The sequence below is a fragment of the Acinetobacter sp. V102_4 genome (genome assembly GCF_031799005.1).
GTDB lineage: Bacteria > Pseudomonadota > Gammaproteobacteria > Pseudomonadales > Moraxellaceae > Acinetobacter > Acinetobacter calcoaceticus.
The window spans coordinates 115344-173014 of the sequence record NZ_JAVQNR010000052.1 but is presented as its reverse complement, the minus strand read 5'-3'; the positions used below and the strand labels follow the sequence as shown (position 1 = coordinate 173014).

At 39.1% G+C, this 57671-nt stretch carries 54 protein-coding genes and 3 pseudogenes (2 of these 57 cut by a window edge); 38 read left to right on the top strand and 19 right to left on the bottom strand.

Translation table 11 applies throughout. The features are described from left to right. The 14 genes in view from RMB13_RS19405 to RMB13_RS19340 are tightly spaced (at most 29 nt apart) and all read left to right on the top strand, a layout consistent with a single transcriptional unit that may run on beyond the window. Window positions 1-396, top strand: the 3' portion of a protein-coding gene (locus RMB13_RS19405) for a glycosyltransferase family 2 protein (protein WP_311086114.1). It extends 345 nt beyond the left edge of the window; the window shows 396 of its 741 coding nt (coding positions 346-741); its start codon lies beyond the left edge, outside the window; it ends in the stop codon at window positions 394-396. 2 nt (window positions 397-398) lie between these two features. Next, the gene (locus tag RMB13_RS19400; protein ID WP_311086113.1) at window positions 399-1325 is read left to right on the top strand and encodes an acyltransferase; all 927 of its coding nucleotides are present in this window, start codon (window positions 399-401) and stop codon (window positions 1323-1325) included. A gap of 1 nt (window position 1326) precedes the next feature. Then, complete coding sequence (locus tag RMB13_RS19395; protein WP_311086112.1) at window positions 1327-2862, top strand: aromatic amino acid ammonia-lyase; 1536 nt, start codon at window positions 1327-1329, stop codon at window positions 2860-2862. 9 nt (window positions 2863-2871) lie between these two features. Next, the gene (locus RMB13_RS19390; protein WP_000542808.1) at window positions 2872-3300 is read left to right on the top strand and encodes a thioesterase family protein; all 429 of its coding nucleotides are present in this window, start codon (window positions 2872-2874) and stop codon (window positions 3298-3300) included. Next, complete coding sequence (locus tag RMB13_RS19385; RefSeq protein ID WP_132070865.1) at window positions 3300-3929, top strand: outer membrane lipoprotein carrier protein LolA; 630 nt, start codon at window positions 3300-3302, stop codon at window positions 3927-3929. Before RMB13_RS19390 ends, RMB13_RS19385 begins: the two co-directional genes overlap by 1 nt. After that, window positions 3904-6219, top strand: a complete 2316-nt coding sequence (locus tag RMB13_RS19380; protein WP_311086111.1) for a hypothetical protein — start codon at window positions 3904-3906, stop codon at window positions 6217-6219. Before RMB13_RS19385 ends, RMB13_RS19380 begins: the two co-directional genes overlap by 26 nt. A 29-nt stretch (window positions 6220-6248) precedes the next feature. Further along, entirely contained in the window at window positions 6249-7544 is a 1296-nt protein-coding gene (locus RMB13_RS19375; RefSeq protein WP_311086109.1) for an NAD(P)/FAD-dependent oxidoreductase, read from the top strand. 2 nt (window positions 7545-7546) lie between these two features. Beyond that, on the top strand, window positions 7547-8092 hold the full coding sequence (locus RMB13_RS19370) for a DUF3261 domain-containing protein (protein ID WP_311086108.1): 546 nt from the start codon (window positions 7547-7549) through the stop codon (window positions 8090-8092). Next, entirely contained in the window at window positions 8089-9291 is a 1203-nt protein-coding gene (locus RMB13_RS19365) for a beta-ketoacyl-[acyl-carrier-protein] synthase family protein (protein ID WP_311086107.1), read from the top strand. The genes RMB13_RS19370 and RMB13_RS19365 overlap by 4 nt, the downstream gene beginning before the upstream one ends. Continuing rightward, a complete protein-coding gene (locus RMB13_RS19360; protein ID WP_003654915.1) occupies window positions 9291-9716 on the top strand; it encodes a 3-hydroxylacyl-ACP dehydratase in 426 nt (141 codons plus the stop codon). The genes RMB13_RS19365 and RMB13_RS19360 overlap by 1 nt, the downstream gene beginning before the upstream one ends. Before the next feature lie 23 nt (window positions 9717-9739). After that, complete coding sequence (locus RMB13_RS19355) at window positions 9740-10465, top strand: 3-ketoacyl-ACP reductase FabG2 (RefSeq protein ID WP_005036897.1); 726 nt, start codon at window positions 9740-9742, stop codon at window positions 10463-10465. Then, a complete protein-coding gene (locus tag RMB13_RS19350) occupies window positions 10465-11691 on the top strand; it encodes a beta-ketoacyl-ACP synthase (RefSeq protein ID WP_311086106.1) in 1227 nt (408 codons plus the stop codon). Before RMB13_RS19355 ends, RMB13_RS19350 begins: the two co-directional genes overlap by 1 nt. Window positions 11692-11702: 11 nt before the next feature. Beyond that, on the top strand, window positions 11703-12137 hold the full coding sequence (locus RMB13_RS19345) for a hypothetical protein (RefSeq protein ID WP_005036894.1): 435 nt from the start codon (window positions 11703-11705) through the stop codon (window positions 12135-12137). 24 nt (window positions 12138-12161) lie between these two features. Next, window positions 12162-12818, top strand: coding sequence for a 4'-phosphopantetheinyl transferase superfamily protein (locus RMB13_RS19340; RefSeq protein WP_017391270.1), 657 nt, complete (start codon window positions 12162-12164; stop codon window positions 12816-12818). Between the two features lie 69 nt (window positions 12819-12887). Here RMB13_RS19340 and secB read toward each other — a convergent pair whose 3' ends face one another. The 4 genes from secB to rsgA form a co-directional block, all read right to left on the bottom strand. Next, complete coding sequence (gene secB / locus RMB13_RS19335) at window positions 12888-13340, bottom strand: protein-export chaperone SecB (protein WP_003654925.1); 453 nt, start codon at window positions 13338-13340, stop codon at window positions 12888-12890. Window positions 13341-13367: 27 nt separating this feature from the next. Next, on the bottom strand, window positions 13368-13625 hold the full coding sequence (grxC, locus tag RMB13_RS19330; RefSeq protein ID WP_003654926.1) for a glutaredoxin 3: 258 nt from the start codon (window positions 13623-13625) through the stop codon (window positions 13368-13370). Between the two features lie 11 nt (window positions 13626-13636). Continuing rightward, complete coding sequence (locus RMB13_RS19325) at window positions 13637-14053, bottom strand: rhodanese-like domain-containing protein (RefSeq protein ID WP_003654928.1); 417 nt, start codon at window positions 14051-14053, stop codon at window positions 13637-13639. 97 nt (window positions 14054-14150) lie between these two features. Then, on the bottom strand, window positions 14151-15212 hold the full coding sequence (gene rsgA, locus RMB13_RS19320) for a small ribosomal subunit biogenesis GTPase RsgA (protein ID WP_004641160.1): 1062 nt from the start codon (window positions 15210-15212) through the stop codon (window positions 14151-14153). Window positions 15213-15337: 125 nt separating this feature from the next. On the opposite strand from rsgA, the gene orn reads away from it, so the two are divergent. The 3 genes from orn to RMB13_RS19305 all read left to right on the top strand — a co-directional run bounded on the left by orn (window position 15338) and on the right by RMB13_RS19305 (window position 17730). Beyond that, on the top strand, window positions 15338-15904 hold the full coding sequence (orn, locus tag RMB13_RS19315; protein WP_003654932.1) for an oligoribonuclease: 567 nt from the start codon (window positions 15338-15340) through the stop codon (window positions 15902-15904). Between the two features lie 153 nt (window positions 15905-16057). Further along, window positions 16058-16789, top strand: a complete 732-nt coding sequence (locus tag RMB13_RS19310; RefSeq protein ID WP_003654934.1) for a Bax inhibitor-1/YccA family protein — start codon at window positions 16058-16060, stop codon at window positions 16787-16789. A gap of 137 nt (window positions 16790-16926) precedes the next feature. Continuing rightward, window positions 16927-17730, top strand: coding sequence for an enoyl-ACP reductase (locus tag RMB13_RS19305; protein ID WP_003654938.1), 804 nt, complete (start codon window positions 16927-16929; stop codon window positions 17728-17730). 69 nt (window positions 17731-17799) lie between these two features. Here the strand turns inward: RMB13_RS19305 and RMB13_RS19300 are convergent, their stop codons facing one another. The 6 genes from RMB13_RS19300 to leuS form a co-directional block, all read right to left on the bottom strand. Then, a complete protein-coding gene (locus RMB13_RS19300) occupies window positions 17800-19194 on the bottom strand; it encodes an efflux transporter outer membrane subunit (RefSeq protein WP_080592999.1) in 1395 nt (464 codons plus the stop codon). 22 nt (window positions 19195-19216) lie between these two features. Next, window positions 19217-21211 (bottom strand): MacB family efflux pump subunit, encoded by a 1995-nt coding sequence (locus RMB13_RS19295; protein WP_017391269.1) that lies wholly within the window; start codon window positions 21209-21211, stop codon window positions 19217-19219. A gap of 2 nt (window positions 21212-21213) precedes the next feature. Beyond that, window positions 21214-22554, bottom strand: a complete 1341-nt coding sequence (locus tag RMB13_RS19290; protein WP_311086105.1) for a MacA family efflux pump subunit — start codon at window positions 22552-22554, stop codon at window positions 21214-21216. Window positions 22555-22661: 107 nt separating this feature from the next. Beyond that, on the bottom strand, window positions 22662-23651 hold the full coding sequence (gene holA / locus RMB13_RS19285; protein WP_311086104.1) for a DNA polymerase III subunit delta: 990 nt from the start codon (window positions 23649-23651) through the stop codon (window positions 22662-22664). Window positions 23652-23669: 18 nt separating this feature from the next. Beyond that, complete coding sequence (lptE, locus tag RMB13_RS19280) at window positions 23670-24179, bottom strand: LPS assembly lipoprotein LptE (protein WP_092707358.1); 510 nt, start codon at window positions 24177-24179, stop codon at window positions 23670-23672. Window positions 24180-24206: 27 nt separating this feature from the next. After that, a complete protein-coding gene (gene leuS, locus RMB13_RS19275; RefSeq protein ID WP_199990074.1) occupies window positions 24207-26831 on the bottom strand; it encodes a leucine--tRNA ligase in 2625 nt (874 codons plus the stop codon). 534 nt (window positions 26832-27365) lie between these two features. Between leuS and RMB13_RS19270 the strand changes: the two genes are divergently transcribed. From RMB13_RS19270 to RMB13_RS19250, 5 genes are all read left to right on the top strand, one after another. Beyond that, on the top strand, window positions 27366-29090 hold the full coding sequence (locus RMB13_RS19270; RefSeq protein WP_003654952.1) for an acetolactate synthase 3 large subunit: 1725 nt from the start codon (window positions 27366-27368) through the stop codon (window positions 29088-29090). After that, the gene (gene ilvN / locus RMB13_RS19265; protein ID WP_001215920.1) at window positions 29090-29581 is read left to right on the top strand and encodes an acetolactate synthase small subunit; all 492 of its coding nucleotides are present in this window, start codon (window positions 29090-29092) and stop codon (window positions 29579-29581) included. The genes RMB13_RS19270 and ilvN overlap by 1 nt, the downstream gene beginning before the upstream one ends. A gap of 31 nt (window positions 29582-29612) precedes the next feature. Further along, window positions 29613-30629, top strand: coding sequence for a ketol-acid reductoisomerase (gene ilvC / locus RMB13_RS19260; RefSeq protein ID WP_004641176.1), 1017 nt, complete (start codon window positions 29613-29615; stop codon window positions 30627-30629). 327 nt (window positions 30630-30956) lie between these two features. After that, window positions 30957-33011, top strand: coding sequence for a GGDEF domain-containing phosphodiesterase (locus RMB13_RS19255; protein WP_080026294.1), 2055 nt, complete (start codon window positions 30957-30959; stop codon window positions 33009-33011). A 664-nt stretch (window positions 33012-33675) separates the two neighbouring features. After that, entirely contained in the window at window positions 33676-34236 is a 561-nt protein-coding gene (locus RMB13_RS19250; RefSeq protein ID WP_311086103.1) for a TetR/AcrR family transcriptional regulator, read from the top strand. A gap of 274 nt (window positions 34237-34510) precedes the next feature. On the opposite strand, the gene RMB13_RS19245 is transcribed toward RMB13_RS19250, so the two are convergent. Then, window positions 34511-35083: a TetR/AcrR family transcriptional regulator gene (locus RMB13_RS19245; RefSeq protein ID WP_056482823.1), complete on the bottom strand. Its 573-nt coding sequence runs from the start codon at window positions 35081-35083 to the stop codon at window positions 34511-34513. Window positions 35084-35405: 322 nt separating this feature from the next. Here RMB13_RS19245 and RMB13_RS19240 point away from each other — a divergent pair, with 322 nt between their 5' ends. From RMB13_RS19240 to RMB13_RS19235, 3 genes and pseudogenes are all read left to right on the top strand, one after another. Next, window positions 35406-36269, top strand: a complete 864-nt coding sequence (locus RMB13_RS19240; RefSeq protein WP_270903928.1) for a hypothetical protein — start codon at window positions 35406-35408, stop codon at window positions 36267-36269. 232 nt (window positions 36270-36501) lie between these two features. After that, window positions 36502-36576, top strand: a pseudogene (locus tag RMB13_RS21880) (hypothetical protein); the annotation flags it as partial. A 214-nt stretch (window positions 36577-36790) separates the two neighbouring features. Continuing rightward, complete coding sequence (locus RMB13_RS19235; RefSeq protein WP_311086102.1) at window positions 36791-37993, top strand: integrase family protein; 1203 nt, start codon at window positions 36791-36793, stop codon at window positions 37991-37993. On the opposite strand, the gene RMB13_RS19230 is transcribed toward RMB13_RS19235, so the two are convergent. The 5 genes from RMB13_RS19230 to RMB13_RS19210 form a co-directional block, all read right to left on the bottom strand. Continuing rightward, window positions 37986-38204 (bottom strand): hypothetical protein, encoded by a 219-nt coding sequence (locus RMB13_RS19230; RefSeq protein WP_311086101.1) that lies wholly within the window; start codon window positions 38202-38204, stop codon window positions 37986-37988. The genes RMB13_RS19235 and RMB13_RS19230 overlap by 8 nt on opposite strands. 38 nt (window positions 38205-38242) lie before the next feature. Continuing rightward, window positions 38243-39241, bottom strand: a complete 999-nt coding sequence (locus RMB13_RS19225) for a hypothetical protein (protein WP_311086100.1) — start codon at window positions 39239-39241, stop codon at window positions 38243-38245. Between the two features lies 1 nt (window position 39242). Next, a complete protein-coding gene (locus RMB13_RS19220; RefSeq protein WP_311086099.1) occupies window positions 39243-40394 on the bottom strand; it encodes a hypothetical protein in 1152 nt (383 codons plus the stop codon). 1534 nt (window positions 40395-41928) lie between these two features. Continuing rightward, a complete protein-coding gene (locus tag RMB13_RS19215) occupies window positions 41929-42222 on the bottom strand; it encodes a hypothetical protein (RefSeq protein ID WP_311086098.1) in 294 nt (97 codons plus the stop codon). A 68-nt stretch (window positions 42223-42290) separates the two neighbouring features. After that, window positions 42291-44483: an N-6 DNA methylase gene (locus RMB13_RS19210; protein WP_311086097.1), complete on the bottom strand. Its 2193-nt coding sequence runs from the start codon at window positions 44481-44483 to the stop codon at window positions 42291-42293. Window positions 44484-45317: 834 nt separating this feature from the next. Between RMB13_RS19210 and RMB13_RS19205 the strand changes: the two are divergent. Beyond that, window positions 45318-45518: pseudogene (locus RMB13_RS19205) on the top strand (IS3 family transposase); the annotation flags it as partial. Here RMB13_RS19205 and RMB13_RS19200 read toward each other — a convergent pair. The 3 genes from RMB13_RS19200 to RMB13_RS19190 form a co-directional block, all read right to left on the bottom strand. After that, entirely contained in the window at window positions 45478-46713 is a 1236-nt protein-coding gene (locus RMB13_RS19200; protein ID WP_311086096.1) for an inovirus-type Gp2 protein, read from the bottom strand. The pseudogene RMB13_RS19205 and the gene RMB13_RS19200 sit on opposite strands and share 41 nt — an antisense overlap. 1030 nt (window positions 46714-47743) lie before the next feature. Continuing rightward, the gene (locus RMB13_RS19195; RefSeq protein ID WP_311086095.1) at window positions 47744-47911 is read right to left on the bottom strand and encodes a hypothetical protein; all 168 of its coding nucleotides are present in this window, start codon (window positions 47909-47911) and stop codon (window positions 47744-47746) included. 111 nt (window positions 47912-48022) lie between these two features. Then, window positions 48023-48232 (bottom strand): hypothetical protein, encoded by a 210-nt coding sequence (locus RMB13_RS19190; protein WP_311086094.1) that lies wholly within the window; start codon window positions 48230-48232, stop codon window positions 48023-48025. Window positions 48233-48760: 528 nt separating this feature from the next. Between RMB13_RS19190 and RMB13_RS19185 the strand changes: the two genes are divergently transcribed. The 12 genes and pseudogenes from RMB13_RS19185 to RMB13_RS19130 form a co-directional block, all read left to right on the top strand. Then, a complete protein-coding gene (locus tag RMB13_RS19185; RefSeq protein WP_311086093.1) occupies window positions 48761-49024 on the top strand; it encodes a hypothetical protein in 264 nt (87 codons plus the stop codon). 99 nt (window positions 49025-49123) lie between these two features. Next, complete coding sequence (locus RMB13_RS19180) at window positions 49124-49270, top strand: hypothetical protein (protein ID WP_281834537.1); 147 nt, start codon at window positions 49124-49126, stop codon at window positions 49268-49270. Between the two features lie 71 nt (window positions 49271-49341). After that, window positions 49342-50367 (top strand): molecular chaperone DnaJ, encoded by a 1026-nt coding sequence (locus RMB13_RS19175; RefSeq protein WP_311086185.1) that lies wholly within the window; start codon window positions 49342-49344, stop codon window positions 50365-50367. An 81-nt stretch (window positions 50368-50448) separates the two neighbouring features. Continuing rightward, window positions 50449-51141 (top strand): hypothetical protein, encoded by a 693-nt coding sequence (locus tag RMB13_RS19170; RefSeq protein ID WP_311086092.1) that lies wholly within the window; start codon window positions 50449-50451, stop codon window positions 51139-51141. Window positions 51142-51211: 70 nt separating this feature from the next. Beyond that, the gene (locus RMB13_RS19165) at window positions 51212-51550 is read left to right on the top strand and encodes a hypothetical protein (protein WP_409070796.1); all 339 of its coding nucleotides are present in this window, start codon (window positions 51212-51214) and stop codon (window positions 51548-51550) included. A 92-nt stretch (window positions 51551-51642) separates the two neighbouring features. Further along, on the top strand, window positions 51643-51939 hold the full coding sequence (locus RMB13_RS19160) for a hypothetical protein (RefSeq protein WP_311086091.1): 297 nt from the start codon (window positions 51643-51645) through the stop codon (window positions 51937-51939). A 54-nt stretch (window positions 51940-51993) separates the two neighbouring features. Further along, window positions 51994-53043, top strand: coding sequence for a DUF932 domain-containing protein (locus tag RMB13_RS19155; RefSeq protein WP_311086090.1), 1050 nt, complete (start codon window positions 51994-51996; stop codon window positions 53041-53043). Between the two features lie 122 nt (window positions 53044-53165). Continuing rightward, the gene (locus RMB13_RS19150) at window positions 53166-53417 is read left to right on the top strand and encodes a hypothetical protein (protein WP_311086089.1); all 252 of its coding nucleotides are present in this window, start codon (window positions 53166-53168) and stop codon (window positions 53415-53417) included. Between the two features lie 37 nt (window positions 53418-53454). Then, window positions 53455-54557, top strand: a pseudogene (locus RMB13_RS19145) (YqaJ viral recombinase family protein). Window positions 54558-54675: 118 nt separating this feature from the next. Beyond that, window positions 54676-55569 carry a hydrolase or metal-binding protein gene (locus RMB13_RS19140; RefSeq protein WP_311086088.1) on the top strand — a complete coding sequence of 298 codons (894 nt, stop codon included), beginning with the start codon at window positions 54676-54678 and terminating at the stop codon, window positions 55567-55569. 150 nt (window positions 55570-55719) lie between these two features. Next, window positions 55720-57456 carry a ShlB/FhaC/HecB family hemolysin secretion/activation protein gene (locus RMB13_RS19135; RefSeq protein WP_311086087.1) on the top strand — a complete coding sequence of 579 codons (1737 nt, stop codon included), beginning with the start codon at window positions 55720-55722 and terminating at the stop codon, window positions 57454-57456. 46 nt (window positions 57457-57502) lie between these two features. Further along, window positions 57503-57671, top strand: partial view of a DUF637 domain-containing protein gene (locus tag RMB13_RS19130; protein ID WP_311086086.1) — the beginning only. It continues 5963 nt past the right edge of the window; 169 of the gene's 6132 nt are visible here — the first part of the coding sequence; the start codon lies at window positions 57503-57505; its stop codon lies off the right edge, out of view.

Below are 57671 nucleotides of genomic sequence, written 5' to 3'. Positions count from 1 at the left end.
GTGATTGGTCAGCCGTACTTTGATGAATCTATTCCTAAAAAACGGTTGTACGGACGTTACATTACCCATTTTTGGGTGTGGCTTAATAGTTTGTCTTTTGAAATTAAAGACAGTATGTGTGGGTTTCGCGTGTATCCGCTCGAGAGCACTATTAAAGTTTTGAACAGCGCTAAGTTTCAGCCACGTATGGGTTTTGATAGCGAAATTTTAGTACGTTTAAAATGGGAAAATACCCAATTTATTAATGTGCCGACACCTGTTGTTTATCCAGAGCAGGGCATCTCCCATTTTCATGTCTGGCGAGATAACTTAGGGCTGAGCAAAGCACATGCAAGCTTGTTTATGGGTATGCTGATTCGCTTACCGAAGCTGTTAAAACAAAAGCTGCAAGGTTAATTATGTCAGATTCAGCTTCTCCAAAATGGAATGACATTAAAGAGCGAGGAGGCATGGTGCCCCTCATGCTTATGTTGTGGTTTTACCGTTTTGGTGGACGTTGGTTATGCAAGTTGATGATGTACTTTGTCATTATGTGGTATTGGTTGTTTGCCGCCACAGCACGACAAGCTTCCTTAATTTATTTACAAAAACTGCATCATTTTGCTGGAACACAGTCTCCCTTTACCCACGAACCAACTTGGGCAAATAGCTATACGCATTTTATGCAATTTGGTGAATGTATTTTAGATAAGATTGAAGGTTGGCTAGGTCATATCTCAGAGCAAAATCTAGAAGTTTTTGGGCATGAAAACTTTTCTCGGCACTACCAAAAAGGGGCGCTGATTGTGGTTTCCCATTTTGGCAATATTGAATTGCTTCGGGCAATTAAGTCAGAACATCCCCAGAAAATTAATGTGCTGGTTTATCAAAAACACGCGACCAAGTTTAATGAGTTTTTGAAAAAGCTAAATGATAAGGCCGATGTTTGCTTATTGCCCGTCGATGAGTTGGGTATTGAAACTGCTATGATTTTACAAGACAAAATGCAACAGGGTGAGTGGGTGATTGTTGCTGCGGATCGTGTACCTGTGCAGTCAGATCGTGTACAGCATGTCGACTTTTTAGGGGAATCAGCAGCCTTTCCACAAGGCGCATGGATCTTGGCAAATTTACTGAAAGTACCTGTTATTGCAGTGTTTTGCTACCGTGTGCAACAACAGTTCCAAGTTCATATTCATTCAATTGCCGAGCAGGTAAATTTACCCCGCGCTAACCGTATTGAAAGTATGCAAACCATAACTAAAACGTATGTTGCCGTATTAGAACAGCATTGTGTACGTGCCCCTTATCAATGGTTTAATTTTTATAATTTTTGGACGAAATAACATGCGTGTTTTAACCGTAGGTGAACAGCCACTGAGTATTGAAGATGTCGTTTCGGTCGCAAGAGGCGAATGTCTGGTTGCGTTACCTGAGTCATCTTCATGGCGTGACCTAATTCAAAAAGGTGCTGATTTTCTCGATCAGTTACTTGAAGAAGAAGGTGTCATTTACGGCGTGACTACGGGTTATGGTGACTCATGTTTAGTTGAAGTGCCATTACATCAGGTCAATGAGTTACCGCTACATCTTTCACGTTTTCATGGTTGTGGTTTAGGTGAAAACTTAGATGTGATCACTGCACGTGCAGTAGTGGTGACGCGTTTATGTTCGTTGGCTCGTGGTTATTCAGGTGTGTCTTTGGCATTGCTTGAACGATTGGTTTGGTTGCTGAATGAAAATGTGATTCCAGTCATTCCATCTGAAGGTTCGGTGGGGGCAAGCGGTGATTTAACGCCGTTGTCTTACATTGCTGGAACGTTAATCGGGGAGCGTGATGTCTATATTGATGGACAAATTACCCCTGTTGCTCAAGTGTATGCCGAAAAAGGTTTGCAACCATTAACACTCAGACCTAAAGAAGGTTTGGCGCTTATGAACGGCACTGCCGTGATGACGGCGATTGCTTGTTTAAATTATAAAAAAGCAGAGCAGATTGCACTCGCAAGTACTTTGATTACAGCTCTAAATGTATTGGCACTGGAAGGTAATCCAAGCCATTTTGATGAAGTACTATTTGCTCAGAAACCTCATCTGGGGCAGCAGCAGATTGCCAAACAATTACGTGATTGGCTCAACAGTGAAGTACAAATAGCACATCAAAGTCCGCGTTTGCAAGATCGTTATTCTTTGCGCTGTGCACCGCATATTATTGGTGTGTTTGAAGATTCAAAAGTATGGTTACGTCAGTTTATTGAAAATGAACTGAATTCAAGTAATGACAATCCATTGATTGATCCTGTAGGCATGCGTGTGTTGCATGGCGGGCATTTTTACGGTGGGCACATTGCACAAGCAATGGATAGCTTAAAAATTATGATTGCCAATATTGCTGACTTGATGGATAGACAGATTGCACAATTGGTCGATCATAAAATGAATCATGGTTTGCCACGTAATTTAACAGGGGCAACGGCTGAACGTTTACCACTGAATCATGGTTTTAAAGCTGTGCAAATCGGGGTGTCGGCGTGGACAGCTGAAGCCTTAAAAAACACTTTGGCAGCGTCGATTTTTTCACGCTCAACCGAATGCCATAACCAAGACAAAGTCAGTATGGGAACCATTGCTGCCCGTGATGCGAGCCGCGTGATCACCTTAACCCAACAAGTGGTTGCAGCCCTCTGCTGTGCCAGTGTGCAGGCCATTCATTTAAAAGGTTTAACCACACAGTTAAGTCCAACATTGCAAACGTTTATGCAATGGACCTTACAAAGCTTTGCATTTGTCGAAGAAGACCGACCATTACAAACCGAATTACAACAGATTGTTGATCGTTTAGACCAACTTGAATTGTTTAATCAACCAGAATTTATGGGATAAGGTGAGCCAATGCATGCTGATGTAATCATTGAAATTCCATTTCATGATGTCGATACCATGAATGTGGTTTGGCATGGACACTATTTAAAATATTTTGAGATTGCGCGCTGTAAATTGCTCGATCAATTTCATTACAACTATATGCAGATGAAAGAATCAGGCTATGCATGGCCTGTGATTGAAAGCCATGTTCGCTATGCATACGGTATTGAGTTTGAACAAAAGATTCGAGTGCGAGCCATTTTAAAAGAATGGGAAAACCGTTTGAAAATTGATTATCTGATTTTTGATGCTGAGTCTGGGAAACGTTTAACTAAAGGTTATACCACTCAAGTGGCGGTGAATATTGAAGCTCGTGAAATGTGTTTTCAGTCACCTCAAGTTTTGTTTGATCGTTTGAATGCGTGGTCTGAGTTTCAACCGAAGAGGAATGCGTGATGTCTCAATTCATCAAAACTTTAGGTTTAGGTACTGCTATATGGATGGGCAGTTTAAGTGCGGTCTATGCAGCACCGGCACAGATTACTCAAATTTTTCAGCAATTGTCACAGTCTCCTACCGTTCGTGCTGATTTCGAACAGCAAAAAAAACTGCCATCGTTGAATAAAACATTTGTGTCGAACGGCTCGTTATTGTTCGCAAAATCTTATGGCGTGGCATGGCAAATCAAACGACCTGTGCAAGCAGATTTGATTGTTACCCCAACCAAATTGGTACAGAAAACTCAGCGTACATTTAGCCAAATACAAGTTGATCAATCACCTTATAGCTCTGTAGCAACTTTATTTTTGCAGTTAATGTCAGGTAATGAACAGGCCTTGGCAAAAAACTTTAATGTGGTAAGTGCAAATTACAGCCCTGCTGGCTGGAGCATGAGCTTAACTCCAAAAAGTAGCCTGTTTAAAAAGCTGTTTGTGCGTGTTGATGCGCAAGGGCAACAGTACGTTAACCAAATTGTGATTACCGAAAAAGCCAATAATTTGACGACCATTCGTTTTAGTCACCAGACTTCTCAACCGACGACTCTAACGGCTGCTGAGCATGCGCTTTTCCAACTGGCAAAATAAGTTCACCGCGCTTTGGTTAATTGCTCTGCTACTGATCGCGGTGGGGCTTGGCGTGACGTGGCTGAATAAAGATATTCATATTCAAACTAATATTTTTGCGTTATTGCCTAAAGTTCAGCAAGACCCAGAACTTGCACGTACTCAGCAGTACATGAATGAGCAACTCAACAATAAAGTATTTGTGGTGGTAGATGCCAAAGATGAAGCTGCGATACAACAAGCGACTCATTTCTTAACAGCGCAGGCCAAGCAAAGTCAGTTGTGGCAGCCACTCAAGCCACAACTTGATCTTGATCAATTTGCAAAACAGTTGTATCAACATCGAGCAGGTTTGTTGAGTGCTCAAGATCAAGCCTTATTACAAAAGCTGGATTACGAGGCACTGACGGAACAAAGTCTGATGCAGATGATGAGTCCCGGCATGCCTGTCACTGCTGAGTCACTTAAGCAAGACCCGCTATTGTTGTTCCCTCGTTATGCCATGCAGTTGGCGAATCCGTCACAACAAGATATTGAAATGGAGCAGGGCTTTGCAACCATTCACCATGAGCAAGGTATCTCTCGGCTTTTCGTATTACAGTTGACTCAAAGCCCATACAACATTGATTATCAAGAACAGACCTCTACTTGGATTGAGCAAACTAAGCAAAAGTTAGCTGCAATGGGATTAAAATCTCATTGGACTGGAACTATTTTATTTTCAAATTTTGGGACGCAATCGGCTAAACAGGAAATCTCAACCATTGGTGTCGGTTCGACACTGGGCTTAATTTTTCTGGTTTGGTTTGGCTTTCGTTCATTGCGACCCTTGGCAACCGAATTTATTGCTGTTTCAACTGGAAGCTTTGTTGCATTTGCGGTTACACATTGGGTGTTTGGTGAAATTCACCTGATGACATTGGTGTTTGGTGCGAGTCTGATTGGTGTTTGTGTCGATTTTTCATTTTATTTTATGGCGATGCAATCACAGCATAGACAGCTTGGCGGTTTTCAAATTTTAAAACCACTATTGCCAAGCTTGTTTATGGGCTTAATGACTACATTGGTTGCATATATCTTTTTGAGTTTTACTCCATTTCCTGGGTTCAAGCAGATTGCAGTCTTTTCAATTGTAGGATTAACCGCGGCGTGGATCAGTAGTGTACTGCTATTACCAAGGTTACCTGCACTCAATGCTCAGCCAGCCATACGAGCATTGTCGTGGATTGGACAAGCACGCTTATGGTTTCAACAACGAGCTAAAATACGTTATGGCTTGATTGCAGCCATTTTAGCAGTGAGTACGGTGAGTCTTTTCTATCTCAAAAGTAACGATGACATCCGTAACTTACAAGGGATGGATGCCAGTCTGAAACAGCAAGACCAAGCTGTTCGTGAGCAATTTGGCCAGCAACAAAGCAGTGATTATTTTGTAGTACGAGCATCCTCTGCAAATGAAATGCAGCAACAAGAGCAGCAACTGATAGGGCAATTACAACAGTTGCAAGCAAAAGGAAAAATCAGTGCATTTCAAGCTTTGGGACAATGGGTTCCACCATTGGCAGAGCAGCAAAATAATCTACAACTATTAAGAAATATTCCAAAAGCGACTTTGCAGCAATATGCCCAAAGCATGGGGCTAAATGTCACAGATGTTTTACAGTGGCAACAGCAACTGGCAACACAACCACTATTAGATTTTTCGGTATTTAAAGATCATCCTTTAGCTTTTTTACAGCCTCAAGCCAATGAACGATTAGTGATGGTGACAGGGGTGAAACAACCTGAAGTGTTGAAGCAGCTTCAGAATGATCACATACATTTCCAGCAACCCATTACTGCAATGTCGCAAATGTTTGCTGAACATCGAGTGCAGGCTCAGCATCTTCTGATTTATGCCTTAATTGGTCTGGCGGTTGGTTTGGCGCTTATTTATGGGCTAAGTTCGATTGTGCCTTTGGTCCTGCCAGTAAGCTTGGCATTACTGAGCACTTTTGCTGTTCAGGCATGGTTAGGTGTCGAGATTAACCTGTTTAGTATTATGGCAACTTTCCTGATTATCGGGATTGGAGTCGACTATGCAATTTTTTACCGACATGGACATGATCACCCGCAAGTGGTTGGAATGGCGTTATTTTTATGTATGATGTCCACCTTACTTGGCTTTGGATTACTTTCATTTAGCCATACTTACGCAATTCATTGTTTTGGTTTAACGGTTTTATTCGGGGTTATTTTCTCGTTTATCTATGCGACTTTATTAACCCCCGCAGATGAAAAACATATCGTGAATTTACAAGACCATTCATAATTTGAATAAATTAAAAAGGAAGTTGTGCTATGAGCACTATAGAAAAAATTGACGTTGTAATTATTGGGGCTGGACCATCAGGTAGTTCTGCTGCGGCACTTCTTAGAAAAAAGGGTTATACCGTTACGGTCATTGAAAAACAGTATTTCCCGCGTTTTTCGATTGGGGAGTCATTGTTACCGCAATCTATGGCGTTCTTAGAAGAAGCTGGTTTACTCGAAACGGTCCGTGAGCATGTTGATCAATACGCTTTTCAATTTAAAAATGGCGCGGCTTTTTTACGCGGTAAACAACGTAGCTTTTATGACTTTACAGAAAAATTTACGGATGGACCGGGAACTACTTGGCAAGTTCGCCGTGCAGATTTTGACAACTTACTCGCAAAGCAGGCACAAGTTTATGGTGCTGACATACGCTTTGGACATGAGGTTTTAGATGTTGATGTTGCATCTGAACAACCCTTACTTACCGTGTTAGATGAAGAACAACAGCGTTATCAAATTCAAACCAAGTTTTTGTTAGATGCGAGTGGTTTTGGGCGGATTTTACCAAAGCTTTTAGATTTAGAGAGCCCATCAAACTTTCCGGTACGTCGTGCACTGTTTACCCACATTGAAGATGGGATTACAGACGACCCTGAGTTTGACCGCAATAAAATTTTAATTACTGTGCACGAAAAAGATCATCGCGCATGGTATTGGCTGATTCCATTTGCAGATGGACGTGCTTCTTTTGGTGTCGTTGCAGAACAAGATTTTTTTGACAAATACACAGTCGAAAATGCTGAAGATAATGAACCTGAGGCAATGTTTAAGCGTATTTTAGCCGATGAGCCAAGTTTGTCACATGTATTGAGCCGTGCAAAATTTGATACACCAGTGCGGACCTTGGTGGGTTACTCAGCGAATGTAAAACACTTGGCAGACCGCAACTATGCACTATTAGGTAATGCGGGTGAGTTTCTAGATCCCGTCTTTTCATCGGGTGTGACGATCGCTTTAAAATCTTCCAGCTTGGCTGTACCTTTGGTTGAGCGTGTCTTGCAAGGTGAGCAGGTAGACTGGTTGCAAGAATATGAAAAACCATTACGCCGTGGTATTCAGGTGTTTCGTGCCTATGTTGAGTCATGGTATGAAGGCGAGTTTCAAGATGTAGTGTTCTCACAAAATCAGAATGAAGGCATTCGCCGTATGATTTCTTCATTACTGGCGGGTTATGCGTGGGATGAAAAAAATCCAATCCATAAAAATGCCAAACGTAGACTTACTACTTTGGCAGAATATTGTCGTGAGGGTTTGGCACAAGAACAGGCACTTGAGGGGTAATCATGCAACGCAAATGGGCAACGATATTACTCAGTAGCTTTATATTTTTAAATGGTTGTCAGGTTATGCCACACGCCAAAGGGCTGCAAAGCCCACTATGGCAGGCACAAGCTTATCAACGGCAAGATCAGGTTGAAGTTCAGTGGAAGCAGCAAAGTTTTAGCTTCTTGTTATACCAACAGCAAAAGGGTGCTGTACTGGATATGGTGGCTTTGAGCCTGACAGGTCAACAATTATTTAAGTTACAGTTTGATGGACATCGGGTTCATATTGAACAACGTATTGATCAAATGCGTTTATTGCCTTTTGAGTTTGTGGTACGTGACCTTTTGTTTGCGACATACCCTCAATTTTCACATTTAGGGCAGCAAGCAGTAGAGATGAAACAACAAGCAGGCATGCAGGTTGTTTATATTGAAAAGCAGCCTGTGTTGCAGCTTAAACAAGGGCAAGGAAGCATTGAATTGATTAATGAACAAGTCCCTTATACCATGACGCTGAGTTCGATTGAAAATACGTTGCAGACAGAAGAAAGTCCTACACCATGAAACATTTACCTTCAGAAAATGCAGCCACAATGGCAGTAGGCATACAATTAAGTGTCGGTTTATCTGCATTAGGTTGCGAACTTCATCAAATCAAGCAGGCATTACAACAGCCACAGCAAACCTTAAGTTTGCGAGATGATTTAATTGCTGATCGTAATGTTTGGGTGGGGCAATATACACATCAATTATGCTCGAATGTACCAGACACCTTACAGTCTGTAGATTCACGTAATCTACGTTTTGCATTAACTGCATTATCTGAAATCGAAGCAGCGTTAAGAGTCTATACGGCATCCTTTGAAAATAAACGTTTGGCAATTGTCGTTGGCACATCGACTTCTGGTATTGCAGATAATGAATTATTACTTAAGCAATATTTTCAAGGGAAAACTGCTCTTTCAATATCTCACTATCCACAAGAAATGAGCTGTTTAGCAAAAGCATTGCAGCAGTACTTAGGATGGGAAGGGCCTGCATATACTATTTCGACCGCTTGTTCTTCAAGCGCTAAAGCATTAGCCGCGGGTCAGCGATTACTTCATGCAGATTTAGCCGATGTTGTACTGGTGGGTGGCGTTGATACCTTGTGTCAGTTGACACTAAATGGATTTAATAGCCTAGAAAGTTTATCTGAACGGACTTGCCAACCCTGCGGCGTGAAACGTGATGGCATTAATATTGGTGAAGCTGCTGCATTTTTTGTATTAAGTAAAGCCACTGCTCCTGTGATGTTAATGGGTGCTGGTGAATCGATGGATGCATGGCATATTTCGGCTCCACATCCTGAAGGCAAAGGTGCGGCTTTAGCTATGCAACGTGCACTAGATATGGCTCATATTTCAGCTCAAGAGGTTGGTTATATCAACTTGCATGGCACAGCAACTCCACAAAATGACGCAATGGAAATTAAGGCCGTACGACAAGTTTTTGGTGATTATCGAGTTGCTTTAAGTAGCACCAAACACAAAACTGGACATTGCCTCGGTGCAGCTGGCGCTATAGAAGCTTTTATTTGTGAACAAGTTCTAAAAGATCAAAGTTGGTTGCCAGTGCATCAAAACATTGAGATTGATCCAGATTTGGCTGACCAAAATTATGTGCTAGATGCCGCGCTAAAACAGCCCATCCGCTATGTGATGAGTAATTCTTTCGCTTTTGGGGGAAGTAATATTAGTCTTGTTTTTGGAGTGAAGCCCTGATGAAACTTGATGCAATTCAATATATTCCTCATGAGCAGCCCATGGTTTTTATTGACCATTTAACTGATGTGGCAGAAGGGCGGGCACAAGCAGAACTCACGATTACACCCGAGCTCATGTTCTGTGAAGCAGAAGGCTTGCCGACATGGGCAAGTATTGAAATTATGGCACAAACCATCAGCGCTTATTCAGGCTGGCAAGGTCAGCAGTCAAAACAAGCGCCAAAAGTCGGTTTTTTATTGGGAACACGTAAGTTAAATTTACCAATCCCATATTTCGCTTTAGGTTCACGATTGATCATTCAAATAGAACAACAATATTTTCATGAAGGACTTGGGCAATTTTCCTGTGAAATCAAATATGCTGAACACTGCATTCAGGCAACGTTAAGTGTATTTGAGCCAACAGAAACACCATTTGAATAACCACAAAGAATTAGGAATACATTGTGACAAGACGAATTTTAGTAACGGGTTCAAGTCGAGGAATTGGGAAAGCGATTGCATTACAACTTGCAAAGGCGGGTTTTGATGTAACTGTGCATGCACGTTCGCGTCAGGCAGATGCCGAGCAAGTCGTACAAGAGATTCAAGCGCTAGGACAAAATAGCCATTATTTAATGTTTGATGTCACTGAACGCCAGACGGTTCAGCAAATTTTAGAACAAGATGTAGAGCAACACGGTGCATTCTATGGTGTTGTATTGAATGCAGGTCTTACCCATGATGGTGCTTTCCCAGCTTTAACAGATCAAGATTGGGATGAAGTTATTTCGACTTCCTTAGATGGTTTTTATAACGTATTAAAACCATTAGTTATGCCAATGATCCATTTGCGTAAAGGCGGTCGTATCGTCACGTTATCTTCGGTTTCTGGCATTATGGGCAATCGTGGTCAGGTCAACTACAGTGCTGCAAAAGCAGGGTTGATTGGTGCGACCAAGGCCTTGGCACTCGAATTGGCCAAGCGAAAAATTACCGTGAACTGTGTAGCACCCGGCCTGATTGAAACTGAAATGGTTACCGATGAAGTCAAAGAGCATGCACTTAAAATGATTCCGTTACAACGCATGGGACAGGTCGATGAAGTTGCTAGCGTGGTGAAATTCTTGTGTTCAGATGAAGCTTCTTATGTGACCCGACAGGTTATCTCTGTGAATGGGGGACTCATCTGATGAAACGCGTTGTGGTGACAGGAATGGCAGGGATTACTTCTTTAGGTGAAACCTCTGATGAGATTTTTGCCCAATTTGAAGCCGCTAAAAGTGGTATTCGCTACATGCCGGAGTGGGAACAGTATGTTGACCTTCGGACTAAGCTTGCTGGACCTGTTGAAACTTTTCATGTTCCAAAACATTTTAACCGTAAAGTCACCCGTGGTATGGGTCGTGTTGCGCTCATGTCTGTGGTTTGTGCCGAAACTGCTTTGCAAAATGCTGGCTTGCTTGGACACGAAATTTTGTCTAGTGGCGAAGCGGGTGTTGCATTTGGTTCTTCTGCGGGCAGTGTAGAGGCCGTGGGTGAGTTTGCAAGCATGTTGCTTCATCAGAGCATGAATAAGATCAATGCAACAACCTATATCCGCATGATGGCTCATACAAGTGCGGTGAACATGACCGTATATTTTGGTCTAAAAGGGTTAACTTTACCGACATCAAGTGCATGTACCTCTGGTTCTATGGCCATTGGGCAAGCCTATGAAGCGATTAAATATGGCAAACAACAGGTCATGATTGCTGGTGGTGCAGAAGAACTCAGTGCAGCAGGTGCTGCGGTTTTTGATGTATTGTTCGCGACCAGTGGAATGAATGACCAACCAGAAAAAACACCACGACCATTTGATGCTAAGCGAGATGGATTGGTGATTGGTGAAGGGGCAGGCTGTTTAATTTTAGAAGAATACGAACATGCCAAAGCTCGAGGTGCCCATATCTATGCAGAAGTGATCGGCTACGGTAGCAATACTGATGGTCAACATGTCACTCGCCCCGAGTCAGAAATGATGGGTCGCTGTATGCAATTGGCACTTAAAGATGCATCTGTAGAAGCTAAAGACATTGCTTATGTAAATGCGCATGGCACCTCAACTGATCAGGGGGATGTGGCTGAAAGTCAGGCGACAGCAGCAGTTTTGGGACGTAAGCCGATCAGCTCTTTAAAAAGCTACTTTGGACATACGCTGGGGGCGTGTGGGGCTATTGAAGCTTGGCTGAGCATTGAAATGATGAACCGTAGTCGCTTTATTCCAACTTTAAATCTAGATGAAGTCGATCCACTGTGCGGTGATCTGGATTATATCGTTCAGCAGCCAAGAACTCTGGATGCTGACATTATTATGAGCAATAACTTTGCTTTTGGCGGAATTAATACTTCGCTTATTTTTAAACGTGTTAAACAATAAGGAACACAACAATGTTAAATAAAAAACTTTTATTTGTAGCAATGCTAAGTGCGGGTTTTACTGCCACTGTTCAGGCTGGAGATGAAGTACATCAGTTAAATTTTAAAGAAGCTGTAGACCGTGCAGTTGCAGATGGCACTTTAGATGGTTCAGTAAAGTTTTATTTAAAGGGTACAAAGTCTGGTGGTAAAGTCATTCAAAAAGATGCAGTAACCAATAAAAAGACCAATGGTTTTGGTAAGTCAGCAGCAACGTCTTGTGATTGGGTTTTACGTTCAGCACTCATCCAAATGCAAAACAATGCTAAAGCACAAGGTGCAAACGCGGTTACCAATATTGTGAGCTATTTTAAAGCTAATGAAACCACAAGTACGACAACTTACGATTGCTATAAAGGTGCCATGATGGCGGGGGTTACCTTAAAAGGCGACGTGGTTAAATTCTAATTAATTTTAAATAAGGTCGGGATAATGTCTAAGCGTAATATTGAAGTCTACACCCAGACATTGTCCCAGCTTCTTTTAAAATCTAAACAAGATTTCCCTGACTTTCGTACATTTAATCATTATAAAAAACAGCAGATACATAACATTAGAAACGAGCTGATAGCACAGAAATTACAAATTACAATAACGGATTTAGCGTTTGCAAAGCATGAGCATGGCAAGCCATATTTATTGAATCACGATTTAGATTTCAATCACTCTCATAGCCAACAGTATTATGCTTTAGCGATGAGCCCGCATGTTAAAGATATCGGTGTCGATGTTGAAGAACTAGACCGTAAAGTTCGTTTGGAAGCTTTAGCCCAGCATGCATTTCATCCTGATGAATATGAAACGTGGCTAAGCTTAGAACAAGACAGAGAATACTGGTTTAAAGTCTGGACGACTAAAGAAGCTGTTCTAAAAGCATCAGGTCTCGGTATACGATTAGATTTAAACACTTTAAATACTCAAGCACATCCTACAGACAATGGCGGAATATGTTCTCATCCACTTATTGGGACATTTGCTTATCAAAATTTTGTTTTAGGCAATATGATGCTAACAGTGGCATGGCGCTCAGAATTATCTTGCCGCGGTTTTCAATTTCCAACTATTCAGCTTCATTCACTTGATTCTTAATAAGTGAAATAGCAGACATAAAAAAACCGCGAATTGCGCGGTTTTTTTAGTTTAGAGCAAGCTATAAAATTAAGCTTGACCTTCAACAGCTTGAGCACGTTGCATATTTGCTTCGAACTCTGCATCAAAGTTGATTGGAGTAAGAAGTAACTGTGGGAAGCTACCTTTAGTCACTAAATCATTTACCGCTTCACGTAAGAACGGGAACAAAATATTTGGGCAATAAGCGCCTAAAATATACGGTAAGCGATCTTCTTCGATGTTATCAATCAAGAAAATACCTGATTGAGTGATATCTACAATGAACGCTGTTTCGTTGTCGTTATCGGCTTGTACCACAACTTTTAAAGAAACTTCAAAATGAGTTGGATCAATTTTTTCTGCAGCAGAAGAAAGATTGATATTGAGTTCAGGTTGCCATTGTTTAGTAAAAACCTGCGCCCCTGGAACCTCAAAAGAAATATCTTTTGTATAAATACGCTCTAAAGCTAATTGTGGTTGAACTTGTTGTTCTTCGCTCATTGTTTTTTCCTTAATATGGATGCGATGTTAAGCCAATAATTCGTCGAGTTTACCTTCACGCTCTAAAGCATAAAGTTGGTCAAAACCGCCAATAAACTGATCGTTAATAAAAATTTGTGGGACAGTACGATGATTCGTGCGTTGCATTAATTCAACACGTACTTCCGGTGCTTCAACAGAAAGATTTACTTCTTTGTAAGCAATACCTTTACGCTCAAGTAGCTGTTTAGCTCGAACGCAATACGGGCATACAGAAGTTGAGTAAACAATGACATTTGCAGTCATAATAATTTTCCTTAAGCTTTTGGTTTGCTTTTTACAAGAGGTAAGCCTTGTGCTTTCCAGTTACTAATACCACCATCAAGACGATAGCTGTCATGGTGAGCAACTTTTTGCAAAGCACTACCAGCAACTTGCCCGAGGTTGCAAATAAATACCAATGGACGCTCACTTGCTTTTAATTCATCAGCATGACTTGCAATTTGGCTGAAAGGAATATTGCGGCTGCCACTAATATGACCTTCACGGAAGTCTTTACTATCGCGCAAGTCGATCAGTATGGCATTTTTCGCTTTCACTAAAATACCAAGCGACTGTGGTGAAATTTTACGACCGTTACGTTGACCTTCAAAAATGAAGAACAACACGACCAAGACTCCGAGCGTACCAAACAAAATGGGGTGATTCCCCATAAACTCTAACCAGCGTTCCACAAGTCACCTAAAAAAATTAAAAACAAAATTGACCTAGAGTATAGCGTATATAGATGGTGATCAAAATCACCACTTCAAGTGCAAAGCGGACAGAAAATTAGTTTTTTTGCTGTGCTTCTTGAATCTCATCATTTAAACGCAAAAAGCTATCTAGGCGCCGTGGTAAAATTTCACCAGATTCTACTGCGTGTTTTAACCCACAGTTCTTTTCATGAGTATGGGTGCAATTACGGAATTGGCAAGAACCCAAATGTGCTTCAATTTCTGGAAAGCCCATACGAATTTTTTCTAAATCAAGATGCCAAAGCCCAAATTCACGAATTCCTGGTGAGTCGATTAACGCGCCATTTTTACCGAAATTCATTAAACGTGTAGAGGTTGTTGTGTGCTGACCGAGTGCAGAGTTTTCAGAAATAATATTTGTTTTTTGCTCTGCATCTGGAATTAATACGTTAATTAAAGAACTTTTCCCTACACCCGATTGACCAACGAAAGCTACCGTTTCGCCATCTAAACGTTCAGATAAAGCAGAGATATCTCCCTTTTTAGACTGACAAATCATCACCTCATAACCCAAAGTTTTATATTCTTCTAATAGCGTGAGAATTGGGTCATTTTCAGTGAGTAAATCTGATTTATTTAAGACTAAAAGCGCAGGAATATTAGCGTCTGCGCAAGCAACTAAATAACGGTCGATTAATGTCGGAGCTGGCTCAGGAAGGGGAGAAAATACTATTACAATCAAACTGATATTTGCTGCAACTGGTTTAACCTTGTGATAACGGTCTGGACGGGTAAGTAACGAGTTGCGTGGATGAATGGCAGTAATAATGCCTAAACCTGTGTTCGGGTCTGCTTGCCATTTAACTCGGTCACCAGTCACAAGTAACTCAAGGTTAGTTCTAGTGTGACAGCGCCATACGCTTTTGAGCTCGATAGGTTTCCAGAATGGTTCTGGCTCTCCTTCGGCAACTTGAGGTTTTTCTGGGTGATGCTCAGGTACAGAGAGTGCCTGTACTTCGAGTTGGCGGCCATAATGTTGTACAACGAGTCCGTCCAGATCTTGTGAAGTATCGGCCTCTTCTTGGCGAGTTTTGTGCTGTTTTTCAATACGACGTTGCTGCTGTTCAGTTAAACGACGCTTACGAATTAAAGCCATTCATATCCCAAAAAAACCACTGTTTGAAGATGGCAAAAATAGCATGAAGCGGCTATAGAATTACAGCGCAGATGCAAGAAATTTGCTACTATTGATGTTTTTACGGCATTTTAGAACGTACATACATGAGCAGTACTTTAAATACACGATTAATTTGGATTGATCTGGAAATGACCGGTTTAGATACCGATAATGACCAAATTATTGAAATCGCAACAATTATTACAGATGATAATTTAAATGTACTTGCCGAAGGTCCGGTCTTGGCTGTCCATCAACCTGATCGTATTTTAAATGCAATGGATGAGTGGAATACCCGCCAACATGGACAATCTGGATTGGTTGAACGAGTTCGTCGTAGCAAATTGACAGCTCGTGATGCTGAGCTACAGACTTTAGAATTCCTAAAAAAATGGGTCAACCCAAAAGTTTCACCAATGTGCGGTAACTCGATTTGTCAGGATCGCCGCTTCTTACATCGCCTTATGCCTGAGCTAGAGCAATATTTCCATTATCGTAATCTTGATGTATCTACGGTAAAAGAACTTTCAAAACGCTGGCGCCCTGAAATTATGAGCGGTCTGAAAAAGAATGCATCGCACTTAGCTATGGATGATATTCGTGACTCAATTTCTGAATTGAAATATTACCGTGAATACTTCTTTATTATGAATACTGATGGTAAAGATTGATTACGTTGTATACGTAATATGAAAGGGGGCTGCTGCCCCTTTTTTTATTGCTTAAAGGACATTGTTACAATAATGCCGAGAGCCTGATTTGGCTTTCATATTCATTTTGCTTAAAATGATGTTTTAAATTTTTATTATAAAAAGAGAGCATTTATGCAAAGTAATAACCCGATACTGACACGTGTTGAAACGGTCAGTGACTATAGTCAACCAATGACTGTGCAAGGTGCGATTCAAAAATCTGTTATGTTGACGGTCATTGCAGCGGCTGTGGGCATTGCTTTATTTTTCTACGCAGCTTTTACTGCAAATGTTGGTATTGCCTATGCGGGTGCTATTGTTGGTGCAATTGGTGGCCTGGTTTTAGCTTTGATTGCCACATTTAAACCGACAACTGCGCCAACCTTAGCAATTCCATATGCCTTATTTGAAGGTGCATTTTTAGGCGGTATTTCTTTTACTTTTCAAATGAAGTACCCAGGTGTGCCTTTACAAGCATTACTTGCCACGTTCGTGACAACATTGGTGATGTTTGGTCTATATAAATTTCAGATTGTACGTGCAACAGAAAAATTTAAGTCAGTTGTGATATCTGCATCTCTGGCTATTTTTCTTGTGTTTATCGTGCAGATGATCATGCGCTTAGCCTTTGGTTCAAGCATTCCTTATATTTTTGAAAGTAACTGGTTAGGAATTGGCTTTGCTGCATTTATTGCTGTGATTGCGTCACTTAACCTGATTTTAGATTTCGATTTAATTGAAACCAACGCAGCTTACCGTGCTCCAAAATTTATGGAGTGGTTATGTGGAATTGCATTACTCTCAACTTTAGTTTGGATGTATATCTCTTTTTTACGTTTGATTGGTTTGTTATCTGACGACTAAAATTATATTCATTTAGAAGTCGCTCCTCATGAGGGGCGATTTTTTTTCGTGCGATTTTTGAAAAAAGATGCATTATGCAATTTCGAAAACCGTTGAATATTGGCATTATGCTTTAAATTGTTTTGAGTGAGATCGGCATGACACAAGGACTTTTAGCAGGTAAACGCTTTTTGATTGCAGGCGTTGCTAGTAAATTATCAATTGCTTTTGGTATTGCCCAAGCATTACACCGTGAAGGTGCAGAGCTTGCGTTTACTTATCCAAACGAAAAATTAAAAAAACGTGTGGATGAATTTGCTGAGCAATTCGGTTCTAAGCTTGTGTTCCCATGTGATGTTGCAGTTGATAGCGAAATTGACAATGCATTTGCAGAACTTGCAAAACATTGGGATGGTCTAGATGGCGTAGTTCACTCTATCGGCTTTGCTCCTGCACATACACTTGATGGTGATTTTACTGACGTGACTGACCGTGACGGTTTTAAAGTTGCTCATGACATCAGTGCATACAGCTTTATTGCGATGGCACGTGCTGCAAAACCATTACTACAAGCTCGCCAAGGTTGTTTATTGACTTTGACTTACCAAGGTTCTGAGCGCGTTATGCCTAACTACAACGTAATGGGTATGGCAAAAGCTTCTTTAGAAGCGGGTGTTCGTTACTTAGCATCAAGCTTAGGTGTTGATGGTATTCGTGTAAACGCGATTTCTGCGGGTCCAATTCGTACATTGGCTGCTTCTGGTATTAAATCTTTCCGTAAAATGTTAGATGCTAATGAAAAAGTTGCACCATTAAAACGCAACGTAACCATTGACGAAGTGGGTAATGCAGCGCTTTTCCTTTGCTCACCATGGGCTTCAGGTATTACTGGTGAAATTCTATATGTAGATGCTGGTTTCAATACAGTAGGTATGAGCCAATCTATGATGGATGATGAATAAGTTTTAAAATTTATTCAGACATAAAAAAAGCCGTAGTTGAAGGACTACGGCTTTTTTACTGGACGCAAGTTATTGAGGAAGTTCTTTTACAGGTGAACCACCTAAAGCTTGCATGAGGGTGACATAAGCGTTGTATTGGCTTTGTTTAGTTTCAACAAGGCTTAAGCGTGCAGTACGTGTCGTTTGCTGAGCATCAAGAAGTGTTTTTAATGCGACAGCACCATAACGATAACGGACTTCAGTTAAACGTTCAGTTTTTTCTGCAAGTTCAACATTACGTTCTTGTAACGCTACTTGTTTGTCGAGTTCTGTACGACTTGATAAAGCATTCTCGACATCAGCAAAAGCCTGATAAAGCGTCTGGCGATATTGAATAATCGCTTTTTCATAATCCAGATTGCTAATCGCAATATCTTTCTTCATATCGTTATATTGCAAAAACGGTAAGCTTAAACTTGCACCTAAAGTTAGGGCAGGATTACGTAACAGTTCTGTCAATGATGTACTGCTTGAGCCCAAACTACTGGTTAAACTAATCGATGGATAGTAGCTCGCCTTAGTAGCATCTTTAGTCGCGAGCGCCTTTTTCAAACGAAGCTCAGAGGCTTGTAAATCGGGACGGCGCGATAAAATATCGGCAGGTAAGCCTGCACCAATTGCTGGTAGTGCATTGCGTGGCAAACGTTTGGGCTCTTGAATGTTTAACTGTTGCAATGGTTCATGTAAGAGCACTGCAATGGCAGTACGTGTTTCAACCAGTTGTTGCTCAATCTGGCTTAGGCTTGCTTTTTGGCTTTGTACAGATTGTTCTGCTTGAGTAAGATCTACACCTGAAACAGCACCAGCTTTATACTGAATCTGTACTAGTTGATATAGCTTTTGTGAGGTCGCCAGACTCTGCTGAGCAGTCGCATAACGTTCATTTAAATAACCAAGTTGCCAATACAATTTAGCCGTGGTTGCAATTAAACTTTGTCCAGTGGCTTGTAGGTCTTGTTCAGTCGCTAAAGCTTCCCATTTACTTGCTTCAGTTTGGCGTGCAAGCTTACCAAACAAATCAACTTCATAGCTTACGCCCGCACTCATTGATAGACCTTTAGCGCTGTCATCTCCTGAGTTCAAATCAAAAGAATGTCCAGTTGAAACACTAGAGCTAGTCCGTAAGCCCTGCTTATTTGCGGTTAGGTCAGCTTGTAAACGTGCTTGTTTTAAGGTAATGCCTGCGACAGCTAAGTCACTGTTACGTTCTAATACATTGCTTACGAGCTGATTAAGCTGTGCATCACCAAAAAGTGTCCACCAACGGTCAGAATATTGATCGGCAGACATGGTTTTTGCTTTTGTGGCGTCATACTGAAAACTACCCGGAACTTGTACCGCAGGTGTTTCGTAAGGTGTTTTTACCACAGCAGCACATCCAACAAGAGAGCTTGTGAGGAGAAGTGCTGTGCTGAGTTTAGTCATAGAGAAAGACATGCAATTTTCCTTATTCTCGTGATAGTGCGGCAACTGGGTCGAGTTTTGCGGCATTCTTGGCTGGTAAGAAACCAAAAACGACACCAATCAGTGTTGAACACACAAATGCTGCAATAATAGAAGTGCTTGAATAAGCCACGCTAAAGTTACCGCCAGCAAATTTATTAATGAGTTGTCCAAGGCCAAGTGACAGTAAGACACCGAGTACACCACCAATTAAACAGACTAAAATTGCTTCAATAAGAAATTGCTGCAAAATATCACTTTGACGTGCACCAACAGCCATACGTACACCAATTTCCTGAGTACGTTCAGTCACAGAAACCAGCATAATATTCATAACCCCGATACCACCAACGACCAATGAAATTACGGCAATTGCTGAAACCAGAAGGGTCATCGTGCTGGTTGTTTTCTCAATGGTTTGACGGATACTGTCACTGTTCATAGTGAAAATATCTTGTGCACCATGGCGCTGGGTTAATAAGTTTACAATCGCATTTTCTGCGGCTGTAGTTGAATATTTGTCATTAATACGAACCACAATATTGCGGACATTGGACTGACCTAGCATACGGCTCATTACAGTTGTATAAGGCATATACACGTTTAAGGTGTCATCTGAACCCATGCCGCTAGTTTGTGGTTCTACAACCCCAATGATGCGCGCTGGTACACTACCGAGTAGTACTACTTGGCCAATTGGATTGCTACCATCGCCAAAAAATTGTTTTTGGGTATTGGTATCAATCACCACATCTTGTGAGCGATCACGCACACTACGTTGATCAAAAGTTTGCCCATCTTTAAAGACCAAACCTTTTACATCGAAATAATCATTACTCACACCATTAATGGTGGCGTTTGCTTCATTCTGTTGATAGCGCATAGTCTTGGATGTACTGACCATCGGACTGACTGCACTAACATAAGGTTGAGTCATTAACGCATCGGCATCGGCAGGAACCAAGGTCTTAAAGCTTGCAGTTTTGGAGTTGTCACCAAAACCACGGCCCTGAAACACCGTAATCGTATTGGTTCCCAGACTACTAATATTGCTTAAAATTTGCTGTTGAGACCCTTTACCTAGAGCGACCACGGTAACAACAGATGCAATACCAATAATGATGCCAAGCATGGTTAAAAAAGTACGCATGCGATGGGCATTCATAGACAGTAAAGCCATTTGGAAGGCTTCAGATAAACGGTCTAAAGTTGAACGCCATGCAGAAATACTTTTGCCTTTCTTCTGTTTACCTTGTAAAGCAGGAGCGGCATCAGGATCAGACTTGATTGGTTCGGCTGCTTGATCTGGAACATTAGGACGGTCACTAATAATTTCTCCGTCACTAATCTCGATAATACGAGTCGCATTTTTTGCAACTTGCATATCGTGTGTCACCAGAATAATAGTGTGACCAGCAGCATTGAGTTCACGCAAAATACGCATAACTTCAACACCACTATGTGAGTCGAGTGCTCCTGTTGGTTCATCCGCAAGGATAACGTCACCACCATTCATGAGGGCACGAGCAATAGAAACACGTTGTTGCTGACCACCAGAAAGCTGACTTGGTCTATTAAGTGTTTTAGTGCCTAACCCTAATTCGGTAAGTAGAGCTGTTGCGCGTTGTTTACGCTCAGAAGGCGTAACACCTGCATAAACAGCTGGAACTTCGACGTTACCTTCAGCAGATAAGTCACCCAGTAAATGGTAGCGCTGGAAAATAAAACCAAAATATTCACGACGTAGTCGAGCGAGCTGATCTGGCTCTAACTTACCAGTCTCTTGCCCACTAACTTTGTAACTACCACTGGTAGGGCGGTCTAAGCAGCCCAAAATGTTCATGAGCGTTGACTTACCCGAACCAGACTGGCCGACAATGGCAACCAGTTCACCTTCATAAATGGTAAGGTCAATCCCTTTTAAAATTTGTATTGTGCTTTCGCCAGCAGGGAATTCCCGGACCAGATTGCTGACTTCAAGCAAAGCTTGTTTTGTCATGCTTACATTCCCATTGGGCCACTACGGCGACGGTTATTACTACTATTTGCTGATGCAGCAGAAGTATCTGCACTATCGGCAATGACAACTTGATCACCTTGTTTTAAGCCCGCAAGAACTTGCGCATTTACACGGTTGTTGATGCCAACCAAAATTTGAGTTGGTTTAGTTGAGCCATCGGCTTGTAATATGCGTACAACACTTAAAGTTAACTTGCCTTGCTCAATTAACTGTTTTTGCTCAGCAGTCAGGTTAAGACGTTCTAAACGAGCTCCATTTCCTTGAGATTTTTTAGCAGCTTCAGGTGTAGAGCTTGCTTTATCAGATGACTGACCTGATTTTCTTTGACCTGAAAATTGTTTAGAGCTAAGTGCTGATGAAGGAACGAGCAGGGCATTTTTAGCTGAGTTTAAAACAATATAAACTTGTGCAGTCATATCAATACGCAATTTACCATCGGTATTTGGCACATCGAATAGGGCATTATAGTAAACGGCTGAGCTTGTAGTTGAACTAGTGGTATTCGTTGATTCGCTAGAAATTGAATCAGGAGCAGGTTCAATTTGACGTAAGGTTGCGTAACGCTTAGTGTCTTCGCCTAAGGTAGTGAAGTAAACCTGTTGGCCTTTCTCAACTTTCATAATGTCAGCTTCACTGACTTGAGCCTTAATCGTCATATTTTGTAGTTTTGCAATTTTGACAATTGTTGGCGCACTTTGGTTTGCGTTTACCGTTTGACCTTCTTCAGTCACAATTGCGACAACCGTACCATCAGTTGGAGCAAGAATACGTGTATAACCAATATTGGTTTGCGCCGTAGATCTAGTCACTTTTGCAGATTCGATTTGCGCATCTAATGCTTTGATTTGTGCTTGAGCTGTTTTATAGCTTGCTTCAGCCGATTCTAGATCTGCGCGTGGTGTTGCATCTTGCGCATACATTTGTTGCTGACGGCGGTACTCAAGTTGCTTTTCATTCAAAGAAGCAACTTGTTGAAGGCGCTGTGCTTCTAAATTTTTAATATTCGCATCAGAGGTTTTTAAACTATTTTCTTGTGTGGTTGAATCAATTTGCGCAATAAGTTGACCTTGCTTAACCTGATCGCCCAGTTGTACATACATCTTTTTAACCTGACCAGATACCTGCGCACCGACACTAATCAGTTTGGTTGCATCAAGTGTACCCGTTGCAAGTACATTATTTTCAATATCCCCGCGCGTTACCTCGGCAGTAATATATTGTGGTTGCTGTTGTTTTGGCTTGAAAAACTTCCAAGCTAATACAGCAATAATGACTATACAGACGATGATAATAACAAGTTTGATTGGCTTTATTTTTGGCATGGCGAGAGGTCGAAAAGTTTAAAATTTAATTTAGTATAAAAGCGAAATGAGGATAAAACGTGAATTTTTATGATATTTCAGGAATGAAGAAAAATGATTCAGCCGAATTATTGTATAAATAGTGTTTTCCCACATAATTCAGCAATCGCCTGCTGCATTAAATGTTCTGCATTTTCGTTCGACATTCCTTTAATTGCTGCATCAATTTGCAATAGAAGGGTAGACCAGCCTAAAAACTGTTGTGGATTTAGTCTTCTTAAGGCTTGTTGATATAAACCAACCTTAGTTTTCCATATACCAAGCTGCAAGGCATTATGAGGTTGCTCAAACAATTGCATCAACAAGCGCATTTCTTTACTTAAAGTCCATAAAATCAGACTGTCTGGTTCGCCTGCTGCAATTAAATATTGAAAAATCTTAATAGATTGGCCAAGGTTGCCTTCTAATAATGCATCACTTAAATCATAGGTGGTATAGCGTGATTGATCTTGTAGGCACGCATATAATTGTTCAATTTGAATGAGTTGTTGGTCTGGAAATGTATCTCTTACACGCATCAAGCTATTTTTAGCTGCAAGCAAATTGTGCTCATGATGTTGCATTAGCCACTGCCAAGCATCATTGTCGAGCTGGATCTCAAGCTTTTCTGCTTCTACGTTTAAAATACGTTGGCGATCTTGAGGGTAATTTGCCGTTAATGCAACTACAACCCCATTTGCTTCAACAACTTGGAAAAAAGCAGATTTTAAGCTGCTACTATCTTGTTTGGGTAAAACAATTAATAGCAGGTTATGTTCATTATGTTGTATATAGCTTTTGAGTTGTTTTAAGCCATTCGCATCAGGTTTTATATTGCCGTGTACTTCAATAGCGAGCTGCTGAGAAAATAAAGATAAGCTATTAAGTGCATTAAAGACATTTTTCCAGTCGCTCACGCTACTAATATCATAGCGCTGTCTTTCAACTTCTTGTTGTTGCCAGCTTTTGCGAAAGGCATCTAATAAATTTTGTTCTAATAAGGGCTCTTGCCCATGCAAAATCCACGCACCCCGAGCTTCCGGAGTACGTTTTAAGGCTTGTAAATAGTCAATTTTCATTGCAGGCAAAAATACAGATTAAGGCTGAGCTTTTGGCAAACGATTTGCTGAAATCTGACGAGTGATTTGTTGTGCAATATCATCAATCACAATATGTTGTAAGTAAGTTTCTTGCTGATTTTCAGTGTTGACTGTTGCCAAGTCATATTGATAACTACGAGATGCAGTTAATGAGCGTGGTTCAGTAATTTTATTACCCTGACGATCTTCAATCTGGAAGGTTACGGTTAGGCGTAATAATACTTCTGTCAGTTTTCCATTTAAAAGCTGACGACGTGGTGTGTATTCCAAAACACGGAGTACATAGGCATCACTATCATTACTGAATTGAACACCATTGGCAGCCAAATACACTTTTAACTGCGTTTCCAAATCATCAGTTTTAGCTGGTAACTCAAGGCTTAACTTTTTATAAACAAGCGGAGTCGCAGTCGGGTTGGTTCCTTTTAAATGAAATCCACACCCAACTAAGCCTGCACTAAGGCCTAAGGTTAAAACAACAGCGGCTAAACGTTTGGCTAAGTGCATGCTTGATCCTCTCATTAATAACTTTAATTAAACCACGAGGTTAACTAGTTTATTTGGAACCACAATTTCTTTTTTTGTTGGTCCGGTTAAGAATTGTTGAACTTCTGGTAGAGCTTTAGCTTGAGCTAATAGATCTTCTTTAGAAATATCAACAGAAACTTCAAGTTTACCGCGAAGTTTACCGTTAACCTGTACAACAATCGTTTGCGTATTACGTGTTAACGCAGAAGCATCCACTTCAGGGAACGTTGCTGCTGTAACATCTGTACCAAATTGAGCCAATAAAGTTTGGCTTAAATGTGGTGCAAATGGTTCGAGCAAAGTTAAAAGTGTAGTGATCGCTTCACGTTCTACAGCAATGTCGTTGTCATCTTTTGCTTCAAACTTGTTGCTTGCGTTTAACAACTCCATTAAAGCTGCAATAGCAGTATTGAATGCATGACGACGTTCAATATCATCACTTACCTTTTGAATGGTTTCGTGTGTTTTACGACGTAAATCTTGAGCATCTTTAGACAAGTTTGCAGTATCGATTGTAGAAGTTGAGTTTCCTTTTTCAAGGAAGCCTGCTACAAGACGCCATACACGTTTCAAGAAACGGTTTGCACCTTCAACACCTGCATCAGACCATTCTAAAGATTGATCTGGTGGTGCAGCAAACATCATGAATACACGAGCAGTATCTGCACCGTATTGATCAATAATCGCTTGCGGGTCGATACCGTTGTTTTTCGACTTAGACATTTTTTCTTGTCCGCCGATGACAACTTCTTGACCATCACCTGAATATTTTGCAGAAAGAATACGACCTTTTTCATCGCGCTCTAACTCAATATCAGCTGGGTTAAACCAAGTTTTCTTACCATTTTCTGCTTCACGGTAGAACGTGTCTGCAAGCACCATGCCTTGAGTTAACAAGTTGGTAAATGGTTCATTACCTTGTACAACGCCTTCGTCACGCATTAATTTGTGGAAGAAACGTGCATAAAGTAAGTGAAGAATTGCGTGCTCAACACCACCAATGTATTGGTTCACAGGAAGCCAGTTTTGAGCTGCTTCAGGTTTAACCATACCACCAGTGAAGTCTGGAGAAGCATAACGTGCATAGTACCAAGATGACTCTACGAAAGTATCTAAAGTATCTGTTTCACGACGTGCATCGCCGCCACAACAAGGACATTTAGTTTCATAGAATTCAGGCATTTTATTAAGCGGGTTGCCTGAACCATCTGGTACAACGTCTGTTGGTAATACAACAGGCAGTTGATCTTCAGGCACTGTAACTTGACCACAAGTATCACAGTTAATCATTGGAATTGGACAACCCCAGTAACGTTGACGAGATACACCCCAGTCACGTAAACGGAATTGAACTTTAGAATTTGCTAAATTTTGTGGTTCTAATTTTGCAAGGAATGCATCAAAAGCAGCTTGGAATTCTAAACCGTCAAACTCTCCAGAGTTAACAAGTTTACCTTCTTTAGAACCGTACCATTCTTGCCACTGGGTTGCAGAGTAGTCTGCATCGTCAGCGCCTTTAGCATCAATCACTTGCTTGATTGATAAATTAAACTTGTTAGCAAATTCAAAATCACGTTCGTCATGTGCAGGCACAGCCATAACAGCGCCAGAGCCATAAGACATTAATACGTAGTTTGCAATCCAAACAGGAAGCTCTTCACCAGTTACAGGATGTTTTACAAACAAGCCTGTTGCCATGCCTTTTTTCTCAGCTGTCGCCAAGTCCGCTTCTGCAACTGAACCCATGCGGCATTCTTCAATAAATGCAGCCAATTCAGGGTTAGTTTCAGCAGCTTTAAGCGCAAGCGGGTGTTCTGCTGCAACGGCAACATAAGTCACACCCATAAGCGTGTCGGCACGAGTTGTATAAACAGTTAAACCGTCAGCATAAATTTCAGTATTGGCAGATGGGAACGTAATTTCCATGCCAGTAGAGCGACCAATCCAGTTACGTTGCATGGTCAACACTTGTTGAGGCCAGCCGTCTTGTAGGGTGTCAAGATCGTCTAATAATTCTTGTGCATAATCCGTAATACGGAAGTAGTACATTGGAATGTCACGTTTTTCAACCAATGCACCTGAGCGCCAGCCACGACCATTTTCAACTTGTTCGTTTGCCAAAACTGTTTGGTCAACTGGATCCCAGTTTACTGTTGAAAGTTTACGGTAGATCAGGCCTTTTTTATAAAGCTGAACAAATAACCATTGTTCCCAGTGATAATACTCTGGTGTACAAGTTGCGAACTCGCGATCCCAGTCTACAGATAGACCCAATTTTTTTAATTGGTCACGCATGTAAGCGATGTTTTCAAATGTCCATTTTGCCGGAGCAACTTTATGGGCAATTGCTGCGTTTTCAGCAGGTAAACCGAATGCATCCCAACCCATAGGTTGTAGCACAGTTTCACCTTTTAAACGGTAAAAACGGCTAATTACATCGCCAATTGTATAGTTACGCACATGCCCCATATGCAGCTTGCCGCTTGGGTAAGGAAACATTGACAGGATGTAGCGATGTTTACCTTCGACAGTGTCGGCAACTTTAAAGACTTTACGATTTTCCCAATCTTGTTGAACTGATGGTTCAATCGTGTTTGCTTGATATTCGGGGTCAATGTGAGAAATAGTCATAGACGTAAGCTATACAACAAAAATTGATATTAAAGATTGTTGCACAGCATAGCGCAAAATCGACAAAAATGCAGTTTCGGGATGGATTTATTTTCCGCTAAAAATTAAACAGGAATAAACCTGAAAAAAGCAGGGATGTAATGAAAAAAGAAAAGTGGAAAAATCAAATAAGATGAAAAAATAGTCAGTTAAAAAATAATCATAGAAAAGTGTTTCTTTAATCTTGACTTTAGTGAATTAAACAACAAAAATGCTTCCTTTAGTTTTATATGCGATTATTTGATCACCCTTCGAATAACCGTCATGTTTTGTAATAGACATTCTCTCTAGCCGAGAGATTGATTTTACTTAAAGTATGTATATCCAGACATGCTTTATTAATGTTAAAAAAGCTTATACGGCTGAAAAACAGAAATTTTTCTATTGCAACGAAAACTAGACAATATGTGTGCTATAACAGTGCAGACAATTCAATGAATGAAACACTATTTGTGCCTTCCATAAATAGTGATAAAGATTTTAGGGTGAATCACGTTGGAACTTTTATCTGGTGGTGAAATGCTCGTTCGTGCTCTTGCGGACGAAGGCGTTGAACATGTTTTTGGTTATCCAGGCGGCGCTGTATTACATATTTATGATGCGCTATTTCAACAAGACAAAATTAATCATTACCTCGTACGTCATGAACAAGCTGCTGGTCATATGGCAGATGCTTACTCGCGTGCGACAGGTAAGACTGGCGTAGTACTGGTCACTTCTGGACCTGGCGCAACTAATACTGTGACTCCAATTGCAACAGCTTATATGGACTCAATCCCAATGGTGATTTTGTCTGGCCAGGTTGCATCACATCTTATTGGTGAAGACGCTTTCCAAGAAACTGATATGGTGGGTATTTCACGTCCTATCGTGAAACACAGCTTCCAAGTTCGTCACGCAAGTGAAATTCCTGCAATTATCAAAAAAGCATTTTATATTGCATCAAGTGGCCGTCCTGGTCCAGTTGTAGTCGATATTCCAAAAGATGCGACAAATCCTGCAGAAAAATTTGCGTACGAATATCCTGAAAAAGTGAAGATGCGTTCTTATCAGCCACCTTCACGTGGTCATTCTGGTCAAATTCGCAAAGCGATTGATGAGCTTTTAAGTGCTAAACGCCCTGTAATCTATACTGGTGGTGGTGTTGTTCAAGGTAATGCTTCTGCATTATTGACTGAGTTGGCTCATTTGTTGGGCTACCCAGTGACAAATACACTTATGGGTCTTGGTGGCTTCCCTGGCGATGATCCACAGTTTGTGGGCATGTTGGGTATGCACGGTACTTATGAAGCAAACATGGCGATGCATAATGCTGACGTCATTCTTGCAATTGGTGCACGTTTTGATGACCGAGTAACCAATAACCCTGCAAAATTCTGTGTGAATGCCAAAGTTATTCATATTGATATTGATCCGGCGAGCATTTCAAAAACGATCATGGCGCACATTCCGATTGTAGGGGCAGTTGAGCCTGTACTTCAGGAAATGTTGACGCAATTGAAACAATTGAATGTGTCTAAGCCTAACCCTGAAGCAATTGCTGCATGGTGGGATCAAATTAATGAATGGCGTAAAGTTCATGGCTTGAAGTATGAAACACTGGCTGATGGCACAATGAAGCCACAGCAAGTTGTTGAAGCTTTATATAAAGCGACCAATGGTGATGCCATCATTACTTCAGATGTGGGTCAACACCAAATGTTTGGTGCGTTGTATTACAAGTACAAACGTCCACGTCAATGGATTAACTCAGGCGGATTAGGCACCATGGGCGTAGGTTTACCTTATGCAATGGCAGCCAAGTTGGCTTTCCCAGATCAACAGGTAGTTTGTATTACCGGTGAAGCTTCAATTCAGATGTGTATTCAGGAGCTTTCAACTTGTAAGCAATACGGTATGAATGTGAAGATCTTGTGCTTGAATAACCGTGCTTTAGGTATGGTTAAACAATGGCAAGATATGAACTATGAAGGCCGTCACTCAAGCTCATATGTTGAATCATTACCTGATTTTGGCAAGTTAATGGAAGCATATGGTCATGTTGGTATCCAAATTGATCATGCTGATGAACTAGAGTCGAAGCTTGCTGAAGCAATGGCAATTAATGATAAATGTGTATTCATTAATGTCATGGTTGATCGTACAGAACATGTTTATCCAATGCTGATCGCAGGTCAGTCAATGAAGGATATGTGGTTAGGTAAAGGGGAGCGTACATAATGAGACATATTATTTCTGTACTCGTTGAAAACGAAGCTGGTGCGCTTTCTCGTTTGGTGGGTTTGTTCAGTCAACGTAACTACAACATTGAAACGTTGAATGTAGCTCCAACCGAAGACCCAACTTTATCACGTCTGACGTTAACTACTTATGGCGATGACCATAAGATTGAACAGATTACAAAGCAGCTCAACAAACTTGTTGAAGTTGTAAAAGTAGTAGATTTATCAGAAGGTTCGCACATTGAGCGTGAACTGATGTTGATTAAAGTAAAAGCGTTAGGTGCTTCACGTGCTGAAATTAAGCGAACAGCGGATATTTTCCGTGCGCAAATTGTAGACGTGACACCAACTACCTATACCATTCAAATAGCAGGGACAACTGAAAAATTAGATGGTTTTATCGATGCGCTTGCAGAAAACACTATTCTAGAAGTCGTTCGTTCAGGTGTATCTGGTATCGCCCGTGGCGAAAAAGTATTAGCCATTTAATTTTTTAAAAGTATTTTAGCGGAGAACACAAATGCAAATTTTTTACGATAAAGACTGTGACTTATCAATCATCCAAGGCAAGAAAGTAGCGATTGTTGGTTACGGCTCTCAAGGTCATGCTCATGCACTTAACCTTAAAGACTCAGGCGTAGACGTAACTGTAGGTTTACGCGCAGATTCAGCTTCTTGGAAGAAAGCTGAAAATGCTGGTCTTAAAGTTGCAGAAGTTCCTGCTGCTGTTAAGCAAGCTGACCTCGTAATGATTTTGACTCCAGATGAATTCCAATCACAACTTTACCGTGACGTGATTGAGCCAAACATCAAAGAAGGCGCAACTTTAGCATTTGCTCATGGTTTCTCAATTCTTTATAACCAAGTTGTTCCACGTAAAGACTTAGACGTAATCATGGTTGCTCCGAAAGCACCTGGTCACACAGTTCGTTCAGAATACCAACGTGGTTCAGGTGTTCCTGACTTAATCGCAATTCACCAAGATGCTTCTGGTAATGCTCGTAACGTTGCTCTTTCTTATGCTTCAGGTGTAGGTGGCGGCCGTACTGGTATTATCGAAACTTCATTCCGTGAAGAAACTGAAACTGACTTATTCGGTGAGCAAGCCGTTCTTTGTGGTGGTGCGGTTGAACTCGTGAAAATGGGCTTCGAAACTTTAGTTGAAGCTGGTTATGCACCAGAAATGGCTTACTTCGAATGTTTACACGAACTTAAATTGATCGTTGACTTGATGTTCGAAGGCGGTATCGCTGACATGAACTACTCAGTATCTAACAATGCTGAGTATGGCGAATATGTAACTGGTACTGAAGTAATTAACGAACAGTCTCGTGAAGCAATGCGTAATGCATTGAAACGTATTCAATCTGGCGAATACGCGAAGATGTTCATTCAAGAGGGTGCATTAAACTACCCATCTATGACTGCTCGTCGTCGTCAAAATGCTGCACATGGTATTGAAGTAACTGGTAATAAGTTACGTTCAATGATGCCATGGATTCAAGCAAACAAAATCGTAGACAAAGAAAAGAACTAATTTTCTTTTTCTAAAGCTTCAAAAGAACCCTGCGCTAAGCAGGGTTCTTTTTTTATACTATTTTTGTTTGAATATGAAAAGAGCCATTGAGACAACTCAACTAGATTAAAGAAATTCTATATTTTTCATATAATTGGCTGCTTAATTTTTGGTTACTCTATTGATTTATAAAGTAAAAAATACTTGACCAAAAGATAGATAATGTTATTGTTTATAACTGACTGAATAAGTCAAATTTACTAAAATTTCTTTAACATGTTTAATTGTATTTTGGGCAATGAGTTGAACAAAATAAAAAAAAGTATTGAATAATCATGGAAGTCCACTATGGGTCATGTTGATTACGATAGCACATTGATCGTCGGCTCTTTTATTGCAGCTGGCATCATTTGCTTTCTTGTAATTTCCATGGAACAATTAATATTCAAGCAAATCTATAAAAAATTTGAGTTTTTAATTTTATTTATCAATGGATTATTGCTGGCATCAGCAATTAGCATTGTTCATATTATTGGTATACAAGCTTATCATCTGTTTGAAACAGTCAACTCGAATATTCCTTTAATTACCGTTTCATTTGCCATTAGTGCTTTGCTATCGTGCATCGCCATGTGGTTGACTTCACGTTTTACGCTACCTTTATTCCGGCTCATTTTAAGCTCTATTATTATGGGAATCGGAATTTCAGCTTCATATTACATTAGTATGTTGGGCTGGAATATTAATATCTACAAAAAAGATTACACCTCTTTCTTGCTATTATTTTCTGTATTAATTGCGATGAGCGGTTCAGGGCTGGCATTTTTATTAGCCTATAAATTAAAAGATACCGAACGTCATCGTCTAACTTTGAAAATCGCATTTTCGGTAATGATGACCTTAAGTATTATGGGAATGCACTATACAGCGCTCATTGCGACGAATATTACTGATAAATTTATTAGCCAATATCAGGCTGAACATGACCTATTATTATTTACGATTATCTTGGTTACATGTTTGGTACTGGTCGCAAGTTTTATTGTTGCGATGTTGGAACAGCGCCTCACTCAACAAAATTTAGAGTTGCGTAAGGCAAATAAAGAATTAGCTAATCTTTCTATACAAGATAATTTAACTAAACTACCAAACCGTCTTTACTTGGTTGATTATGCAGAAGTATTACTTTCAGATCATCGCTATAAAGACCAGAAAATTGCTTTTCTATATATTGATTTAGACCGATTTAAATCGGTTAACGATGCTTTTGGGCATCATATCGGTGATCAATTACTCATTCAAATGGCGAACCGTTTGCATTGGCAACTCAATGAAAAATGTAAGCTGCTTAGAATTGGTGGTGATGAGTTTTTGCTTATTGCAGAAAATACAAATGCAGACGAAGCAGTTGTTTTGGCTGAGAAAGTTTTACAACTGATTCAGGAAAGCTATCAAATTTCTGGCAAGGAAATTAATATTTCTGCAAGTTTGGGTGTGGCACTCTTTCCTGAGCATGGACAGAATGTTCAGGACTTACTCATGAACGCTGATGCCGCCATGCTCATGTCTAAAGAACAAGGCCGAAATACGTATACCATCTTTAGTTATTCAACCCATCAGCAAGAAACGAGAAGTCAGTCGAAACTGATCAATGATCTTTATAAAGCCGTAGAAGAAAAACAGTTCATCTTATATTACCAACCAAAATTTAATACCAATCTTGAAGTTTGTGGAGTTGAGGCATTAATCCGTTGGAATCACCCAGCCTTAGGAATACTTACTCCGCATATGTTCATTGAAGGTGCGGAAAAAACTGGTTTGATCATTCCAATGGGATATTGGGCGCTTGAGCAAGCTTGCCTGCAAATTCAGGAGTGGGAGCGCAGTAACACACCATTTTATCCAGTTGCTGTGAACTTATCGGCACTACAATTTGAAAATAAAAAGTTATTTAGTACACTCGAAGCATTATTAAAAAAATATCAAATTCAACCTCATCACTTAATTGTTGAGATTACTGAATCAACTGCAATGCGGCATATAGACTTGAGTATCCGAGCTTGTGAGCGGTTACGTGACATGGGAATTCGTGTTGCCATTGATGATTTTGGAACAGGGCATTCGAGCTTCTTATATTTAAAAGACTTACCTGTAGATGAATTGAAAATTGACCGTGGCTTTATTGTTGATTTAAAACCGGGTTCAAAAGAAGAAGTTATTCTAGAAAGTATTATTCATTTAGCGAAAAAGTTAGGTTTAACCGTAACGGCAGAAGGCGTGGAAACTCAGCAGCAGGTTGAGATTTTAACCCGTTTAGGCTGTCAGCAATTCCAAGGTTATTTATTGGGGATGCCAGTTCAGGTTGATCAGCTCATTGAGTCTCAAGGCGCTCATTTTGCTTAGTATTAATAGATAGATTAGGCTACTCCAATTTTTTAAAAGACTGATGACTGATTTCTCAATAAATTTTTAATTAAAACTATTTGATTGTATATAATATTTAAAATAATAATTAATTTAATCTAATGAAAAACAATAAGAAATTTAAAATCTTGTCATAAAAGCTACATTGACACCTGTAAACTCTCAGATTATCCTTTGCAAGCTGGCCTACATTGCCAGGTGGTTTTGACAGACCACATACGACCGCATCAGAGTTATTCCGTCTGAGGGATAGTTCTGTGTGTAAGCTCCTCGTCTCCTCCCGTAGCGGTAGGACGGGAGAGGGACACCCTCGGGTGTGCTGGCGTCGTACCAGTCTGTCAACCCTCTTTCGTTCTGCCACCATAATTCTTGATTAATGCTTTGGCAGAACTCCCCATATAAAGGAGTTGGCTATGCATTCTATTTTTATACCTCCAGACTAGTCTATAGCGCGGTTTGATGACCTTTGGGTTTTCAAGCATTAGCTCGTCACGACCAAAAAATCATATCAACAATAAAACTTGAGATGCGCTGAGGCAGTCTTTAGAGGGCCTTTGCATGCCTTTTTTTGCTTAAAACAAAAGCCTAGGCAGTTTTATCTCATTGAGACACAACAAGAACTTATTTTTATAACGGTAAAACTATGCAACATTTAGATCTTCCATTTCGTGCTTTAAGCGTGCTTCATTCTGCAAGATATCTCTTTAATAATTATGGTTTTCACAAAGTCGGGGTGGACCGAATTATTGAAGCAGCAAAACTCCCCAAAGCTACCTTTTATAATTACTTTCACTCAAAAGAAAGGCTCATTGAAATGAGCTTAACCTTTCAAAAGGATGGTTTAAAACAAGAGGTGCTTTCAATCATCTATGTTCAGAAAGGCTTAACCGTAATTGAAAAACTCCGCAAAATTTACTTCTTACATGCAGATTTAGAAAGCCTTTATCATCTGCTATTTAAAGCTATTTTTGAAATTGAAAAGCTTTACCCAAAGGCCTATCAAGTAGTGGTTGAGTACAGAAACTGGCTCATTAGCGAGATTTATAGACTGCTTTTAACAAAGAACTCAGAGGCCTCAAAAGAAGATGCACACATGTTTTTATTTGTGGTGGACGGGGCTATGGTTCAGCTTTTAGGTGAAAACAGTGTGGATGATAGAGATGCGTTATTGGAGTATTTCTTACGGAATATTATGGTGGATTAATAATATATAAATGTGCATAGTTATAATTGTTAAAGGTTTAGTTATTCTTAATAAAACTCTTATTTTAACGCCTTAAATTGATATAAATTATAAAATTAAAATAAAGAAAATGAGAGTGGCTCCTGTATTTAAAATAGCAGGGGCTTTGCTTTTATAGGGGTGTGACAATAATTTAGATAGATTTTATCAGTAGAGCTGTAATTCATGCTCTACTCATTTTTTTAATGATATTTTAATTCTTCTACAAAACACCTAAAACTATTAAATTGATATATTAAGCGGCGGAGCACGCTTGAGTTTCTTCAAAATTAATAAGCTTTGTTATATAAGACCATGTTTGTTCAGAATTAATTTTTGATTTATTTATTGTGCCATCAATAATGATGCCATCAATAATATTAAGGAAAAGACTGGTAAGTGTATGGGCATCTTTGATTTCTAATTCTACACATGTTGAGAAAACTAATTTGTAAATCCATTCTCGATATTTATTAACCTGATCTTTAATAGACGGGTACAATTGTAGAACTTCAATGGTGGCTTTTTTAAATAAACAACCATTGAAATCATCTGCATTAATCCAGTCGATATACCAGTTGAAAATGGTTTTAAGTCTAATTAAAGGGTTGTTAATATTATTAATTTTTTCTGATATTGAAGATTGAATTTCTAAATTTCTTTCATGAAGGCACTCTTCAATTAAGTTTTCTTTAGAAGAAAAGTACTTATAAAAAGTCATTTTTGCCACATTGGACTCAGCAATAATCCTATCAACACCAACAGATGTATAGCTTTTCTGGTTAAAAAGGGATGTTGCTGTTGTTATAATATTTTCTCTTTTTGTCATCGTGTTCACCGTCGCGAATATTTTTGATTAACTTTGCTATTGTAAGTGTTAAAGCTTAAATAAAACTTATTTTATAATATTTAAAAAACTATATTTATTCAATAGTTTGGTTAATCTTAAAAAATAATATTTTATATATTTGGTTGGCAATAATTTACTTTTTTAAATATTATTAATTAATCCATTGATTTGTTGAGTTAATAGACATAATATCAGGTTGTTAAGGATGGGTATATGGATTTTATTTTAGCAATTGAATGCAAATTGAAATAAGGGAATACCCCACTTAACTATAAGAAAAAACTTTTTATTGAGAATGATTATGTCAAAAAAATTTGAAGATTTTAATAATCCACGAGAAAAAGCATTGCAGGGGATGAGAAATAGTATTCCTGCAAAACAATGGGACGAAAATTTAAATTTTCTCAAACAGTTAAGAAATAAAATTGCAGAATTACCAGTTTGTAAACATCCTGCAATTGAAATGTTAAATCATGGTTATCTAGATAAGGATACTTTAACTCATATTCATTTAGAATATCGTCATGCAATTGTACAGATTTTTACTGATGCTTTATTACAAGCGCAGTTCCAAACAAAACAACTGGAACCAAAACTCCATTCTGGAGCTAAAATGTTTCCACGGGTATTATTAAGTTTAAATGTACTTGATGAATTCGGTTTTAGACCGGGATTAGGTAAAGATGATTATTATTTGGGGAATCCTGAATATGCTCATTATCCATTGTATGAAGATTTACTTAATGATTATGGTCTAACGGAAGATGATCGCCGTAATTATAAACCTTCACAAGCCGCAGATCAGGTTCGTTCATTCTTAGAATCTTCTTATGATAGTTATATCAATGTAGTTGCATTGTTAGCAGTTGCCGAAGAAGAGGTTATTCTGTTTAGCCCTCCATTACGTCAAGCGACCAAATTTGTGAATATCGATGTTGAAGGTGGCGGATATTACCATGTGCATGGTGTATCTACTGATGAAACGTCTGAGGCCGCTGATGATGACCATCAGGATGACCTTTGGTTTACCTTGGCGCAAGCAATTACAAAAGATGATTATGAAGGCTTAACCAAGCTATGTATTGATTATTGTGCTTTATGGAATGAGTTCTGGAATGTACAAATTGCCGATGTGCAATTTATTGAAGAAAAGAAACTGGCATAAGATATTCTGCTAAGTCCTAAAAAAGCCCATCCACAATCGGATGGGCTTTTTTGATTGTAAAATCTCTAATGAACGAAGTTGTATTCTCAAAAAATGTTCAAAAATCTTATGAGTGACTGATGGCATATCAACAATCATTAAACACTTCTATAAATCTGCTACAATTACGCCAATTTTTATTTTGATCGACTTTAGATCTTTGGCACTGCAATCTCCGCAGTAGGTGTATTTCATGAGTTTTAAAGATGAGTTAGCGGCACAGGTTGCTCAACGCCGCACATTTGCCATCATTTCCCACCCAAATGCTTGAGTCTAATTCACCCCTTTTCATCTTGATTCAACTTACTTTACATGGTTAATGTAGGTTTATAAATTTAATAAATTTTTCTCTATATTGGTTGAGTGGATCTATTCAACCCATTTCATCATTATTCAAGTTGAGTCACTTGGTTTGTGTACATTTTAGTGTACAGGATTTATAGTCAAAACTTGTTTAGTAAAAATTGTACACAGGACCACTTATGGCTCTTACAGATACATGGCTTAAGAAAAACTTAGGAAAAGAACGTGCTGAAACACTTATCGAATCAGATCAAGAGGGATTAAGTGTTCGAGTTTCACCTAAAGGCAAAATTACATTTCAAATGCGATTCCGTTATAAGGGAAAGCAAGCACGTTTAGATATTGGCAGTTATCCATTAATAAGTCTAAAAGATGCTAGAGCTGAATTATTAAAAATGAAGGCTGTATTGGAGCAAGGCTATGATCCTCGGATTCACAAAAAAGTGGAAAAAGTCAAAATTGCTGAAGCTGTTACGTTTGAAGAACTATATGAAATGTGGCATGAAAAGTATTGCTTAAGAGAAAAAACACAGGCTAAAGAAATTTATAGAACATTTGAGCTGTATGTATTTCCTGTACTTGGTGATTTACCTGTGGATTCGATCACTCTACATGCTTGGTTGGAGCTATTGGAAGCCCATTTTAAGAAGTCAGAATCTATTACTGAACGTATTTTGGTTAATACGAAGCAATGTCTAGAGTGGGGCATCAAACGGACACTTATAGAAAATAACCCTATTCGGCATATTTCTGGGAAAAATGATTTAGGAATCAAGAAGCGTCGAGGGACACGAATTTTAACGGATGATGAAGTAACGCTAACTTGGCGCATTTGTGATGTATCCAGAATGACTGTGAAGAATGCACTTTTTATAAAATTATGCTTGTTTTTTGGTTGTCGTAATGGAGAGTTAAGGACATCTGAGAAGACTTATTTTGACTTGAAAAAATTGATTTGGACTGTTCCGCCAGAGCTGCATAAGACTGGTAAAAATACAGGGCTCCCTTTGATACGACCTATTATTCCAGAAATAGCACCATTGATTGAACTGGCCATGTCCTTGAATGATTCAAAATTCATGTTTGTGAATGACGGGACGACTGAAATGATGAGCCTCAAGAGTCCAGGAAGCTTACCTTATAACATTATGCAGTATGCTCGTAGAAACTATAATATCAATATGCCACATTGGTCGATACATGATTTGCGTCGTACAGCCCGTACGAACTTTAGTGCTTTTACATCTCGTGATGTTGCTGAACTTATGGTTGGGCACGCAATGCCAGGGGAGCAAGGAACCTATGATTTATATGATTATTTGGAACCCCAAACTAGAGCATATCAATTATGGTGGGATAAATTGAAAAGTCTGGCTAATTAGCCAGACTTTCTTTATTATTTTTAAAGTATTTTTCTTCCCATTCATTAAACGTATCTTCATCCCATAAACTCATGGAACCAGCCCCTTTTTTTGCAGGCGCGGGCATTGGTTTTGCAAATAACCTTTGTTTTTGCTGTTGATAGCGCCAAATTGTTGCTGCTGAGCATCCATTGAGGCGCGCTCGAACCTCTTTTGAAGTTAAATATGCCATGATATCTCCAGTTCGGTTGAGAGCTATATAGCTCTTATTTAGCTGCTCAATAGTTGATTTTGTTGAGGCTTGGAAAATAAAACTTTAAAAGTAGGTTGTGTTCCACCCACTCTGATGAATTTATCTGTACCCACTACATATGCTTTCAACCGTCTCATTTGTTCGTTGAAATCAGAGGATTTCTTAATGAATCGGTTACTTAATAAAAATCCATTGAGGTGATTAGATGCCAATACAACATGGTTTTGACTGTTGGGCTCTACCAGACGTTTGACCTCTTCCATGAATTCCAGATTGGTAAAACTGGATGGATCATCAATGTACCGACATTCAGTGAAGACAAAAAAACGGCGAACGAGTTGATAGTGAATTGATAGTTCTTGTTTGACCAATACGCCACGTACCGCATTTTTTTCACTCTGGCAGATGAGTCGTGTGATTTCTTTATCTATAGACTCTGCAAAATCAGATTGACTAGTAAAGGCAGCATTTGGATACATGTGTTGATTGAGTGGGTAGTAACAGACCACTTCATGTACATCAAAACCTGACACTGCTTTGATCAATCCTTTTGTAAATTGATCAAATTGCTGTGCAGTATCATTTGATAGCTCATTCCATTGGTTAAGCTGTTGACCATATTGGCGTGTTAACAGGTAGTTCTTAAACTGTTGGATATGATTCAGAATAAAATCCTGATTAAGTTCCTGATTTGGCTGAATGCAAATGAGCCCCGTCTGGTTTAAGAAATGATAAATAGCTTCTAAGAACGGATGCACCTTAGCATGAGTTACTCGGCCATTCATGAAAGGACAGTCTTTTATTATTGGCATGGTTGAAGCAAGCTTGTGTCCAGCTTGATTTAAATACATTCGTTTTTGGCCATTCTCATCAACTTGTGGCGAGTAAATAGATTTAGTTTTCAATACTTGCTGGCAAGCTTGATCAATACTATTGAGGCATGTTGTTGGGTGATAAGGCTGTTGTGCCATGGCCGCAATTGCCTGACTTTGTATAAGTTGATTTTGGGTTAACATTTTATTTGCCCTTCTTCACATTCAAATTCTGATTTAAACCACTTGCTTTAACTTTGCCTTTATGGATTACAGGAGGCTGGCTCATCTGTAATCGTCTATAGGCGTTTTTCTCTAGATGTTTCAGTCTAAAAAACTGTTCTAACTGACAGTAATATTGAATACTCAACATGAGATTCTCCTGTTGTTCTTTGTCTGTATCTTTGATCAGGGCAATCCCTATGACAGGGAATTGCCCTGAGTCGTCGTCACAGAAATACGTACAGCCTTGCTGATACGTCAGCCTGCTCCAGTATTGAGATAGGTAATCGACGTAATCCTCGGGCTGACTACAAGTATTGCCATCCAGAAAGAAGATCACTTTGACAAAGAAGCCTCTTTTAAGACTATGTCCAAAGCTAAAGAGATACCCTACAATTTGTTTTAGGGTTTTATTACGCCGCCGGTTCTCAAGGAATTGAGCTATCTGTTGTTTGAGTAGCTCAAGCTGATGAGGTCCATGAAATTCTTGTTTCAGGTCAGTTGGATGATTGTGTTGTAAATCTTGCTGATCTGGCGTATAGGCAAAATCTACAGGTAAAACCCATAACTGACTGTACTTCAGGAATAACTTGCTTACTAGCAACTTACACGACGTCACGTTCTCTTTGTGTCGCTCCTCCCTGTTCCGGATAGCATCCTTAACTGTTGGACTGTTTAGCTCCTTACTTAACAATTCAATAAATTCATTAAGTAATTTGATCCGTTGTTTCAAATTACTTGGGTTTCCTCCTCTCAGTTTTTTTTCAAACAAGCCGTATAGGCTTGGAGGACTATCCATTGCATCTAATGTTTTAAAGAAACATTTAGTCTCTTCACATAGATTGAAATGCTTGAAGTCATTAGGATTGGTATTCATTAGTCCATCAAATACTTTGATGAATGGCCGGAACCAGTCCTCATACTGTAAATATTCTCTGCCTTGAGCTGTCAGTTGGACCGTTGCTGCTGGCAATTGGGTCTTATCACACTCCAGAACAAAGCGAGGTATATCTAACATCCGATCTATACGATAGTCACTGTACAAAAACTGTAATGGATAGATATTAGATGGTATAAGGGTGACCTGATTTTTACAGATCAATGTCCTCAATTCCTTAGCTTTAAGTTCCTTCATATCTCTACCACTTTGGGGCTAAGCAAATATCTGTTCAGCCGTATCATTTCTGCCGTGTCGTTGTAGGGTCCTAGACTTAAACTCATCATAATTCTGTTGGGAAATAGAGAAGGAACTGGCATATCCTTCTCCTTTATGATTAATTGAAGTCCTATGCTTGTGTCTATGAGTAATATTTTACATCGGCCTAAGAAAAATCAGCTTCATTTCGCGTCGTCAGAGGCCTTATATTAAATATATGAAAGTTATGATATTTTTTTTGTAACTGAAAAAATATAAAAAATTAAGATCAGTTCTTTAATTATTCTTGTTCTTAAACTTAACAATATTGTTAATAAAAATGGGTAAAAGATTAGGGGCTATAATTCTAAATGGACTGAAAGTACTTGGTCGTGTTCAAATTAAAAAGTATTGCTAGATATATTTTGAAGAGAGATGGAGAGTAAGGTAATCGTTGAGGTGTTTCATAAATTTTTAGCAAGGACTAAAGGGGAGTAATGATTAAAATTATATGATCTATTTTCTTATTTTCTTATTTTCTTATTTTCTTATTTTCTTATTTTCTTATTTTCTTATTTTCTTATTTTCGTAATAGGAGGGGGGGGCTTAAATAAAGCTTCATTCAGGTTTCCAAATATGAGGTAAGAACTAGATAATGGAATTCTGGTAAACTGAAAGTGTTTCTATGCTCAAACCTTGATGAATCTGTTAATAAAATGAACAAAGAGGTAATTATTTTGTTTGATAGAGTTTTAGGCCAATCTTTATATCCTGCTAGAATTACTAGGGAAGAGTGATTTTTGATTGGTACTTTACTAAACATCATTGAATGAATATGTATGGTTAGAAGAATGACTCTAACTAGAATAGATTTTTCTAGCGCACTTTCTTCTCTTTTGTCCTATCAATGAAATAATTAATAAAAATTAGTTACTTCCCTAACATATTTAGATGGTTTTTTTATTCTTTTGATAAATTAATTTTACCAAGAATGATGAGGAAATATTGATGGATCTTATAAAAGTAGTTTTAGATATAGTTAGTCTTCCGCCAAGTCTTGTCTTTATCCTTAAGTAGCTAGTTGGTCCAGTGTTGATTGATCGACTTCTTGAAAAGCTAACAAAGAACAAACTCTCGTTAGAAAAAATTGTAAAAGTTGCATTAATTAAAGTGCGTAAAAGTATACAATTTCGAGAAGGGATACATCCTTTAAAAATCAAAAGTTTTTTTATTCATCTTTTGTGGTGTGTTGGTGTATGCATGTGCAGTTTTTTCTACACTTAATTACGACAACTGGTTGGTAAAGAGCAATATGAGGATTAGCTACTTTGAGCATGATAGTAGCAAACTAACAAGACCTAAAAGAAAAACTACTAGAATTACCATGTCTTTGGCTTCTGATTTGTTTTGACTTCTTATTCTGCACAAGGCCAAAACACCTGCAATAATAATCAGAATAATGCCAGCCAACCCAAGTAAAGCTAACATTATTCCATGTTCTATATTTGCCGAACTTAGCATAATCTTTAAAAAATTAATTCAGGAGAAGCTTTTTAAGTTCTTTCTCTGTTTTATACAAATGTTCATGGAAATCAGACCATTCGGACATGGTTTCATAATCATAACTACCGTCTTCTAAGATAGGTAGCTCTATTTCTAAATCAGCCATAGTTTGTAGAGAGGCTCTAAAATCTCTATTTAACCCCATATCATTACCAGCTTGTTTTATCATTTGAGCTAGATATCTAGGTTCAATTCCCTCAACTAAAATTTCCACTTGCCCACAATGATCTGTAATTGAATAAACTTCTCCAGGAGTGACTCCCACAGAATCAAAATCACTATCAATACTCCATAAAGCTCCACCATACAGTAAATTTCCTGCATTAGCTTCTTCTACAAATCCAAATGTTTTCTGACATTAGCACTAAACAAAGGAATACCCGTTTGTTTTTGATAAATATCTTTTTTCAGTACCCGTTTCCCAATTCTCAGTTCAAAAATTTCCTCTTGACCTAATTTTACCTTTTTAAACTTTTTAACAGTTTTCGGTAATGGGTAACTCGCTTGTTCTTTTTGCCATTTAACAATAAGAGATTCTAAATTTTCCATTTTACGGTCTAGGCTTTTTTGGGCTGTAACAGGATCTTCATCCTCTGTTAACAAACCTAGCTCCTGAGCTACTGATTTATCCCAATAATGACGAATATTTATCGACTTGCTTTGATATAAATTAATAGACTGTGTAATAACAGCCCTACGCACTTTGGAATCAATAGGAGCGTCTACAGAATGTAACTTATAAGCAGTTATCAGATCTTCTAGATCATTTTCAGCAATAGGTAATCTTCTCGCATCTCGACTTTCACCTATTTCACTCACAGCAAATAGCAATACATTTTCTTTTTCTAACTTTTTCTTTAGTGCTTCAGGTGATAACTGTACAGGTCTTTTCTTTAAATGTGCAACTACTACTCTCTTTGGCGTATTAAAGAACGTTCTTTCTGGTAATAAAGCTAAAAGATCTAATTCACAATTTTGATAAACCCAATCACGTAATACTTTATCAGTAGTCCTCATAAAAAACGTCTCTGGTAACAATACCCAAGCGTCTCCATTTGGTTTCAATGCCTGCACTATAAATTGAACAAATAATCCTTCTACACCGCTATATTTACGAGCAAAATACTCTTTTCTCACCGGTGAATTATTTATCAGCTTTCCAATATCAGCAGATCCAGAAACAACATAAGGTGGATTACTTATTATTAAATCATACTTGTCTTTAGATAAATCATCTAAAGCACCCAATGAGGTATCTGATCTACAATTAAAAACTTCGTTGAGCCACTTGGCAAATGCTGGTACGCGACTTGGTTGATCAGCTAATAAATCACCACAATGCACTAAGGCATTTGCCTTCGCTAAAATAGCTGTTTTAGGAACAATTTCTAAAGCTTTCCACTTATGAATAGGCTCCATTTCATCATCAGATAAAACCCATTGCCTTTGTAAATCCCTTGCCATTTGCTCAAGAATAAAGCCTCCAACGCCACTAGCTGGATCACAAATTTCTCTTCCATGTGAAAGGCGCCCCACTTGAGCCATATCATATATAGCGCCTACAATTTTCCTTGGAGTGAAAAATTGCCCAAAAGTTGTTGTTGTATCACTTTCCTGTAAGAAAGATTCATATAACTTAGTTTTAAACTCTGGATCTGTATTTTTTAGGGATCCAAATTTAATAAATTTCTTCAACAATTCATGAAAAATATAGTTATGATCTTTATTCGTAGGTTGGAAAACAATGCCATTAATAATACTTAATCCATCTTCCCCCTCTGGGAAAAGATGTTTTATATATGGGCGTATGTTTTTCATATAGTATTGAAAACAATACTCTTTATCTAAAGATAAAAGATAATCAATCGAAACATCGGTTCCTATATGGTCCCTCTGCATTAAATTCAGATCGTTCAAGAATTTATATACAAACAATTCTACAAATGTAGCTAAACAATCTTCTGGTCTATCGGCCTTTAAACGCCAGATTGTTTGCCATACCGATTTAGCTAGAGCATGCGGATTTACATTTGTAGGACTTTTCACTACTCCTGAATCAGGATCATAGTTATTCACTATATATGTGAACTCCGATACGAAAGTTTTATCATTAAAATCAATTTTTACTGGTAAAGCTTTATTATCATCCCTTGTAATTAATTTTACCTCATCAAACCCACCAGCAATCCAATAAGTTGTTGCACCATCTGTCAAATAACCTATTTTTGTATCTGTAGGATTAAGTTTTGACTCCAAAAGATCCTTTGATAATCTTTTCCAGTTCCTATTTGTAATTCTTCCTGTCGACTTATCCTCGCCAATAGCTATTGTTCTTAAAAAAGGAGTTCGGCCAATAATTATTGCATCACATTTTTGGGTGCGCCATTTTCCAAAATCCTTTTTTGATAAAATTCCATGTTCAGAAAACTGGTTTAACGTAGTTAACTGTGTTTGAAACAGCTCAAAATCACCAATTTTTTTCCCAATATTAAGAGGATAGCGATGTTGAAGTTCTTCGGAAGGCATACTAAATCAATATAAATCAAAATTTCCCTTATAGTAGAACAATAAGAGAAAATCCTAAACAGAAAATAATTTTTATTTAATGTAAATTATCTATAAATTTCTTGAATGTATATTGGCCAGGAACAAGACAGCTGATAGCAATTAGTTTCTTAGGTGAATAACTTTGTGAAAAGAGCTACTACCTGTACTAAACAAGTGGCGTAGGAATCTCAGCCTTTTTTGTTTGCTGAGTTTTTCATTTACTTTCTTCCACTTTATGCATTTGTCGGTGGTATGCTTTTTGTATATTTATAGGGGATATACAGTGCCAGGGCACTTCTCCTATGGCAAACGGATACGTCAAGCAAAACTCAGACAGTATGTCTCATTGATTTCGGAAGCTCCCTATTCTAGTCAAGGTCCACTGCAGTACTCCACGAAAAGTGTTAGTTTTCTTCAAGTTTCAGGTACGGTCCATCAACTGTATATCCCTAAAAGATATGGTTTCGTGATGGTCTATCATTCAGTTTGCTTGTTACTTTTCTTGTGCTTAGCCATCATCATTTTGCAAGAGGTTTGGGTCTCTGTTGGTCTTTTACCTTAATCTTCAATACCTTAGTAATAATATCCAGGTCTCATTAACTCCATTGAATTTCTTATCAACTCATGAATTCAATTTTTTGTTTTTATTAAGAAATACATGGGTATTTGTTCGTACTTGTAATCAGTAGGTTCACAGTTCAATCCGTGTGCCAGCACCATCATTAAACCTCATGAATATTTGATTTATGTTTTTTTGTTGCCTATCCAACAAGTTCCCATACTATTTCCAGTTCTTTGGCTTACCGAAAGCTTTTTCATACATTGAAAGGTCATGTGATACATGGCAGTGTGTTTGCTACTCGAAAAGAAGCAAATGCTGTCTTGTTTGATTATATTAAGATTTACTACAATCGGATCAGAAGGCATTCTGCAAATGGCTGGTTAAGCCCAGATGCCTTTGAACAGAAATATTTTAAGAATTTAGAGGGATTGGTTGTCGACGATACTGGCTAGGATCAAAATGTGATTCGTCATAGATACGGTGACGCCCCATCTTAACATTAGGTATTTCTGGAAGCTTACTGATACGAAATCCACGGAGGTGTTTCCGTGTCGTAAATTGGAAGTACTGATCATTCTTGCAGAGATAATCGAAACTCTGCTCAAGGTTTTTCAGCATTTGTTTGTCAGAGTAATCAAGCATCCCTAAAGCACAGTAACGGTAATCCTCTTTCTTCATATTGCAGATAAATACCGAGCCTTGGTTATTAGTCACTCGTTTCCATTGTTTGGCAATATATTGTCCCCAGCTAATATCTTCCTGATGGTCTTGTCCATCAAAAAAGTAATAGGCATGCACGTGGAAACCCTTTTGAGGACCGTATTCAATGCGGTGGATATAACCCAGTGCGTGCTTCATTCGGTTGTGCCTAGCATTCTCATTGAGTCGCTCAAGTGCTTTTATAATGAATTGGCTATCTTGTTCTGACCTCCATTGGTCAGATGAAATATGGTGATTTATCAGACTTTCTGGAGCTCGCATAATACCGAGGTCTACTCGGACAACCAGTATTTTGGAGTGTACATGAAGTAGGGCATGTACAAGATTTATCATACTCTCTTTGGTATCTAGTCGGCTGGCTTTACGGTTATGCAATCGTTTACGAACTTTAGAACTACTCATTTTCTCGTTCAGAATGTTCTGGAACTGATTCAAAGCAATAACGTAGGCTTGAGCCTGTTCATTGGTATAAGCACTAGTTGATGAGAATGTGCCTAGAACGAATCTTTCTGCATTCGTTAAATTTTGAATAACTGAATGGATGGTTTCTAACTCTACGCTCACAGTATAGGTGCCAGACACGGGCATGGAGAAGACAGAAGGCAATGCTGTGATCAATTGGACTGGAAGATCTTTTGTATATTGCACGGATAGTTTCTTATTGCCCTGAATACCTTTAGTCGTTCGCAATGAGGCTAAAGGACGCTGTTTACGACAATGAACCCCTAACTGTAAGCGGTCAATAAAACATTGAGTTTCAGGATGAGAAGACAATCGAAATTCAACTAGATCACCTTCATCATTATTTACCTTATAACAAGAATAATTTTCCTGAATTTGATCAAGTAGCTGAAGTGCTTTTAGGTCGTCTAAGGGCCATTGCCCAGCAGTGGAGGCTAAGTTCGGTTTAATAATGCAGTGGTTCATAGATATATACCTAATGAAAGTTGGATGATGTATTTGGGTAAATTAGACAACGCTCTCTTTGGGACATTGTTTTAAGCAGTGCCGAGCATTCAAGAATTAAGTGGAGGTGCTACTAGTCGTTGTTATACATACAGGGGAAAGTACATCGACTGATTGGGGAGTCTGTACCACCAGCCATGGGATAGATCGGATTGCCTGTTAATCGGATGTTGGTGAGTAGAGACATAGGAGAGATAATCTAACTTTGGGTATGTGTGTTAGTTCATTGATGAAATATATCTTGGATATATATTTCATCTGAAATACTAGATGGTATGTATTTACTGAATATCTAGTTACATAGATTAGTTAATTAAATATATAAATAATTTAAAACCTAAACTCCGTTCATGTTTTGCCTACTTCTATACGGCAATTTTAACCTTCTCGGAAATACGAGCATATTTGGATAAATCCGATATACGGACTTAAGCAGATCATAATGCTCTTTTCTAACGAACTGGACTCGGTAGTTTTTATCTCGTATGAAGTGTCAGTACTGTAAAAAATAACTGAATTAGTCTTCTTATGAAGCTAAAGCAACAAAGAATTAAATCTGTATTTTATATCTAGAAGACATCCCCATCTCATTGCAAACTAAGTGCATGTCGACAGTTGTTTTAAGTCATTCGTGAATCTGATAATAGACTTTGAAAGTTGTACGCTCTTAGGTTTAAGATGATCTTTTTAAACGTAATTGTAGATAAGCATGTGCGTAAAAAAAACGATGAAATTGATCTGATAAAGTCCTCTTATTGGACTCCAAATTAAACATTCGTTGAGATTCTTTTTATAAAATGTTGAACATAATTTTTACTTGGGAAAATAGAAAATTAGTAGATTTGGTGTTTTAGAGTAAGTAAGAAATAGATAGACGGGTACTGGTTCAATAAACAATAGAATCAGTTCCCCAAGATTCAATTGTTTTATGAAAAAAATATATCTTTCTTAAGTTAAAAGTTTATTAGGGGCATTAAATAGCCCCTAAAACTTAATCGTCATCAGACGAAATAGCCTGCTCGTATTCTTCTTCCCATATTGCTTCGGCTTCCTGTTCTGAACAGCCTTTTTCAGCCATGATTTGTTGAATTTGTTCGTCTCTATCTGCTTCGAATTGATCAAATTCATCCTGTTCATGAGGACTAATAGGCTTTGACATATATTCTACCTAAAATATAAATGATTTGAATAACATGTCATATTCTAAAAGTAGGGTCAATATTAGATGCAGTTAAGATTTAAATATAAATCCATTCAAGTTTTTACAAAGTTATTTAATCAATTGCAATGCGAGATTGTAGGCTGTGGTTTTAGAAATTGACTCTGCTACAAAGAACTCTTGGGGCGGTGCAAAGTCTACAGTCTGTTTAAGATAACGCGTCTGTTTTCCTGTCTCTTTGTCTTTAAAAATAAACTCATCCTGTGCATGAGAATATTCTTGTCCATATAGCGGGCCACCAAGACATTTTAACCGAAACACTGAATCATCCTTAAATTTACCTAATGGTTAGTTTAAAGAGTTAATCTAATGAAAAACAATAACAATCATTTTACGACTTAGTCGATAGATGATTGACACCTTAAATATTGCACATTATCCTTTGCTTGCTGGCCTACATTGCCAGTCGGTTTTAGCAGACCGTTTCATAGGGTATTAAAAGAATCCTCTTTTAATACTGGCTTCTCGTTCCCTCCCGTAGCGGTAGGACGGGAGAGGGACACCTACGGGTGTGCTGGCCCTATGACCAGTCTGCTAACCCTTTCTCGTTCTGCCACCATAATTCTCTAATGCTTTGGCAGAACTCCCAATATAAAGGAGTTGGCTATGCATATTCTTTTTATAACGCCTGATTAGTTTTTAATAGGGTTTGAAACTTCTGGTTGATCAAGCTTTAGGTCTTTTCGTCTAAAAATTTAACTTAAAAAATGTCATGTGAGCTACACCATGGCGGGGCTTCGTATTGCCTAAAAAAGCCTAAGCTCCATGACGATGTCACTGGATAAAACGATGAAAAATAAAATTTTGATGGGTTTGGTGGGCGTCAGTGTTCTGATGATTACGGGTTGTTCTTCTGATTTCGAAAAGGGTATGAAACAAAGCTGTAGGAATACTGGAGGGAGTCGCAGTTTTTGCTCCTGTTTCTACGACAGGATGGAAGAACATTATGGCGAAGAGAAGCTGGAGGCAATTGGCATGATGCAAGTCAGGATGCCGGAAGACTTCGAAGAGGTGTCGTTTAAGTCTGGTCAGCAATGTGCGCATAAACTTTAGAGCTCGTATTCAGATTCAATCTTAGCTTGTTCTTGGATTCCACCTGCTGCCATAGAGCAGCGGGTTGAATAGGCTGACCTAAAAAATGAGGAATTTACAATGAAACATCCATTGATTGGCCTTTATTTCACCATTGTGATTGGTTATTGGCTGTATTTGATTTGGCAGTATCCCATTTATTCTGGTGGATATGCCTTGGGGCGGGCGCTTGTTTGGCCTGCTGATTTTCTACGTTGGTTGTTTTAATACCTACATCTTAGGAGATTGCCATGACAATCATATCGAGAGAATCACTCCAGAAAAGCCGTTGGATGTTGATGCTAAGAGCGAGTGACAATATTTATTTTGCACCTGCTATTCCTTATAAAAAATTGCAAGGGGCCATGAGTTATCTCCCTCAAGGGATTCATCCAGATGAAATCCTCATGCTGATTGACGATACGGTATTTGGCAGTGCTAAAGCTGGACTTTGTGTGACGGCGACCGGACTGTTTTATAAAGAAAGCTTTGGAGATGACGCGACCTATCTCATTAAAAATATTAGTCATGTCGAGGCAGATATTGGAATCATTAATCATGGCATCGTACTGAATCGGGTAGAAACTTTGACCTTTACCCAACTGGATAAGAGGATAGTACGGACATTAGCTTCATTCTTAAATGAAGTCTGTCAGGGACAAACAGAAATTTATCAGGCTCCACCACTGATTGATGCAGAACTTAAGGTAATTATTGATCTGTTTGCTTATTTCATCACATTCAATATGAGGGGATGGGATGTTGAGTCTAGAGCGGCAATATCCAATCACTTTAAAAAGTTGAGAGATACACAAGTAGATCAGTATGTTGAAAAACGAGTGAATCAACAACCAAACTTCGATTATGAAAATTTATTGCATCGTTTTGCAGAACTTAAAGATGTGCTGTCTTATAAACTTCGTACGGAGATGATCGAGCAACTGGTTTATGCCATGGCACTGGGTCAGGTTGAACAGACTCAAGCTGATCTTTTCATGACCCATTTGTGTCGTGTATCCAATGTTTCTAAAGCCATATTTCCAGACCTAGTCAAAATTATCTATCAATGTCTAGCAGATGAAATGAATCAGTCTATTGCCTCAGCTTTAAACAGTGAACAACTTCAAGCCTGCCAATTTCTTGATATTCCGCCTAAATCACTGACTGAGCAAAGCTTGCAAACTACGTACAGAAAAAAGATAGCTGAGTTTCATCCGGATAAATACCAGAATTTACCTGAATCCGTTCGTCAATTGATTGAAAGCCAAGCCCAGCAACTCAATCAGGCGAGGGCCATATTAAAGCGTTATCTGGACAATAACTGAAGATAAAGAACTTTTAATTACATATTACCCCAGTGAAGGCAGCCCTAATGCGCCGAATATCCTCTATCTCAAGGTAATGATATGAATATGATAAACAACAGTGCCAATTCAACCAAAAAAATACCACCGTTATATTGGCTGTTAACGCTAGTCGTGATGGTTGTACTCATTGCAGGCGGTATTTTATTGAATCAACATCAAAAACGACAAACTGAGCTTCAATTGGCTCAACTGGCTTTAGAGCAATCTAAAGTGCAAAATCAATCTACTGTAACACAAGCAACCTCTGAACCTGCTGAATCAGGTTTCACCGGAATTGAAAGTATGGTGGAAAACCCAGAATCAGAATCTACTCATTCACAAGCTGAGGATGAGGTGGTTGCAGGTGCTATAGCAGCCGTTGATAACGCAAAAGCACAAGATGCACATATTGGGAAGCTCAGTTCAGAAGTTGATGGTGAATACCATGAAGGACAAACTTTAAGTTCCAATGCTGCTCGCTATGGCTTAAAGCCAATCAAATCTGCCCCTGGTGATTTAAAAGCAACCCTCCCAAATATTGATCAAATGTTAGCGTCACACCTCATGAATGTATGGGGCCGTTCAAGTCTAGATCAGGTGGCTAAACGAGTAGAAGGATGGAGCCAGCAAGGCAATAGCATGACGTATCGTGCTGCATGGGACTCTGATCGTTACCAATGTACCTGGTATGTGGTGAGCTGGGATAAGAACAGCAATCAAGTCCTGAATGAAGGATACCAACCATGTTTCTAATTGCTCCATGATTCAATTTAAATCCAGATAAATCATCGTTAGCGTAGTTTTAAAATCGGAGAAGATCACAATGAAAAATAAGACAATGCTTCAATGGCTTGGGTGTGGCCTGATGGGCATATTGATGACCACATCAGCAATCGCCAAGACAGAACAAATTATCTTAAAAAAAGATATGGGATTCGGTGAAGAGGCGGTAATTTTTTCTACAACTCAAGGGGAACGGGTGTTTAATTATTTCGCCTTCCCTGAAAAAGTTGCTCAGCAAATCAAACCCTATAAAAAAGGACAATGTTTAGAGATCAAATCTAAACATGGTTTTTTCAATGGCAATGAGGATGAGCACTCTATCGATAGTATTCGACCTTGTCCCAAGAACGGTTTAGCGACTCCCAAAGTAAGTCGTTAATCTAACTTAATCTAAAAAACGACATAAAGCTAAATCGAACCACAAGCATCTGCTTGTGGTTTTTTTATGTCTTTTATTTAGAGGAGAAGACTATGCACAAATGTCCTTACTGCCATTCGCAGCATCTGAAATTACTACGGCAGTCGGAGCAAACTCATCAAAGTGTATTTGCCAAGCTTTCATCTTTCTCACCGATGTCTCTAGCCGCAGCCTGTATGCAATTGTCAAAGCGAAGTCCTATACATCCTTTGGTTGGGGGCTTTGTCGGCTTAGTCGTAGGTGGCATGTTTCTACTCTACGTTCAGCATCAAGACAACACGGTGACCTTGCATTATCAGTGTGAGCAATGCTTACAACATTTTGAAATCGAGCAGTCAGGTTTTTCATGACCCTCATCTTTTGCAGCATTCAAATTATCTACATCACTTAATAGGAAAACAATCATGGCACATCAAGTTGAAACAATGGCATTTATAGGCCAAACCCCATGGCATGGTTTAGGCAATCAACTGACCCAAAAGCAACCTATAGAAGTCTGGGCTGAACAAGCGGGTATGGATTGGAAAATTGAATCATCCAATGTCAGTTATATGGCAAAGAATGAACGTGGACAGAGCATTATCATGCCGTATGAAGAGCAGCGCGTGTTATATCGTTCAGATACCCATGCACCATTATCGGTCGTAAGTCAGCGTTATCAAGAAGTCCAACCGATGGAGATTCTAGAGTTTTATCGAGACTTAACGGAGCAATCAGGTTTTGAACTGGAAACCGCTGGCGTGCTCAAAGGTGGCCGCAAGTTCTGGGCATTGGCTAGAACAGGACAATCAACAGCACTGAAAGGAAAGGATGTCAGTAATGGCTATATTTTATTAGCAACAGCATGTGATGGGACATTAGCCACTACGGCGCAATTTACCTCAATTCGCGTAGTGTGTAATAACACTCTGGCGATTGCTTTACGTGGGCAGAATAGTAGTGCTAGTGTGGTGAAAGTTCCGCATAGTACCAAATTTGATGCTGAAAAAATTAAACAGCAATTGGGTATTTCAGTTTGTACATGGGATGAGCATGTGTATGAAATGAAACAGTTGAGTCAACGTAAAGTGACCCAGCAGGAAGCCGCAGCCTACTTTGATGCGGTGTTCAATAATACGAACCTGAGCATTGCTGAACAAGATGAAAGTATCATTCAGTTCTACCGTAATGTGGCAAGACCTCAACCACCCCATTCATCCAAAACCGATAATAAAACAGAACCAAATGGACGTGCCATGTCTAAAGTGATGACCATGTTTAATGGGCACGGACGTGGGGCAGAACTCAGCTCAGCCAAAGATACGGCTTATGGTTTACTCTGCTCAATAACCGAGTTCTGCGATCATGAACGGCGTGCGATTTCAACTGATCACCGCATGGACTCTGCATGGTTCGGTGCTGGAGCCAACCTTAAACAACGTGGACTGGAGCAGGCATTAAGAATGGTGTCCTGAATTTACAAAGCTATTTCATAATTTCATACTTTAAGTCTAAATAAAGGAATCCATGCGTTGAAAATTTATGAAAAGCCTTCATAAAGAATCATTTAGTATATTGTAAACAGAGAGCGCAAAGAATGGGCGGACAATATTCAAATGGTCTTATGATTGAACCGTTGCAAGATGGATTTTTATTGAGAATTAACAATAAAAACCTTTTTGATTTTTTGTGGGTGAAATTTGCCAAAGATTTCGGGCATGAGCGTTTTATGATAAATGTATCAGTTAATTCTTCTGATTACAGAATTCATATTCAAAAATTAGAAGCTCATGTATTAGCAGAAGATTTAAAATGTATCCCCGCTGATTCTCTAAATCAATATGTTTAGAGTCTAATTTAGATCACAACAAAAACCACATCTTCGGATGTGGTTTTTATGCCTTAAAAAATATAGGAGTACCGTCATGGGACAAGTCCTGACGAGTCAGCAGCAACCTTTTATAGGTCCACCTGTTGCAGCAAAAACTTATTCATATCATAGCAGACGAAGTAATAAAGCCAAACGATTGGTTGAAACCAAACAGATGAGCCGTGAACAATGGCTACAAATCCGAAAACAGGGAATTGGTAGTCGTGATGCAGCAACAGCCTGTGGGTTAAATCCGCACATGTCGATGTTGGAACTGTGGATGATTAAAACAGGTCGAATGCAACAGGGCATTGAAGATGAGAGTGCAGGCTATGCTCCTTTATACTGGGGGAAAAGGTTGGAACCGCTAGTCGCTGAATATTACAGCATGCATACCAACCATAAAGTGCGTCGAGTCAATGCTGTGTTGCAGCATCCTGATGAGGACAAAGCATTTATGCTGGCTAATCTGGATTATGCCATTGTCGGGTATGATGAAGTACAAGTCTTAGAATGTAAAACAGTTGGAGAATATGGTGCCCGATTTTGGCGGGATGGTGTTCCGCTTTATGTACTGTGTCAGGTACAACACCAGCTCGCGGTCACTGGTAAACAAGCAGCTCATGGTGTGTATTGATCTGTGGACATGAAACCAAAATATTTAAAGTGACCCGCAGTGAGAGTGTGATTGAACACATTGTACGGGCGGAACGCCATTTCTGGAAATGCGTGGAAATGGATATTCTCCCAGCCGTGGATGCGTCCGAATCAGCCGGTAAGGCATTACAAGCGCTTTATCCTGAGCAGACTCCGTTACTGACAGAAGACTTCACTGACAATGCGGTTGCCAACAAGTTATTTAATAAGCTACTGGAAGAAAAGCGCAAGATTGAAACTCATCAACAACTGTTTGATGAACTCAAATATCAGTTACAAATACTGATGAAGGATGCTGAACGAGTGGTCTTTATGGGAGGATCGATCACATGGAAGAAGGCGCAAGATTCAATTGGCCTAGATAGCAAAGCTTTATTGAAAAAGCACCCTGAATATTTAAAGCAATTTCCACAAACCAAAGCAGGGACGCGGCGTTTTCAGGTTTATCCCAATGGTCATTAATTTAACTCAAGGTCGAAATTGAATTATATTAACTACTTACTCAACTCTAGCAGCCATGATCCCATGCCGTTCAACAGCATGGGATTTTTATTTAAAGAACAGAGCAGAGATAACAAACATGATTAAAGGTTTAGTAATTACACCCCCGATATTGGGGCGTATCAGTATCGGTAAGATCGTAGAAAAGAATGGCAAACGTATCCCTGAAAAGGATGACCAGTTTACCATTACCAGTCAGATTCAGAGTAAGGAGGGTTGGGTGAAGCATCCAATGGATGAAGTACTACGGGGAAAAGCTAGTAGTAACAAGCTTCGCAACATCCCTGTCAGGATGATTTTTAATGATCCTGAACTGAATCTTCGAGCTGAGTACAGCTTGTTTGATCGGCAGACTGGACGCCCTGTTTGTATTGGGAACGGCGAGACTTGTCAGCGATCAGGAGCACAGGGAGTGGAACAGCATCCTTGTCCTTCGCCAAGTTTATGTTCACTGGCACAAGGTGGCTTATGTAAACCCTATAGCAGACTTTATGCCAATTTGGATGATGTAGATGAGTTTGGGACATTTATTTTTAGAACCACAGGTTTTAATAGTATCCGAACATTAGCAGCACGACTGGCCTATTACCATGCAGCATCAGGCAAGCTGCTTTCATGCTTACCATTACAATTGACCTTACGAGGTAAAAGCACCATACAAAGCTATCGAACTCCGATCTATTACGTGGATTTAACTTTAAGGGATGGAACAAGCTTGCAAGAGGCAATTACCACAGCGAAGCAGATTTATAAGCAGAATAAACAGTCAGGATTTTATCAGGAGGCATTAGATCAGGTGGCACGACAAGGCTACGCCAATACCAAGTTGGAGATGGAAGGTGAGGAGGGGGGCGTGGTTGATGAGTTTTATAACAGTAATGAACAACAACAACAGACCCAGACTGATGTCTTACATTCAAATGTAACAATACTACAACAAGGTTTAGCACAGAGTGTTAAGGTGATTCACTGATATCAGGAGGGCTGATGCCCTCCTGATGGTTTTTTAATATTTTTCTTTGTTACATATATGAATTTTGTATGAAATCTGTTGTTGAATATGGGTGAATAATGTAGTTTTTGTTTAGTTTTTTATCCATTTAGTAAATTTATTTAACATTCCATGCAAAACAGAAACTTTATTTATTGTGCTTTTCTTCTCTGCGGTTTCGTGACACATGCTTATGCTATTGATGATTTTTCTCTACCCGATCGTATCCGTCAGGAACAGCGTTTAAAAGAACTGAATCAACAACTAGAAGATCAATTCACACAACTTGCGCCTAAACCTGTCACCACACAGGTACAGGATTTTAAAACTATTATTGTTCCTGAAGAACCCTGTGTCGAGGTCAAGAATATTGATTTTGATCGAAAGACATTACAAGACCCTGAGCACTATAAATTTCATTTTATGCTTCGAGCGATCTGGAATCATCCGCAGAAGATTATTGGCAAGTGTATCGGTACGCAAAGCTTACGTAACCTCGTTAATTTCGCCCAAAATGAATTGATTAAAAAGGGTTTTATTACCAGTCAGGTTACTGTTGACCCTCAAGATATTCAGCAAGGTTCTTTGCGACTTGGTGTGCAGATTGGGCGTTTACGTAAGATCATCGTAGAAGGTGAGCAACTCTCCTTATTACAACTTAAAGCAGCTTTACCCTTTAAAGAAGGCGATGTCCTTAATCTACAACAACTTGATCAGGGTCTCGAAAACTTAAAACGAGCTTATACGGTAGATATACAAATTGTGCCGTCAAATGAGTCTGTTCAGGAAGCTAAAGGGTATAGTGATCTGATTATTAAGTTACAGCCACAATCAAAAATCAATTTAAATTTTGGTCTGGATAATTCAGGGAGTAAAGATACAGGTCGTTATATAGGTAGTCTGGGACTCAATATTAATAATCCATTCTATTTAAGTGATTCTCTTTCTTTTAATTTTAGTCATTCATTAGATAACTTACATCGAGACTTAAATAAAAACTACTTTGTAAGTTATCAGCTTCCGTTAGGAAATTATGATTTCAGTACCAGCTATAGCCGTTATCAATACGAACAAAATGTATTAGGTGCAAATGGTCCACTACGTTATCACGGCTTAAGCCAACAAACTAATCTTAATTTATCTCGTGTGCTTAGTCGAAGTGGACAACATAAAACCAGTGTATATGGCAAGCTCTACCATAAGCAAAATTCAAACTTTATTGATGATATTGAAATCGAAGTTCAACGTAGAAAAACCTCAGGTTGGAATGCCGGGATACAACATCGGCAATATCTGGGTAATGCTGTATTAGATGCTGGTTTGGATTATCGACATGGTACCGGCGCTTTCGATGCATTATTAGCGCCAGAAGAACAAATTAAGGACATTGATAAAAATCCATTACCGTCAGAAGGGTATTCCCGTGCACCGATATGGAGTGCCGATTTACGTTTTCAAATGCCATTTTTGCTTTTAGATACGCCTGCTCAATACCGTTTGAACTGGCGTGGACAATATGCTCCACGAGTTTTAGTACCTAATGATCGTTTTTATATCGGTGGTCGTTATAGCGTTCGAGGTTTTGATGGTGAACTGATGCTATCAGGCGATAACGGGCAGTATTTACAACAGGAAATCAGCCTAAATACACAAATTCCTAATACTCAATTTTACATGGCTGTAGATCAGGGGTGGGTGAACGGTGAGAACAGTATTGCTGGGCAGCGTCATCTGATGGGAAGTGTCGTAGGACTACGAAGTTATCTGAACCATTTTTATATTGATGCCTTTACAGGGCGAGGCCTAATCGCACCTAAAAGTATAAAAAAAGACTGGATTTTGGGATTTAGCCTAAATGCTTTTTATTAAGTTTCCTTAAGAAACAAGATTAATTTTAATTAGAGAAAACTGACTTATGAATAAAAATCTTTATCGAATTGTTTTTAACAAAGCCCGTAACATGTTTATGGCTGTTGCCGAGAATGTCAGAAGCCAGAGTAAAGCGGTAGGACAATCTACAGGCTATGGCACAGTCGGCTCGGAACAATCTTTAGAACAAGAAAAATCATTTCATCAACTGTGGC

Excerpts from the sequence above, each read along its gene's own strand:
- RMB13_RS19400 (WP_311086113.1), top strand. The coding sequence starts at position 399 with ATGTCAGATTCAGCTTCTCCAAAATGGAATGACATTAAAGAGCGAGGA.
- RMB13_RS19395 (WP_311086112.1), top strand. The coding sequence starts at position 1,327 with ATGCGTGTTTTAACCGTAGGTGAACAGCCACTGAGTATTGAAGATGTC.
- RMB13_RS19390 (WP_000542808.1), top strand. The coding sequence starts at position 2,872 with ATGCATGCTGATGTAATCATTGAAATTCCATTTCATGATGTCGATACC.
- RMB13_RS19385 (WP_132070865.1), top strand. The coding sequence starts at position 3,300 with ATGTCTCAATTCATCAAAACTTTAGGTTTAGGTACTGCTATATGGATG.
- RMB13_RS19380 (WP_311086111.1), top strand. The coding sequence starts at position 3,904 with ATGCGCTTTTCCAACTGGCAAAATAAGTTCACCGCGCTTTGGTTAATT.
- RMB13_RS19375 (WP_311086109.1), top strand. The coding sequence starts at position 6,249 with ATGAGCACTATAGAAAAAATTGACGTTGTAATTATTGGGGCTGGACCA.
- RMB13_RS19370 (WP_311086108.1), top strand. The coding sequence starts at position 7,547 with ATGCAACGCAAATGGGCAACGATATTACTCAGTAGCTTTATATTTTTA.
- RMB13_RS19365 (WP_311086107.1), top strand. The coding sequence starts at position 8,089 with ATGAAACATTTACCTTCAGAAAATGCAGCCACAATGGCAGTAGGCATA.
- RMB13_RS19360 (WP_003654915.1), top strand. The coding sequence starts at position 9,291 with ATGAAACTTGATGCAATTCAATATATTCCTCATGAGCAGCCCATGGTT.
- RMB13_RS19350 (WP_311086106.1), top strand. The coding sequence starts at position 10,465 with ATGAAACGCGTTGTGGTGACAGGAATGGCAGGGATTACTTCTTTAGGT.
- RMB13_RS19345 (WP_005036894.1), top strand. The coding sequence starts at position 11,703 with ATGTTAAATAAAAAACTTTTATTTGTAGCAATGCTAAGTGCGGGTTTT.
- RMB13_RS19340 (WP_017391270.1), top strand. The coding sequence starts at position 12,162 with ATGTCTAAGCGTAATATTGAAGTCTACACCCAGACATTGTCCCAGCTT.
- secB (WP_003654925.1), bottom strand. The coding sequence starts at position 13,340 with ATGAGCGAAGAACAACAAGTTCAACCACAATTAGCTTTAGAGCGTATT.
- grxC (WP_003654926.1), bottom strand. The coding sequence starts at position 13,625 with ATGACTGCAAATGTCATTGTTTACTCAACTTCTGTATGCCCGTATTGC.
- rsgA (WP_004641160.1), bottom strand. The coding sequence starts at position 15,212 with ATGGCTTTAATTCGTAAGCGTCGTTTAACTGAACAGCAGCAACGTCGT.
- orn (WP_003654932.1), top strand. The coding sequence starts at position 15,338 with ATGAGCAGTACTTTAAATACACGATTAATTTGGATTGATCTGGAAATG.
- RMB13_RS19310 (WP_003654934.1), top strand. The coding sequence starts at position 16,058 with ATGCAAAGTAATAACCCGATACTGACACGTGTTGAAACGGTCAGTGAC.
- RMB13_RS19305 (WP_003654938.1), top strand. The coding sequence starts at position 16,927 with ATGACACAAGGACTTTTAGCAGGTAAACGCTTTTTGATTGCAGGCGTT.
- RMB13_RS19300 (WP_080592999.1), bottom strand. The coding sequence starts at position 19,194 with ATGACTAAACTCAGCACAGCACTTCTCCTCACAAGCTCTCTTGTTGGA.
- RMB13_RS19295 (WP_017391269.1), bottom strand. The coding sequence starts at position 21,211 with ATGACAAAACAAGCTTTGCTTGAAGTCAGCAATCTGGTCCGGGAATTC.
- RMB13_RS19290 (WP_311086105.1), bottom strand. The coding sequence starts at position 22,554 with ATGCCAAAAATAAAGCCAATCAAACTTGTTATTATCATCGTCTGTATA.
- holA (WP_311086104.1), bottom strand. The coding sequence starts at position 23,651 with ATGAAAATTGACTATTTACAAGCCTTAAAACGTACTCCGGAAGCTCGG.
- lptE (WP_092707358.1), bottom strand. The coding sequence starts at position 24,179 with ATGCACTTAGCCAAACGTTTAGCCGCTGTTGTTTTAACCTTAGGCCTT.
- leuS (WP_199990074.1), bottom strand. The coding sequence starts at position 26,831 with ATGACTATTTCTCACATTGACCCCGAATATCAAGCAAACACGATTGAA.
- ilvN (WP_001215920.1), top strand. The coding sequence starts at position 29,090 with ATGAGACATATTATTTCTGTACTCGTTGAAAACGAAGCTGGTGCGCTT.
- ilvC (WP_004641176.1), top strand. The coding sequence starts at position 29,613 with ATGCAAATTTTTTACGATAAAGACTGTGACTTATCAATCATCCAAGGC.
- RMB13_RS19255 (WP_080026294.1), top strand. The coding sequence starts at position 30,957 with ATGGGTCATGTTGATTACGATAGCACATTGATCGTCGGCTCTTTTATT.
- RMB13_RS19250 (WP_311086103.1), top strand. The coding sequence starts at position 33,676 with ATGCAACATTTAGATCTTCCATTTCGTGCTTTAAGCGTGCTTCATTCT.
- RMB13_RS19245 (WP_056482823.1), bottom strand. The coding sequence starts at position 35,083 with ATGACAAAAAGAGAAAATATTATAACAACAGCAACATCCCTTTTTAAC.
- RMB13_RS19240 (WP_270903928.1), top strand. The coding sequence starts at position 35,406 with ATGTCAAAAAAATTTGAAGATTTTAATAATCCACGAGAAAAAGCATTG.
- RMB13_RS19235 (WP_311086102.1), top strand. The coding sequence starts at position 36,791 with ATGGCTCTTACAGATACATGGCTTAAGAAAAACTTAGGAAAAGAACGT.
- RMB13_RS19230 (WP_311086101.1), bottom strand. The coding sequence starts at position 38,204 with ATGGCATATTTAACTTCAAAAGAGGTTCGAGCGCGCCTCAATGGATGC.
- RMB13_RS19225 (WP_311086100.1), bottom strand. The coding sequence starts at position 39,241 with ATGTTAACCCAAAATCAACTTATACAAAGTCAGGCAATTGCGGCCATG.
- RMB13_RS19220 (WP_311086099.1), bottom strand. The coding sequence starts at position 40,394 with ATGAAGGAACTTAAAGCTAAGGAATTGAGGACATTGATCTGTAAAAAT.
- RMB13_RS19210 (WP_311086097.1), bottom strand. The coding sequence starts at position 44,483 with ATGCCTTCCGAAGAACTTCAACATCGCTATCCTCTTAATATTGGGAAA.
- RMB13_RS19200 (WP_311086096.1), bottom strand. The coding sequence starts at position 46,713 with ATGAACCACTGCATTATTAAACCGAACTTAGCCTCCACTGCTGGGCAA.
- RMB13_RS19195 (WP_311086095.1), bottom strand. The coding sequence starts at position 47,911 with ATGTCAAAGCCTATTAGTCCTCATGAACAGGATGAATTTGATCAATTC.
- RMB13_RS19185 (WP_311086093.1), top strand. The coding sequence starts at position 48,761 with ATGAAAAATAAAATTTTGATGGGTTTGGTGGGCGTCAGTGTTCTGATG.
- RMB13_RS19180 (WP_281834537.1), top strand. The coding sequence starts at position 49,124 with ATGAAACATCCATTGATTGGCCTTTATTTCACCATTGTGATTGGTTAT.
- RMB13_RS19175 (WP_311086185.1), top strand. The coding sequence starts at position 49,342 with ATGCTAAGAGCGAGTGACAATATTTATTTTGCACCTGCTATTCCTTAT.
- RMB13_RS19170 (WP_311086092.1), top strand. The coding sequence starts at position 50,449 with ATGAATATGATAAACAACAGTGCCAATTCAACCAAAAAAATACCACCG.
- RMB13_RS19165 (WP_409070796.1), top strand. The coding sequence starts at position 51,212 with ATGAAAAATAAGACAATGCTTCAATGGCTTGGGTGTGGCCTGATGGGC.
- RMB13_RS19160 (WP_311086091.1), top strand. The coding sequence starts at position 51,643 with ATGCACAAATGTCCTTACTGCCATTCGCAGCATCTGAAATTACTACGG.
- RMB13_RS19155 (WP_311086090.1), top strand. The coding sequence starts at position 51,994 with ATGGCACATCAAGTTGAAACAATGGCATTTATAGGCCAAACCCCATGG.
- RMB13_RS19150 (WP_311086089.1), top strand. The coding sequence starts at position 53,166 with ATGGGCGGACAATATTCAAATGGTCTTATGATTGAACCGTTGCAAGAT.
- RMB13_RS19140 (WP_311086088.1), top strand. The coding sequence starts at position 54,676 with ATGATTAAAGGTTTAGTAATTACACCCCCGATATTGGGGCGTATCAGT.
- RMB13_RS19135 (WP_311086087.1), top strand. The coding sequence starts at position 55,720 with ATGCAAAACAGAAACTTTATTTATTGTGCTTTTCTTCTCTGCGGTTTC.